Below are 43,079 nucleotides of genomic sequence, written 5' to 3' on the forward strand. Positions count from 1 at the left end.
CACGTGATCACCGACTACCAGCTGTACTTCAGCGAGGGTGAGAACTGGGTCGACGCCTTCAAGATCTGGGAGGGCGGCCTCGGCATCTGGGGCGCCATCGCGCTCGGCGCGGTGGGCGCCTGGATCGGCTGCCGTCGGCGCGGGATCTCCCTGCCCGTGTACGCGGACGCCATCGCCCCCGGCATCGCCTTCGCGCAGGCCATCGGCCGCTGGGGCAACTGGTTCAACCAGGAGCTGTACGGCAAGCCGACCGACCTGCCGTGGGCGCTGAAGATCACCGAGGGCACGAACCGCGAGGCCGGCCTCTACCACCCGACCTTCCTGTACGAGTCGCTCTGGTGCGTCGCCGTCGGCTTCCTGGTCATCTGGGCCGACCGCCGCTTCAAGCTCGGCCACGGGCGGGCCTTCGCCCTGTACGTCGCCGCGTACTGCTCGGGCCGCGTGTGGACGGAGTACCTGCGCGTCGACGAGGCCCACCACGTTCTCGGCCTGCGGCTCAACGTCTGGACCGCGATCGTCGTCGGCCTGCTGGCCGTCGTCTACATGGTGCTCTCGGCCCGCCTCCGGCCGGGCCGCGAGGAGATCGTGGAGCCGAGGGCCGCGGAGAAGACCGCCGAGAAGACGGACGCCGAGAAGACGGACGCCGTCGAGGGCACCGGGACCGCCGAGGTCACCGACGCGGCCGAGACCGCCGGGGACAAGGCCGGCGGAGCCGGGGACGAGGACGGGAAGACCGACGACGGCGCCGACCACGGCGCCGGGTCGGCCGCCAAGAGCTGACCGGGCCGCACGTCGAGGGCCGCCGGGACCGAGGGGTTCCGGCGGCCCTCTCGCATGCGGGGGTACGGGTCAGCCCGCGCGGGCCGCGAGGGCGAGGACCCGGTGGGCGCCCTCCACCACCGCCGCGTCGACGAAGCGGCCGTCCGGGAGGGCGAGGGCTCCCCCCTGCCCGGTCGTGGCCGCCTCGACGACCTCACGGGCCGCGTCCACCTCCTCCGGGGTGGGGAAGTAGGCCCGCTCGATGACCGGGAGCTGACGTGGATGGATGGCCGCCCGGCCGAAGAAGCCCATGGCCCGGCCCCGGGCGCAGCCGGCCGCCAGCGCGTCCAGGTCGCGGACGTCCGGATGGACGGACTGGGCCGGCGGGGGGAGGGCGGCCGCGCGGGCCGCGACCACCACGCGCCCGCGCGACCAGTCGAGTCCGCTGTCCTCCCGCACCCCCAGATCGGCGCGGAGGTCCGCCTCGCCGAGGGCGATGCCGCGGACGGAGGGATGGGCGGCGGCGATGGCGTGGGCGTGCTCCACGGCGAGGGCGCTCTCCAGGAGCGGATAGAGGGACAGGCCCGGGGCGAGACGGGCGATCCGGTGGATGTCAGTGGCGTGTGTCACCTTGGGTACACGGAGACCGCAGAGGCCGCGGAGGGGGGCCAGGGTGGGGATGTCGCGCGGGGTGTGGACACGGACGTGGACCGGGACGGGGTGGACGTCCGCGAGGAGATCGGCCGTGGCGTCGAGGGCGTACGCCTTGCGGTGCGGGGCGACCGCGTCCTCCAGGTCGACGATCACGACGTCGGCGCCGGAGGCGAGGGCCTTGCGGACGACCTCGGGGCGGTCGCCGGGGGCGTACAGCCAGGTGAGGGGGGCGACGGAGTGTGTCGTGGGGGGCGCGCCGGCGGGTTCGCCGCCGCGCGTCCGTTCGTCCTCCGCGGGGCCGCTGAGGGGGCTCATACCGCTCCTTGCTCGCGGAGGGCGTCGATCTCGGCGGGGGTGAGGCCGAGTTCGGAGAGGACGGCGCCGGTGTCGGCGCCGTGCGGCCGGCCGGCCCAGCGGATGGCGCCGGGGGTCTCGGAGAGGCGGAAGAGGACGTTCTGCATCTTGATCGGGCCGAGTTCGGGGTCCTGCACCTCGGTCACGGTGCGGAGCGCCCGGTACTGGGGGTCGTCCATGACGTCCCGGACGTCGTAGACGGGGGCGATGGCCGCCTCCGCCTTCTCGAAGGCCGCCATCGCCTCGTCGCGGGTGCGGCGGGCGATCCACGAGCCGACGGCCTCGTCGAGGACCTCCGCGTGCTCGGCCCGGCCCGTGCCGTCGGCGAACCACGGCTCGTCGATCAGCTCCGGGCGGCCGACGAGCCGCAGCACCCGCTCGGCGATCGACTGGGCGGAGGTGGAGACGGCGACCCAGGAGCCGTCGGCGGTCCGGTAGGTGTTGCGCGGGGCGTTGTTGCGGGAGCGGTTGCCGGTCCGGGGCTGGACGTAACCGAGCTGGTCGTACCAGAGGGGGTGGGGTCCGATGACGGAGAGCATCGGCTCGATGATCGCCATGTCGACGACCTGGCCGCGTCCGGTCGTCGTCCTGGCGGTGAGCGCGGTCATCACCGCGTACGCCGTGGCGAGGGCGGCGATCGAGTCGGCGAGGCCGAAGGGCGGCAGGGTCGGCGGGCCGTCCGGCTCGCCGGTGATGGAGGCGAAGCCGCTCATCGCCTCGGCGAGGGTGCCGAAGCCGGGACGGTGGGCGTACGGCCCGAACTGGCCGAAGCCGGTGACCCGGGCCAGGACCAGACGAGGGTTGACGGCGGACAGCTCCTCCCAGCCCAGGCCCCAGCGTTCCAGGGTGCCCGGGCGGAAGTTCTCCACGATCACGTCCGCGTCGGCGGCGAGCGCGAGGAGGGTGTCGCGGCCGCCCGGCGAGGCCAGATCGAGGGTGATCGCCCGCTTGTTGCGGCCGAGGACCTTCCACCACAGGCCGATGCCGTCCTTGGCGGGACCGTGGCCGCGGGACGGGTCCGGCTTGCGGGGATGCTCGACCTTGACGACGTCGGCGCCGAAGTCGCCCAGCATCATGGCCGCGAGGGGGCCGGCGAAGAGGGTCGCGAGATCCAGGACGCGCAGCCCGTGCAGGGGCGCCGCGGGGTTCCCGGCGGCCGCGGGGTCCGGCGGGGTGGCCGGTGCGTGGACGGTCATACGGCGTCGGCCTCCAGGATGCCGGGGGAGCGGAAGGCGTCTTCGATCTCGACGCGGTACGGCATCGAGGTCGACGCGCCCTCGCGCCGGACGGAGAGCGCGGCGGCCGTCTGCGCCCAGGCGAGGGCCTCCGGGGCGGGACGGCCCTCGCCGAGGGCCACCGCGAGGGCGCCGACGAAGGTGTCGCCCGCTCCCGTGGTGTCCACGGCCCGGACCCGGGGCGCGGGCACGGCGACCGGCTCGGCGTCGCGTGCCGCGTACAGGCTGCCGGCCGCGCCCAGTGTGACGACCACCTCGGGGACGTCCCGCAGCAGGGCCTGGGCGGCCGCGCGCGGGTCGGTGAGGCCGGTGAGCGCGGCGGCCTCGTGCTCGTTCGGCACCAACAGGTCGGTGGCGGCCAGCAGTTCCGGCGGGAGCGGCTGTGCGGGAGCGGGGGTGAGGACGGTGCGGACGCCGAGCCGACGGGCGGTGACGGCGCCCTCGACGACGACGGAGAGGGGGAGTTCGAGCTGGAGGAGCAGGGCGTCGGCGGTGCCGATCAGGGCCTCGTCGCCGTGGGTGAGGGAGGTGACGGTGCCGTTGGCGCCGGGGACGACGACGATCGCGTTGCCGCCCTCGTCGTCGACGACGACATGGGCGGTGCCGGAGGGGCCCTCGGCGGTGCGCAGGAGATCGGTGTCCACCGCGCAGTGCTCCAGGGTGGCGCGGAGCCGTGGCCCGTAGTCGTCCGCGCCGACCGCGCCGATCATCGCCACCTCGGCGCCCGCGCGGGCGGCGGCGACGGCCTGGTTGGCGCCCTTGCCGCCGGGGATCGTACGGAAGGAGCGGCCGGTGACCGTCTCACCGAGGGCGGGGGCCTTCGGCACGTAGACGACGAGGTCCATGTTCGTGCTGCCGAGCACGACGATGCTGGTCATGGGCGTACTGCCTCCAGGTGTGTCAGTTCGGCCAGGGTGTCGAAGCCGATGCCGTCGAAGGACGGCACCGAGGTCGCGAGCCGGTTCTTGAGGGGGGAGGTCCAGCGCTCCGGCAGCCGGTCCGGGTGCCCGGCGAGCAGCCCGGCCAGCGAGCCGGCGGTGGCGCCGTTGGAGTCGGTGTCCCAGCCGCCCGAGACCGCCGCACAGACGGAACGGGAGAAGTCGCCGTCGGCGTGGGTGAGGGCGGCGGCGAGCAGCGCGGCGTTGGGGACGGCATGCACCCAGTGGTACCCGCCGAGTTCGGCGTGCAGCCGGTCGACGACGGTGTCGAAGTCGGCCGTGGCGCGGGCCGCCGTGATGGCGAGGCGGACGGCCGCCGCCAGGCGCGAGCGCGGCGGGATCACGGCGAGGCCGGCGGCGAGCGCCTGGTGGACGTCGGCGGTGCCGGTCGCGGCGGTGGCGAGGGCGGCGGCGACGAACATGGCGCCGTAGACGCCGTTCGCGGTGTGCGTGAGCACCGCGTCCCGGTGCGCCTGCGCGGCGGCGGCGACCGGGTCGCCCGGGTGGGTCCAGCCGTGGACGTCGGCCCGGATCTGGGCGCCGATCCACTCGCGGAAGGGATTGCGGTGGACGGCGGTCAGCGGGGGTTCCACGCCGTCCAGGAGGTTGCGGTAGGCGACGCGCTCGGCCGTGAAGGTGCGGCCGGCGGGGAGTTCGTCGAGCCAGAGGCGGGCGACGTCGGCGGTGGTGAAGTCGCGGCCGTACCGCTGGAGCAGCAGCAGGTTGAGGAGGGGGTAGTTGAGGTCGTCGTCCTCGGGCATGCCGTCGATGTTCTCGGCGAGGGAGGTGGCGGCGGAGCGGCGGTTCCAGGGGTGCGCGGCGAGCAGCTCCGGCGGGACGCCGCGGGCGGTGAACCAGGTGGTGAGGGGCCAGTCGCCGGCGGCGCGGGCGAGGGCGCGGATGGCGGGGAGGGGGAGCTTCTCGACGGGCTTGCCGAGGAGACAGCCGGCGGCGCGGCCGAGCCAGGCGGCGTGCAGCCGGTCCCGGAGGGCGGTGTCCTGCACCGTTGTGGGCAGGCCCGTGTCCTGGCCGGTCCGGTTGTGGGCATGCGTTCCGCCGGGGCGGGACGGGTGGGCACAACCCACGACGGTGCCGCACGCCGGGTGCGGGTCCAGGCGCGGGAGCCCAGGCCCGGCAAGGGGCGCCGTCCCGTGTGCGCACCCTCCCCCGAGCTCTCGGCTTCGCTCGAGCAGGGGGGACCCCCTTGCCCCCGTGGGACGATTGCCCACACGGGGGCGGGAGGGGGCACCGTCCAGCCGGGCGCGGGCCCAGATGGCAGGGGCCGTCGACGCCTGGATCTCGGCGAGGGCGGTCGGCTCCCGGGCCGACAGGGGGCAGGGGAGGGACGCCAGGGCGTCCAGGAGTTCCTCCGCCAGGGGGCGGAGGTCCGGGCGGGGGACCGGGGAGGCGCCGGCCGTCTCCGGGGCGGGCGGGCCGCCCGCCGCCTTCCAGCGGGCCGCCAGGGCGCTCGCGTCGCGGCCGTCCTCCGTCGCCTGGCGGAGTTCGTGGCCCACCAGGTCCTCCGGCTGGACCCAGGTCAGGCGGAGGGTCACCGGTCGCCGCTCGTCAGCGTCGCGAAGGCCGACTCGTGGGCCCGGCGCGCTTCCGCGTCCCGGGCGAAGACCTCACGGGCCACCTGGGCCAGCGCCCTCGCCGGGGCGTGCAGGTCCAGGCGGCTCGCCTCCGCCACCTGCTTCGCCCACTCGGCGGGGACGGCCGGCTCCCCGTGCAGCGCGCCCACGATCGCGCCCGCCATCGTGGCGATCGAGTCGCAGTCGCGGCCGTAGTTGACCGCGCCCAGGACCGTGCGGCGGAAGTCGCCCCCGCCGACGAGCAGCATGCCGAGGGCGATCGGGAGTTCCTCGATCGAGTGCAGCCGGGAGGGGCGGCGGGCGCCGAGGGAGGGGGCGCGGTAGTCGGACCCGACCGTGTCGAAGGGGGCGACCGCCCTGCGGAGGGGCGTGAGGGCGGACTCGAAGTCCGTGTGACGGGAGGCGACTTCGGCGACCGCCTCGATCGCCGCGCGCGTTCCGTCCTTCGCCAGGGCCAGGGCCGTCCCGACCACGGACGCCGGCGTGGCGTCCGGCGCGCAGGCCGCCGCGACCGCCGCCGCGAAGACCCCCGCCGCCTCCCGGCCGTACGAGGACTGGTGCGCGCCCGTCAGGTCGATCGCCTCGGCGTAGGCGGCCGCCGGGTGGGCGGCGTTGACCAGGCCGACGGGCGCCATGTACATCGCCGCGCCGCAGTTGACGACGTTGCCGTTGCCGGCCTCGCGCGGGTCCACGTGGCCGTAGTGGAGCCGGGTCACGATCCACTTCTCGGCGAGGAAGACCCGCTGGAGGGGGAGCGCCTCGGCCTCCAGCTCCGGGATCCAGACGGGGGCGCCCATGAGTTCGGGGACGAGGTGGTCCGCGACCGCGTACGCGTCGAGGTGGCCGCGGACCTTCTCGTACACCCGGATCAGCGCGTGGGTCATCAAGGTGTCGTCGGTGACGTGCCCGTCGCCCTTGTGGTACGGCGCGATGGGGCGGGCGGTGCGCCAGTCGCCGCCGTTCCAGGGGCCGACGATGCCGGTGACGCGGCCGCCGTGGCGTTCCAGGATCTGCTCGGGAGTGTAGCCCTCGACGGGGCCGCCGAGCGCGTCGCCGACGGCGGCCCCGACGAGACTGCCGGTGATCCGGTCATCCAGTGTGGGTGTCATGTCGGAATTGTCCACCTGGGGCGGCCGGTTCCGTGGCTCCGAGCAGCCCGGCGAGTTCCACCAGGTCCGTGCCCGCGAGCCGGGGCAGTGCACAGCCCGCGAGCGTCCTGCACGCCTCGCGCCAGCTCCCCGGGACCGAACGGCCGCCGCCCAGCGCGCCGGTGAGCGCGCCCGCCAGTGCCGGGGCCGAGTCGGCCACCCGGGAGAGGCAGGCCGCGGCCGGCACCGCCGCGGTCATCTCGCCCCGGGCGGCGGTGACGAGGGCCAGGGCGACCGGGACGGTCTCGGCGGCGGCGATGCCGTAGCTGTAGACGTGGTCCACGATCTGGTGCTCCAGGAGCGGGACGAGCTCGAAGGCCGAAGCGGCGGCCTGGGACAGCTTCACGGCGTGCCGGGCGTTGCGGCCGATCTCGGTGCCGGGCGGGAGTTCGGCGAGCGCCGCGGCGACGGCCCCGTCGACCGTCGCCCCGCCGAGCGCCGCGGCGACGGCCGCCGCCGTCGCCCGGGCGCCGTGGACGCCGTCGCCGTCCTGCGTGTACCGGGCGTCGAACTCGGCGAGTTCGGCGGCGGCGCGGGGGTCGCCCGGGTGGACCAGGGCCAGGACGGCGGCCCGGACGCAGGCCGCGTCGTCGAAGTAGTGCGGGTTGTCGTGGCCCGTGGCGGGCGGGCGCAGACCGGTGGCGAGGTTGCCGAGACCCGCGCGCACCGAGATCCGGGCGCGGAGGGGGAGTACGGCCGACTCGACCTCGGGGGCGCGGTCGGCCGCGGCGGCGACCTGTCCCGCGAGGGCGTTCCAGGCGAGGTCGACGGCGGCGCGGAGTCGGCGGTCCGGGGGGAGCCCGGCGAAGACCGGGCCGGAGGCGGCGAGGACGGCCTCGGCGGTGAAGACCGCCCACTCGGCGTCGTCGGAGGGGCCGAGACGGAGGGGCTCGGGGGGCTGGTTGAGGGCGATGGGGACGGGGAGGGTGGTCGTCGCGTTCTGCTCGGCGAAGGTGTCGAGTTCGCGGGTGAGGCGGCGGGTCCATTCGGGCATGCGGGCGGCGCGGTGCCGTGCGGCGGGCCAGCCGGCGGCGTCGCCCGCGGCGATCCCGAGGAGCAGGCCCTCGACCGCGTCGCGGCCGGGGCGGGTCCCGCTCTGCGCGCCCGGCACCGGAGCCTCGTGGGCGCCGCCCCAGGAGCCGGTGCCGCGGACCGGGGCGGTGCCGTGTTCCGGGGCCGGGGCCGGGGCCGGGGCCGGGAGCGTGCCGACCGCCGACGCGGTGCCGTGTTCCGGGGGCGGGGCCTGGAGCGCGTCGGCCGCCGGGGTGCCGGCCGGCACCGGGGCCGGGTTCCGCGGGGCGTCGGTCGCCGGGAGGGTGCCCGGCCTCAGGGGCCGTGCCCACCCTCCCCCGGGCTCTCGGCTTCGTTCGAGCAGAGGGGACCCCCCTCGCCCCGCGGGACGATCGCCCGCAGCCGGGGCGGTGCCCGCAGCCGGGGCGGTGCCCGCGGTGCCCGCCGCAGGGGTGGCGAGGGCGTTCGTCGTCGGGGGTGCGCCTGCCGCGGCGGCGTCGGCGGCGAGGGGCTCGGCGGCCGGGCCGGCGCCGGCGCCGTGCGTCGTGGTCGTCAGGTCCGCGCTCATCAGGACTCTCCCTCCGGGGTCAGCAGGTCCGCCACGTCCAGGACGTGGTAGCCGCGCATCGAGGGGAGGCAGCTGCCGGTGACCGGGGCGATGGCCGAGGCCCAGTCGGCCGGGATCGCGCCCAGGCCGCCCGCCGCGCCGGCCAGGGCGCCCGCTGCTCCTCTCGGCGGGCGCCGATCCCGAGCTCCCCGACCCGTACGGCCGCACGGCACTCCACCACGCCGAACGCCACGGCCTCACCGGGATCGCGGCCCTCCTCAGGGCGGCCGCCTCACGCGGGGCCCTCCACGGGGCCGCCTGAGTGCCGCCCCCGATGGGCCGCGACGCGCTCGCGGGTGGCGCAACGACGGGAGCAGTAGCGGCGTTCCGGCCCGCTGCCCCGGGCCACGAAGACGTTCCGGCAGCCGCCGGACGCGCAGGTCCTGCCGGGCGGGCGCTGCCGGTCCCAGAGGAGGACGGCGAGCGCCATGCAGGAGGAGGCGAGGAGCCACTCGGCCCAGGGCGCGTCGTCGTCCCGGTCGACGTGGGCGTGCCAGGGGCCGGTGCCGCCGTGCGAAGTCAGCCGGAGCGGCCCGGTGTGCTCCCGCAGGAGCCGGTTGAGGACGGCGGCGGCCTCGTCGGCGGTCGCGGCGGCGAAGACCTCCCGCAGCAGGGCGGCGGCGGCGCGCATCCCGGCGACCTCGCGGGGGTCGAGGGCGAGGGGGCCGGTCTCCCCGTGGGCCAGGAGCACGGCGGCGACCTCGCCCGGGTCGGGCCGGTCGTCGGCTAGCACGTTGACGAGGGCGGCGGCGCGGCGGGCCGTCGTCAGCACGGAGTGGCGGGTGGACCAGTCGTCCTCGGTGGCGGGCACCTCGGGAATGTAACGCATCTTGCGGAGTTTTGAGTTACCTCCGTACCGTCCTGCCGGTGAGAAGACACGACGGGGCCGGCATCTGTCTGGCCGGAGCCCTGATGGCCCGGATCGGGGACGAGACGGCCGGACCTGCGCTGCTCCTCGCCGGGTTCGCGCTCGCCGGCTCCACCGCCGAGGCATCGGCACTGCTCGCGGGCGTCAGCCTCTCCGCCGCGCTCGGCGGCCCCGTGCTCGGCACGCTCCTGGACGGGGCCGCACGACCGGGCCGTCTGCTCGCCGGGGCGCTCGTCCTGTACGCGGCGGGCCTGGCGCTCGTCCTCGCGGGGCTCGGCCGGCTGCCGTTCGCCGTCACCGTGACGACGGCGGTCCTCACGGGCCTGCTCGGTCCGGCCCTCTCGGGAGGCTGGTCGGCCCAGTTGCCCCGGGTGGCGACGGGCGAACGGCTGCTCCGGGCGAACGCGCTCGACACGATGACCTTCGGCGCGGCGGCCCTGGCGGGACCGGCCCTCGCGGGCGGGACGGCGGAGGCGCTGGGGGCGCCGACGGCCGTGGTCCTCGCGACGGCCCTCATCGCCTCGGCAGCCCCTGCGGCATGGGTGCTCCCCGTCCGGGCCGGCCCGGCCCGACGCCCGCGTCCGGCGCCGGTGGTCCGCGCCCTGGTCTCCGGGACACGAGCCGTCCTGGGGAACCCGCGCCTCGCCCGGGCGACCCGCGTCTCGGTCGTCTCCTGTGTCGCCCAGGGCATGCTGACGGCCTGCGTCCCGCTCCTGGGCGAGCGGGTCCTCGGCGGAGCCGGCCGCGGAGCGGTGCTGTTCTCCTGCGCGGCGGTCTCCGCCCTCGCGGCCGATGCCCTGCTCGCCCGGTTCCCACTCGCCCTGTCCCCCGACACGGTCGTACGGGCCGGGGCACTGGTCCAGGCGGTCGCGCCCGCCCTCGCCCTGACGGGCGGGCCCGTGGGCCCGGTGGCCGCCTTCCTCGTCGCGGGCCTCGGCGAAGGCCCCCAGCTCACCGCCCTGTTCGCGGTCCGGCACCGGGAGTCCCCGGAGCGTCTGCGCGCCCAGGTCTTCACCACCGGCGCCAGCCTCAAGATCACCGGCTTCGCCCTGGGGGCCGCGGCCGCCGGCCCCCTGGCGGCACGGTCGCTCCCGGCAGCCCTGGCCGCGGCGACGGCCACGGCGCTGCTCGCGGCGGTCGGGGGCGGGCGGGAGCGGACCGGCTCCGGGGTCACGCCGTCCGGGCGAGTCCCCGGCTGATCGCCAGGCGCTGGATCCGGTCCGCCCCTTCGAAGGCCTGCGCGATCCAGGAGTCCTCGCGCGAAGGCGCAGCCCGCGGGCGCCCTGTCCCGCTCTTCTCCCACCCTTCTCCCCCGCACAGAGGCGCCCCGCTCCGAGGAGCGGGGGCGGGTGTGCCGAGGCGGCGTCCCCAACGGTGCTCGCCCCGCCACGAGCCCGGACCTCCGACGGGTCACTCACGTGCTGGGGTGACGGTGTGCGCGAGCTGGAAGCGTGAGTGCAGGCCGAGTTTCCGGTAGACGCGGGTGAGTGTCGCTTCGACCGTCTTGACGCTGACGGTGAGGGTGGTGGCGATGTCGCGATTGCTCGCTCCGGCGGCGGCGAGTTCGGCACAGCGTTGTTCGGCGGAGGTGAGGCGGGGATGGGTGTTGCCGCCTGCGGGGACGGCTTCCAGCCGGCTGAGGGTCAGTGCGGCGGTTTCGGCCCAGGGATGTGCTCGGTGGGCGGCGAAGAGGTCGGCGGCGCTCTGCGCGGCGGTGCGGGCGCTGGCGCGCCGGCGCCCGCGTCGTTCGGTGTGGCTGAGCGCCAGCAGGGTCCTGCCGCGTTCGAGGGGAAGGTGGCGGAGGCGGTCGGCTGCCTCGGTGAGGCGCCGGGCCGCGGTGTCGTAGTCGCCACGGGCGGCGTCCAGAAGCGCCTGGGCGCGTTCGAGCGGAGGGAGGACCGCGTCCCTGCCGAGGCAGGTCGCGGTGCGGCGGGTGTCGTCCAGCAGGCTCTGCGCCTGGTCGAGGTGACCGAGGGCGACGAGGGTCTCGGCGAGTTCGGGATGCCAGCGCAGGACGGACGGGTCGCGGACCTGCTGGAGCTCCTCCAGGACGCGGACCTCCTCCAGAGCCTCCAGGGCTTCCTTGAGGCGGCCGGTGGCCAGGAGAAGGTGGCCGAGGGCGAAGAGGTTGCGGGAGAGGAAGACCTTGTTGTCCTCCTGTCGGGCGGTGTCGACTCCGCGGCGCGCGTGGCCGAGGGCGAGGTCGGTGCGCCGGGCGGTGCCCTCGACGAGGGCGGAGGTGTAGCACGCCGGTGCGGGTGACAGCGCGGTCCCGTCGGTCAGCGCCTGGGCGCGGTGGGCGTGGTCGAGCGCCCTGGCGCACCGTCCGGCGCGGAGCTCGGCCTCGGCGAGGCCGCGCAGGATGTCCACGGTGCCCTCGGCGTCTCCCGTCCGCTCGGCTTCGACGAGCAGGGGGAGCAGCGCGGTGCGGGCCTCCTCGGGGCGGTCGTCGAAGAGGGCGTGCCGGGCGGCGAGGTGCTGAGGTGTGCCGTTGACGTGGAGGGGGGCGGTGGACGGCAGGGACAGGGCGCGGCCGAGCGTGGTCTCGGCGTCGGGGTGGCCGAGGATGCGTTGGACGCGGGCCTGCATCGTGAGGGCCATGACGGTGGCGGTGGTGTCGCCGACGGCCTCGGCGAGGTCGGCGGCCCGGCCGGCCAGGGCACACGCCCGGTGGGGGTCGCCTTCGCTGACGTTGGCCCAGATGGATTGGCGGATGAGGATCTGCGCGGTGAGGTCGGATCGTCCGGCCGCCGCGTGGAGTGCGTCGGCGAACAGTTCGTCCGCGCTGTGCAGGTGCTGGCCGCTCGCGTCGATCAGGGCGATGAGGGCGTCGACGCGTTGGGCGGGGGTGGTGTCCTGGCCCAGGACGAGCCGGGCGGCGGCCCGGCCGCGGGAGAGGTCGCCGTAGTGGGCGGCGGCGCGCACGGCGGTCAGGGCCCGTTCGGTGAGCAGGTCGCTGTCGTCGTGCGGGGTGCGCTGGGCGGCGAGGAGGGAGAGCTCGGCCGCGAGCGCGTGGTCGCCGCGCAGCCGGGCGCGCACGGCGGCGCGGGCGGCGTGGCGGGCCGACCGCGGGTCGGCGTCATCGGCCGCCAGCGCGGTGTGCCGGTCGCGGCGGACGCTGTCACGGCTGGCCTCGGCCAGGCGGGCGTGCAGGAGCCTGCGCGCGTGGCCCGGCAGCCGGGCCGCGAGTTCGGTGCCGATCGCGGAGGCGGTGAACCGCATCGTCCCGCCGGGCTGTACGAGGTCGATGAGCCCGGCCGCCTCGGCCTCGGCCAGGAGGCTCTCGGCTGCCGGACCGGCGAGACGGCTCAGCAGGTCGAGGTCGGGCCGGTCGTCGAGTGCGGCGAACGTCAACAGTTCCTGGACCTCCCCCGACACGGTGCCCAGCCATTCGCCCACCAACTGGCGGGCGGGGGGAGGGAGCGCCGGGTCGTCCTCGGCGTCCCCGGCGATCGGCACGGCGGCGGTGTGGCCGCGAACCTCGGCGAGTGCCAGGGCCAGCGCAGGGTTCCCCCCACTGCGGGCATGGATACGCGTGACCTCGCGGGGGGCAAGCCGGTACGGGGACAGCAGAGTCGCGACCTGAAGGGCCGTCAGGGGCGGGACGCGCACCGCGCGCGTGTCCTCCCCGCACCAGTGACCCGCGGCCCCCGGACGCCAGGTGCGTTCGGCCGCGATGACGGGAAGGTCCGGGGTCAGGCGCAGCGCCCAGCCCAGGACGGCCACGCTGGCCGCGTCCAGCCACTGGGCGTTGTCCACCACCAGCGTCATGGGCGGTGCGTCCCGCAGCAGGGCGGCGGTCTGCCGGCGCAGCCGCAGGGCCACGCCGGAACCGTCCGGGGAACCCGGTCGGCCGGCGGCCTCGTCGAGTCCCGCCGTCAGCTCCCGCGCGGCGGGCAGTGCTTGGAGGGCCAGCGCGAGTTCGAGCAGCCCGGCATGGGGAACCCGGGCGTCCTGCGGACGCGGGGCCAGCCGCAGGACGGGCAGGCCCAGCCGTCGCCCCAGGGTCTCCGCCGCGGTGGTCTTGCCGCTTCCGGGCGGCCCGAACAGGACCACCCGGCGGGTGCCGTGCACGTCTTCCGGCACCACCGGCAGCACGGGACCGGCCTCGTGGGACGCGTTCACCCACATCGCAGAGTCTGGCATCGGGCCATGGTGCGCCCACCGGGCCTCCCCGGTCCAGGTCAAGGGGTTGCCCTGATGTAGGCCGCCCCCCGCGTCCCTAGCCTCATGGCCACAGCCGAGCCGACTGCCGCCGAACGCCCCCCGCACCCCAGATGACGTCCTGCGGCATTTCCCCGACAAGGCCCGGCGGAAGGATCGCGATGAACCGCAAGAGAGCCCTGGCAGCCGCTGTCGCCGCAGCCCTCGCCCTGGGCACCGTGACCGTGGTGGCCACCCAGTCCACCGCTGCCCCCCGGCCCACCGCGGCCGCCGGCAACTCCGCCGCCCAACCCGGCGCCGGGTTCCGGGCGATGACGGCCGACGCGCGCGGCGAGGCGATACGCACGGCCGACCGGAACGCCGCCGCCACCGCCCGCGCGCTCGGCCTGGGCCCCGACGAGCGCCTGGTGGCCAAGGACGTGCTGATCGACGCCGACGGCTCCCGGCACGTGCGCTACGACCGCACCTACAAAGGCCTGCCCGTCATCGGCGGCGACCTGGTGGTGCACCTCGCCGAGGACGGCACGATCACCGGCTCGGACCTGGCGCACCAGGGCGCGATCCGGATCGCCGGCACCACGCCGAAGCTGACGGCCACCGACGCCTCGGCCAAGGCCGTGAAGCACGCCAAGCACGTGAAGAAGGCGAAGGCCGGCAGCAAGGACAGCACCCTGGTGGTGTACGCGGTCGGCAAGTTCCCCGTCCTCGCCTACCGTTCGACCGTCACCGGCGAGGGCGAGGCCGGCCCGGCCTCGCGTCAGGCGGTGATCGTCGACGCGTCCAGCGGCGCGCCGCTGGACCAGTACGAGCTGCACCAGAGCATCACGGGCACCGGCAACGGCGTCACCGTCGGACAGGTCTCCCTCGAGACCACCCAGACCGCCGGCGGCTACACCCTGACCGACGCCGCGCACGGCGGCACGATCGTCTACGACTCGTACAACAGCCCGCAGTCGAACCCCCGGCAGAACGCCCGGGCCTTCTCCAAGACCACCAACTCCTGGGGCAACGGCACCAGCTCCAGCCGCGAGAGCGCAGCGGTGGACGCCTCCTACGGCCTGGCGAAGACCTGGGACTACTACAAGAACTCCTTCAACCGCTCCGGCATCCGCAACGACGGCCGAGGCGCCCCCGCCTACGTGCACGTCGACACCGGGCTGCTCAACGCCTTCTACGACGACAACTGCTTCTGCATGTACTTCGGCGACGGCTCCTCGCAGAACGGCAACACCCCGGTCACCGCGCTCGACGTCGCCGGGCACGAGATGAGCCACGGCGTCACCGCCGCCACCGCCGACCTCACCTACTCCGGCGAGTCCGGCGGCCTGAACGAGGCCACCAGCGACATCTTCGGCACCATGGTCGAGTTCTCCGCCGACAACACCGGCGACCCGGGCGACTACTACATCGGCGAGAAGCTCAACATGTCGGGCGGCTACATGCGCCGGATGGACAACCCCGCCGCCGACGGCAGATCGCTGTCCTGCTGGAACTCCAGCGCCGGCTCGGTGGACGTGCACCTCTCCTCCGGCATCGGCAACCACTTCTTCTACCTGGCGGCCGAAGGCACCGGGGCGAAGACCATCGGCGGACGCTCGCACACCGGCACCACCTGCAACAACGACACCTTCACGGGCATCGGCAAGGACAAGGCCGCCGCCGTCTGGTACCGCGCGCTGTCCACCTACATGACCTCCACCACCAACTACGCCGGCGCCCGCACCGCCACCCTGCAGGCCGCCGCCGACCTGTACGGCACCAACTCCCAGGAGCGCTACCTCGTCTCCAAGGCCTGGGCCGCCGTCAGCGTCGGCACCGCCCTGCCCGACCCCGGCACCCCCACCCCCTCACCGTCCACCCCCACCCCCTCGCCGACCACGCCCCCCAGCGGGAACGCACTGGCCAACGGCGGCTTCGAGCAGGGCACCAGCGGCTGGACCCAGAGCGACAGCATCATCACCAACTCGTCCCTGCAGACCGCGCGCGACGGGTCCTGGTACGCCTGGATGATGGGCTACGGCGCCGACGCCGTCGAGTCCCTGTCCCAGTCGAACATCGCGGTGCCCTCCACCGGCACCCCCAAGCTCACCTTCTGGCTGAAGGTCTCCACCCAGGAGTCCGGCTCCACGGCCTACGACACCCTCAAGATCAACGTCAACGGCACCACACTGGCCACCCACTCCAACGCCGACGCCAGCTCCGGATACGTCCAGAAGACCGTCGACCTGTCCGCCTACAAGGGGCAGACGGTGAAGCTGGAGTTCGCCGGCACCGAAGACACCTACCTGTCCACCATCTTCCTCCTCGACGGCATCGCCATCGGCTGACCGGACCCGCCCACCGCCGGTACTCCTGCGGCCGGAGCCCCTGTTCGGATGCTCCGGCCGCGGGAGCCACCGCATGCGCAGGAGCGACCCGGTCTTCACTCCGCGGGTTTCGCGGCGTGTTCAACCGCCGTCCACCATTCTGTCGCGTACATGACAGACATGACCACGAATGTCTTCCCTGTCAGGGCAAACCCCCTCATACAAGGAAGAAACATGACGATACGTCTGGCGGTTCGTGCCTCCACGCTCGTTCTCTGCACGACACTGGCGGCCTCGCTCGCCCTCCCGGCGCAGGCCTCCGGGATCGACAGCGTCCAGCCGAAGGCCGAGACCGCGCCGCTGTTCGACGACGAGGCCGGCGGCAACGCCAACGCGGACGACCCGGCGATCTGGCGCAACGCCGCCGACCCGGGCCGCAGCCTGGTGATCGCCACCGCCAAGCAGGGTGGCCTGCGGGCCTACGACCTGGACGCGCGCCAGGTGCAGTCGATCCCCGCCCCGGCCGGGCCGAGCGCCGACGACAAGCCCGGCCGCTTCAACAACATCGACCTGGTGCAGGGCCTGCGCCTGGGCGGCGTCCGCACGGACGTCGCGGTGGTCAGCGACCGCGGCAACGACCGGCTGCGGATCTACCGCATCGACCGGGACAGGCCCGGCGGCCCGCTCACCGACGTCACCGACCCGGGCGTGCGGCCCGTGTTCTCCGCCGACCAGGCCGAGATCAACGAGCAGCAGACCGCGTACGGCCTGGCCACCTGGACCGACCGCAGCACCGGCCGCTCCTACGCCCTGGTCAGCCGGCGCAACCGCACCCGGATCGCCCTGCTGGAACTGGTCGCCACCGCGGCCGGCACCGTCGACTACCGTCAGGTCCGCACCCTGGACCTGCCCTCCTCCTTCCGCCTGCCCAACGGCGCCGCCTGGACGCCGTGTGCCGAGCCGGGCGAACTGCCGCAGGTCGAGGGCATGGTCGTCGACCCGGTGGACGGCACCCTGTACGCGGGGCAGGAGGACGTCGGCATCTGGCGCATCGGGGCGGGCCTGACCGGCACGCCGACCCTGATCGACAAGGTCCGCGAGTACGGCGTCCCGGGCACGTACGACGAGGAGACCGAGGAGTGCACGCCCGGCGTCGACCCCGGCTTCGGCGGCACGCACCTGACGGCCGACGTCGAGGGCCTGACCCTGGTCAACGAGCCGGACGGCGACGGCTACCTGCTCGCCTCCAGCCAGGGTGACGACACCTTCGTCGCCTACGACCGCGAGCGCGACGAGGACAACGAGTACGAGAACGCCTTCCGCGTCGCCGCGGCCTCCCCCACCCTCGACGGCTCCGAGGTCTGCGACGGCGCCGCCGCCCTCAACGCCCCGCTCGGCACGCGCTACCCCAACGGCCTGCTCGTCGTCCAGGACGGCCAGGAGACCCCCGGCGACGGCGACCGCGAGGCCACCGGCTTCAAGTTCGTCGACCTCGGCGAGGTCGTCGACGCCATCGACTGATCGGTGAACGCCGCGGGCGCACGGTGGCGACACCGTGCGCCCGTCCTGGCGCGTCCGGCCGGTGCCCGGCGCGGTGGGCACGAGGTTCCCGGCGTCGGGGGGACGCGCTCCCGCACGACGCTCGGCATGGGGCTCGAGATCGTCCTGCCGGTCCTACGAACGCGCCAGCCCCCGGCTGATGACCAGCCGCTGGATCTGGTTCGTGCCTTCGAAGATCTGCATGATCTTCGCCTCGCGCATGTAGCGCTCGACCGGGAAGTCGCGGGTGTAGCCGTAGCCGCCGAAGACCTGGACGGCGTCCGTGGTGACCTTCATCGCCGTGTCGGTGGCGATGAGCTTGGCCGCGCTGGCCTGGCGGCTGAAGGGGCGGCCGAGGTCGCGGCGGCGGGCCGCGTCCAGGTAGGTGGCGCGGGCCGCGTCGACGGCGGCGGCCATGTCGGCGAGGAGGAAGCCGAGGCCCTGGTGGTCGACGATCCGGCGGCCGAAGGTGGTGCGCTCGTTGGCGTACGCCACGGCGGCGTCCAGCGCGGCCTGGGCGAGACCGGTGGCGCAGGCGGCGATGCCGAGGCGGCCGCTGTCGAGGGCGCTGAAGGCGATCTGGAGGCCCTGGCCCTCGTCTCCTATGCGCCGGTCCTCCTCGATGAGGGCGCCGTCCCAGTACGCGGCCGTCGTCGGCACGGCCTGGAGGCCCATCTTGCGCTCGGGGGCGCCGAAGCTCAGGCCCTCGGTGGCGCCGGGGGCGAGGAAGCAGGAGACGCCGCGGCTGCCGGGGGCGGTGCGGGCGAAGAGGGCGTAGAAGCCGGCCTTGCCGCCGTGGGTGATCCAGGCCTTGGTGCCGGTGACGCGGTAGCCGCTGCCGTCGTCCTGACGCTCGGCCTTGCAGGTGAGGGCGGCGGCGTCGGAGCCGGCCTGCGGCTCGGAGAGGCTGTAGCCGCCGATGCTCCGGCCCTCCAGCATCGCGGGCAGCCAGCGCTCCTTCTGCTCCGGGGTGCCGAAGGCGTGGAGGGGGTGGCAGGCGAGGGTGTGGACGCTGGTGGCGACGCCGACGGCGGCCCAGCGCGCGGCGATCTCCTCCAGGACCTGGAGGTAGACCTCGTAGGGCTGGTCTCCGCCGCCGTACTCCTCGGGGTACGGGAGGCCGAGGAGCCCGGCTTCGCCGAGGGTGGCGAAGAGCCCCTCGGGGTAGCTCTCGGCGGCCTCGTGTTCGTCCACCCGAGGAGAGAGCTCCTTGTCGGCGATCTCCCGGGTGAGGGCGATGAGGTCCGCTGCCTCGGGGGTGGGAAGCAGGCGGTCGACATCCATGGCGACTCCAGCGGCGCGCAAAGTGGTACTGGGAAGGGTACTGCAGTACCGCTTAGCGTAGCGCAGAAGGGTGTCGCCGTAACCCCCCGGAAGGGCGGCCTGGAATACTGACGGGGTGATCGAGACCTCCGCCGACGCCCCCAAGCTGACGGGCCGCGGAGCGGCACGCCGCTCCGCCCTGTTCGAGGACCTCGTCGCCCTCCTCGTCGGCGAGGGCTTCGCCCGGCTGACGCTCGACGATCTCGCCGCGCGGCTGCGCTGCTCGAAGCGGACCCTGTACGGTCTGGCCGGCAGCAAGGAGCAGCTGGTCCGGGCCGCGGTCGTGCACTTCTTCCGGCGCGCCACGGCCCGGGTCGAGGCGGTGCTCGCCGCCGCGTCGGATCCGGCCGAGCGGCTCTCCGCCTATCTGCGGGCGGTCTCCGCCGAGCTGGCACCCGTGTCGCCGCAGTTCTTCGACGACGTGGCGGCCTTCGAGCCGGCGGCTGAGGTGTACGAGCGGAACACCCGGGCGGCGGCGGGCCGGGTGCAGCAGCTCATCGAGGAGGGCGTGCGGGCCGGTGTGTTCCGCGAGGTGCACGTGACCTTCGCGGCCGACGTCATCTCCTCGGTGATGGTCCGCATCCAGCGGCGCCAGGTGGCCGCGGCGACCGGCCTCGCCGACGCCGAGGCCTACGAGCAGCTGGCCGAGCTGCTGCTCAGCGGCCTCCGGAAGGCCTGAGGGGCCACCCCGCACACGGACCGCGCCCGGCTCCGTCCTTCGCGGGACGGGGCCGGGCGCGGACGACCGGGGCGGGCGGGGACGGCCGGGGGCCTCGGCTCGTACGGGCGGGCTCGTACGGACCGGTCCCCCGCGCCCGCCTCCGGGGCTGCGGGGCGCCGGACCCCTGTCGCCGGACTCCCGCGGGCGACGGCGGGAGTCCGGCGAGAGGACCTGGACGGAAGTCCGGCGGCAGGGCCTAGCGGGCGTGCAGCGCGCGGTGGGCGGCGATCAGTTCCGCGTACCGCCGCCCGCTCGTCTTCACCGTGCGGCGCTGGGTCGCGTAGTCGACGTGGACGAGCCCGAAGCGCTTGTCGTAGCCGTAGGCCCATTCGAAGTTGTCGAGCAGGGACCAGGCGTAGTACCCGGCGAGCGGGACGCCCTTGCGCAGGGCGCGGGCGCAGGCGGCGAGGTGCTCCTCCAGGTAGCGGGTGCGCTCCGGGTCGTGGACCTCGCCGTCGGGGCCGGTGGTGTCGGGGAAGGCCGAGCCGTTCTCGGTGACGTACAGCCTGCGCACGCCGTAGTCCTCGGTGAGTCGCAGCAGGAAGGCCTCCAGGCCGCCCGCGTCGATCTGCCAGTCCATGCCGGTGCGGGGCACGCCGGGGAGGCGGACCTCGCGGGCGTGCGGGACGGGGCCCCTCGGGTCGTCGGCGACGGTGACCGGGAAGTAGTAGTTCAGGCCGTGCCAGTCGAGCGGGGCGGCGATGACCTCCGTGTCGCCCTGCCGCTCCGGGAGTTCGACGCCGTACAGCTCGCGCATGTCGGCGGGGAAGCCGCGGCCGAGGACCGGGTCGAGCCACCAGCGGTTGGTGTGGCCGTCCATGCGGACGGCGGCGGCGACGTCCTCGGGGCGGGTGCTGGCGGGCGTGACGGTGGAGTGGTTGGTGACCAGGCCGACCCGGGCGCCGGGGGCGGCGGCGCGGACGGCGGCGGTGGCGAGGCCGTGACCGAGGAGCAGGTGGTACGAGGCGCGGACGGCGGTCGTGAGGTCGGTGAGGCCCGGCGCCATCCGGCCCTCCAGGTGGCCGATCCAGGCGGAGCAGAGGGGTTCGTTGAGGGTGGCCCACTGGGTGACGCGGTCGCCGAGGCGCCCCGCGACGACGCCGGCGTACGCGGCGAGGTGTTCGGCCGTCTCGCGGACGGTCCAGCCGCCGCGGTCCTGGAGGGCCTGCGGCAGGTCCCAGTGGTAGAGGGTGACCGAGGGGGTGATCCCGGCGTCGAGGAGTCCGTCGACGAGCCGGTCGTAGAAGTCGAGGCCGGCCTCGTTGACGGGTCCGTCGCCGCCGGGGACGACGCGGGGCCAGGCGACGGAGAGCCGGTAGGCGTCGGTGCCGAGGCCCTTCATGAGGGCGACGTCCTCGGGCCAGCGGTGGTAGTGGTCGCAGGCGGTGTCGCCGTGGTCGCCGTTGTCGATCGCGCCGGGGACGCGGGAGAAGGTGTCCCAGATGGAGGGGGCGCGGCCGTCCTCGGCGACGGCGCCCTCGATCTGGTAGGCGGAGGTGGCGGTGCCCCAGGCGAAGGAGGCCGGGAAGGCGGCGAGGTCGAGCGGTTCTGACACGGCGAGGTCGAGCGGTTCTGACACGGGGGTCCTTTCGAGCCGGGGGTCCGTCACTTGACCGCGCCCGCGGTGAGGCCGGTGACGAGGTAGCGCTGGAGGAGCAGGAACCCGGCGACGACGGGGACGCTCACCACGAGGGAGGCGGCCATCACCTGGTTCCAGTAGACGTCGTTCTGGGTGGCGTAGCCCTGGAGGCCGACGGCGAGGGTGCGGGTGGCGTCGGTCGTCATGACGGAGGCGAAGAGGACCTCGCCCCAGGCCGTCATGAAGGCGTAGACGCCGACGGCGACGATGCCGGGGATCGCGGCGGGCACGACGACCCGGAGGAGGGCGCCGAGCGGACCGCAGCCGTCGACCTTGGCGGCTTCGTCGAGGTCGCGCGGGACGGCGTCGAAGTAGCCGATGAGCATCCAGATGGAGAACGGCAGCGAGAACGTCAGATAGGTGAGGATCAGACCGCCGCGCGAGCCGAAGAGCGCGATGCCGGTGGCGTTGCCGATGTTGACGTAGAGGAGGAAGAGCGGCAGCAGGAAGAGGATGCCGGGGAACATCTGGGTGGAGAGCACCGTCACGGTGAAGACGCGCTTGCCGCGGAAGGCGTGGCGGCTGACGGCGTAGGCGGCGAAGACCGCGACGACGAGGGAGCAGACGGTGGCGGTGCCCGCGACGACCAGGGAGTTCACGAAGTAGTCGGCGAGCGGGACGGTCCGCCAGATGTCGAGGTACGGGCGGAGGGTGAGGCCGGAGGGGATCCACTGGAACTTCCCCGAGACGTCCGCGAGCGGTTTGAGGGAGCTGGAGACCATCACGTACACCGGCAGCAGGACGAAGCCGGTGAGCAGGGTCAGGAAGATCCGCCGGCTCCAGAGGAAGGAGCGGGGCGCGGCCATGGGCGAGCGCGGTGGCCTGCGTGCGGTCTCAGGCATCGCTCGCCTTCCTTCCCCGGGTCGTGAGCAGCAGGTAGGCCCCCGTGACGGCGAGCAGGAACAGCAGGAGCAGGACCGACATCGCCGAGCCCGTGCCGAAGTTCCAGGTCTGGAACGAGGACTGGTAGATGTGCAGGGAGATCAGGTCGGCGGATTCGGGGGCCGCCTTGCCGAAGAGGACGAAGGGGGTGTTGAAGTCGTTGAAGGTCCACAGGAACAGGACGAGGACGAGGACCTGGTTGACCGGCCGCAGGGACGGCAGGGTGATGTGGCGGATCTGCTTCCACATGCCCGCGCCGTCGAGGGCGGCGGCCTCGTAGGCCTCCCGGGGGATGTTCTGGAGTCCGGCCATCAGGACGAGGAAGGCGAAGGGCCAGCCCTTCCAGACGGAGACGACGAGCAGGGCGACGAAGGCGTTGTCGCCGATGAGCCAGAAGGCGGGGCCGTCGCCGATGCCGAGCTGGTCGTGGAGGACGTGGTTCACCAGACCGTTGTCCCGCTGGAACATGAACGCCCAGGTGATGACCGCCGCGTAGACCGGCAGGGCGTACGGGACGAGGAAGAGGGCGCGCAGGAAGCCCCGGCCGCGGAAGGTCTCCTGCATGAAGAGGGCGGCGGCGGTGCCGAGGAGCCAGCACAGGCCGACGGAGCAGAGGGTGAAGAGGCAGGTCGTGAGGAACGACTTCAGGAGCGCTTCGCCGACGGGGGCGTCGAAGTCGACCGAGACCGTGTAGTTGTCGGTTCCGGCCCAGGGGGCGGAGGTCCAGTCGCGGATGAAGAACTGGGTGAGCTCCTTGAAGCTCATCACGATGCCGATGAGCATCGGCACGAGGTGGACGAGGAGTTCGAGGAGGAGGGCCGGGAGGAGCAGCAGGTAGGGCAGGCCGCGGGCCCGGAGCCGTCCGGGGCGGCGCCGGCGCGGGGCCGCCCCGGGGGTGTGCCGCTGCCCGGTCCGCCCGTGGGGCCTCTCGATGGCGGTGGTGGTCATGGTGGCGTCCGGCTCACTTCTTGGGCATCTGCTGCTGGGCCTTGTCGAGCTTGGCGCGTACGGACTCGGTGGTGACCGGGCGGCCCGCGGCGGCGTCGGCGAAGAGCTCCTTGACGGCGGTGCCGACGACGGTCTCGAACTGGGACTCCTCGGGGACCTGCGGCAGGGCGGCGGCGCTGGTGGCGAGGGTCTGCTTGAGGACCGTGACGGTGGGGCCGGCGAAGGCGGGGTCCTGCTGGGCGGCCTTGACCGGGGGGATGGAGCCGTAGGCGCTGTTGAGCGTCTTCTGTTCGGCGTCGCTCGTCATGAACTTCACGAACTTCAGGGCGCCGTCCTGGTTCCGGGTGTTCTTGAAGACGGCGAGGTTGATGCCGGCGACCATGGAGTTGATCTGCTTGCCCTGTCCGGGGGTGCCGGAGGGGACGGGGGCGGGGGCGACGCCCCATTCGTCGGGGCTCATGCCCTGGGCCGCGAAGGTGGTGCCGGGGGTCTGCCAGAGGACCATGGCGGTGCGGTTTTTGGCGAAGTCGGCGAGGGACTGGTTCTGGGCGTACTCGGCGTTGCCGGGCGCGACGATCTTGTGGGCGGCCATGAGGTCGACGTACTGCTTGACGGCGGCGACGGCGCCGTCGGAGGTGAAGTCGGCCTTGCCGTCGGGGGTGAAGAAGTCGGCGCCGTGCTGCTTGCCCATGACGAAGACCTGGTGGATGTTGTTGGCGAGGCTGCCGCCCTCGACGCCGATGGCCGACTTGCCGCCCTTGCTGAGCTTCTTGCCGTCGGCGATCAGCTCGTCCCAGGTGGCCGGCGGCTTCGCTATGCCGGCGTCCTCGAACATCTTCTTGTTGTAGTAGAGCGCGTAGGCCATGGAGTAGAGCGGCACCGCGGCGGGGTCCTGGCCGGCGGCTCCGGTGGAGCCGAGCGCGGAGTCGACGAAGCGGTCCTTGCCGCCGATGGCCTCGAAGTTCTTCGCGTCCCAGGGCAGCAGGGCGCCGGTGGACTGGAGGGAGGCGCTCCAGGTGTTGCCGATGTTGAGGACGTCGGGGCCCTGTCCGGAGGTGGTGGCGGTGAGGATGCGGTTGAGCAGGTCGGACCAGGGGATGACCTCCAGTTTGACCTTGATGCCGGTCTCCTTCTCGAAGCGGTCGAGCTCGGGCTGGAGGACCTTCTTGTCGACCTCCAGGCTCGCGCCCTGGTTGGAGGCCCAGTAGGTGAGGGTCTTGCCGCCGCCGGAGCCGGAGCCGTCGGCCGGGGAGCCGCCTGTGCAGGCCGCGGCGGTGAGGACGAGGGAGAGGGTGACGGCACCGGCGGCCGCGGCTCTGATTCTGCGCATGGCTCCTCATGGCCCTTTCGGGGAGTGGCGGGGAGCTGGGGAGGGCGGGGCGGAGGTCGCGTCCCGCGTTCAGGAGGTGAAGGCTCCGACGGCCCCTCCCCGGCTTATTTCAGGACGTGAGTTAAACCTCAAGAGAAGGTCGCGTCAAGGGTCCCGGCAGCGGTATCTTGCGGTCAGGACTACTTCCCCAGGGGGCCCAAGTGACCATGCGGAACGGCCGCACCGTGCGTGACCTGCGACGCGAGAACCGCACCGCCGTCCTCCAGCGCCTGTACTTCGACGGCCCCATGAGCCGCTTCTCCCTGGGCCCGGCCACCGGGCTGAGCTCCGGCTCCGTCAGCAACGTGGTCGCGGAGCTCGTCGCGGAGGGCCTCGTCGAGGAGGCCGGCAGCGTCGACTCGGCCGGCGGGCGCCCCCGCACCCTGCTGCGGATCACTCCCGGCAGCGGCTGCATGATCGGCGTGGACGTCGGCGAGACCCGGGTCCGGATCGAGCTGTTCGACCTCACCCTCACCGAACTCGCCCGCACCGAGCGCCCCTTGGCGGTCGAGAGGCCCAACCCGCACGACCGTTACGAGGTCGGGGTCGTCGTCGACCACGTGCGGGCCGGCATCGCGGAGGTGCTGCGGACCGCGGGCGTCCCCGCCGAGCGGCTGCTCGGCGTCGGCGTCGGCGTGCCCGGCATCGTCGCCCGCACCGCCGAGGAGGGCGCGGTGGTGCACGGCCAGACCATCGGCTGGGACGCCGTCCCGCTGGAGCGGCTGCTGCGCGGGAGCGTGGACCTGCCGGCCTCGGTGCCGTACTGGATCGACAACGGCGCCAAGACCCTCGGCCAGGCCGAGATGTGGTTCGGTGCCGGCCGGGGCGCGCGCAGTGCCGTGGTCGTGCTCTTCGGGTCGGGCGTCGGCGCCTGTGTGGTCACCGACCCGATGGGGCCCGGCCGGGCGCTGGAGTGGGGCCATCTGACGGTACGGGTCCGGGGCCGCCGCTGCCGCTGCGGCGCCCGCGGCTGTCTGGAGGCGTACGCGGGCGCGGAGGCGCTCCTGGAGCGCTGGCGGGAGGCGGGCGGGCGGCCTCCGGCGGGCGCGGACGAGGAGACGGCCCTGACGGCGATGCTGGCGGCCGCGTACCCGGCCGAGGCGGGGACGGAGCCCGACGCGACCGCGGTCGCGGTCCTGGAGGAGACCGCCGAGTACCTCGGTGCCGGTTTCGGCGACCTGATCAACCTCTTCCAGCCCGAGCGCATCCTCGTCGGCGGCTGGGCGGGCCTCCAGCTCGGCGCCCGCTTCCTGGAGACGGTGAAGGGGTACGCGGCCGAGTACGCCCTGAGGTACCCGGCGGCCCGGGTCGGCATCGACATGGGCACCCTGGGCCCCGACGCGGTGACGGTCGGCGCGGCGATCCTGCCGCTCGCGGACTTCTTCGCCCGGGGCGGGCGGCGGGCCGAGGAGCAGCCGGCCGAGGAGCAGCCGGCGTGGGCGTCGACCGTACGGGAGAGGGCGGCGCACTGAACGCGCGCCGCCCTCCGTCCCACCCGGCGGGGATCAGGGGTACGAGACCACCGTGGACGGCACGGTGGCGGTGCCCGAGGTCGGGGCGCCCACGTCGTTGATGACGTGCTCGTACTGGCCGTTGCCGCCCAGCGAGACGACCAGCAGGTCGTGGAACCTCACCCCGGGCTTCACCGGGGCCCGGAAGCCGTGGTCCTGACGGATCGTCGGGTCCACGTTGTAGTAGCAGTAGCTGCCGAGCCCCCAGCCCTCGTGGGTGGTCACCGAGTCGTCGACGCGGTAGGCGGCGTAGCCCTTGTGGGGGCCGTCCTGGACGGCGGCCTGGTTCGGGGCGTCGTACGCCTTCTCGTTCTGGAAGAAGACCGTGCGGCCGCGCTCGCCGAACCACTCGACGTCGTACTTGTTGAAGTGCTCGACGAAGAGTCCGGTGGCGAGGACGTCGTCGCCGTACACGCGGACGCCGTAGTCGGCGCGGTTGGTCTCCCAGCCGACGCCCTCGCCGTGGTCGGCGCGCCAGACCCAGGTGTGGTCGACGATCGTGTCGTCGCTGTTGACCACCATGGCGACGGTCGCCTTTCCGGCACCGGCGCCGCCCACGCGGAAGTAGACGTCCTGGACGGTGGTGGGGTCGGCGGCGTGGTCGGCGGAGGCGTTCTGCGGCCCGACCTCCAGGAGCGTCGGCGAGTTGACCTGGCCGGCGTCGATCAGGAAGCCGGCGAGACGGACGCCGTCGACGTCGGCGACGCGCATCGCGGTGACGCCGTTGTCCGGGATGATCGTGGCCAGGCCGAGGCCGAGGACGATCGTGCCGGCCCGGTTCACCTCGATGGTCCGGTCGACGTGGTAGACGCCGGGCGTGAGGAGCAGGTGCAGGCCCTGGGCGAGCGCCTGGTTGACGGTTGCGGCGGTGGTGCCGGGCCTGACGACGTAGAACCGGCTCAGGGGGATCTTCTCGCCCTGCGGGGTGCCGTTCGCCCAGGTGGTGCCGCGGGCGTCGGTCCGCTTGGCCGGGGCGAAGACCTTGTACTGGCCGTCCTCCCAGATGAGGTACGGCTTCTCGCGGGAGACCGGGGTGGTGTGGAGGGTGGTGTACTTCGGCTCGGGGAAGGCCTGCGCGGGGGCGCCCTCGGTGCCGGAGAAGACCTGGTTCCAGACGCTGTTGGACCAGCCGCCGATCGAGCTGTCGCGGGTGTACCACTGCTGCTGCGAGTAGTTGCCGACCTGGCCGTCGATCTTCGAGTCGGCGATGTAGCCGCCGCTGGCCCAGCCGTAACCGCTGGGGGCGAGGTTGAGCCCGCCCCTGACGTGCATGCGGCGGAAGGAGGAGGCCTGGGCGACGGCCCACCGGTCGGTGCCGTTCGCCGGGTTGAGGGCGAGGCCCTCGGCGCCGCGCCAGAAGTTCTGGGTGGCGTTGCCGTCGAACCAGCCCGCGTCGACGGTCACGTCGCCGTTGACGGTGGTGTCGTCGGGACGCAGACCGAGGCCGGCGATCTGGGTGTAGAAGCCGAGCTGGGCGTTGAGGCCGTCGTAGGTGCCGGGCTTGAAGAGGAAGGCGTGCCGGCCGCTGCCGAACTGGGCCGACTCCTGCTGGGCGAACACCTCGTCCAGCTCGGCCTGGATGCCGGGCGTGGACGGGTCGAAGACGTGCACGTTCGGTCCGAGGTCGCCGCCGCCGGGCAGGGCCGGGCCGCCGTCGGCGGTGCCGTGGACCTGGAACTCCCAGAGGGAGTAGCCCCATCCGGTGGCCCGGGCTGTGCCGTACACGCGGACGTAGCGGGCGGTGCCGGTGACGGGCAGGGACTCGTTGCCGCCGGGGCCGCTCGCCGTGCTGTAGGCGGTGGTCCAGTCGGTGCCGTTGCCGGAGAGCTCGATGCGGTACGCCTTGGCGTAGGCGGTCTCCCAGCGCAGGTCGACCCTGCTGAGCGCGGCCGGGGCGCCCAGGTCCACCTGGATCCACTGCGGGTCGGCGAAGGCGCTGGACCAGCGGGTGCCGGGGTCGCCGTCGACGGCGGCGCTCGCGGGGGTGCCGGCGTTCTCCTGGCTGGAGGCGGTGACGGGCCTGCCCTGCGAGAGCAGGACGGGGGCGGCCGCGGCGGGCGGTGCGGCGACCAGCGCGAGGAGCCCGGCGAGGAGGGCGGTGACGAGGACGGCGGCGGTGGCGCGGGGGCCCGGGCGTGGGGGTGGCGCGGGACGGGTGCCGGCAGCGGGCATGGCTCGATCTCCTCGGGCATGCGGGGGAGTTGGGGAAAGGGAGCGCGCACTCCGCAGCAGATGCTGACGGTTGGCCCGTAGGAGGGTCAAGGCCTCCGACACGACTTTTCTTTTGGCTTGCATTAAGCGTCGAGATAGATACCGGCGAGGGCTTCACGAAGGTGCCGGGCACGCGGAAGCCCCGGACCTGCGTGCGGTCCGGGGCTCAGAGGGGGAAGTGGAGCTACGCGACGGAGCCTATGCGCCCGTCCGGCTCGCGGGGCCCGTCGTGGTGGATCGGGGTGTGGGCGCCCGTGAGGGAGACGCCGCTGCCGCCGCGGCGGTTGGCGACGATCTCGGCACCGATCGAGAGGGCGGTCTCCTCGGGCGTGCGCGCGCCGAGGTCGAGGCCGATCGGGGAGCGCAGGCGGGCGAGTTCGAGTTCGGTGACGCCGACCTCGCGGAGGCGCTCGTTGCGGTCCTCGTGGGTGCGACGGGAGCCCATCGCGCCGATGTAGGCGACGGGAAGCCTCAGGGCGGCCTGGAGGAGGGGCACGTCGAACTTGGCGTCGTGCGTGAGGACGCAGAGGACGGTCCGGCCGTCGACCTCGGTCGACTCCAGGTAGCGGTGGGGCCAGTCGACGACGATCTCGTCGGCCTCGGGGAAGCGGGCCGGCGTCGCGAAGACGGGCCGCGCGTCGCAGACGGTGACGTGGTAGCCGAGGAACTTGCCGACCCGGACGAGGGCGGAGGCGAAGTCGATGGCGCCGAAGACGATCATGCGGGGGGCGGGCACGGAGGACTCGACCAGGAGGGTCAGCGGCTGTCCGCAGCGGCTGCCGTCCTCGCCGATCTCCACGGTGCCGGTGCGGCCCGCGTCGAGCATCGCCCCGGCCTCGGCGGCCGCGGTGCGGTCCAGCTCGGGGTGGCCGCCGAGCTTCCCCTCGTACGAACCGTCGGGGCGGACGAGCAGGGCCCGGCCCATCAGCTCGTCGGGGCCCCCGACGATCCGGGCCAGGGCCGCCGCCTCCCCCGAGACGGCGGCCGCGAACGCGGCGGGGAGGACCCCGCCGCGGACCGGGGTGACGAGGATGTCGATGATGCCGCCGCAGGTCAGTCCGACCGCGAAGGCGTCCTCGTCGCTGTAGCCGAAGCGCTCGACGACGGTCTTCCCGTCTTCGAGGGCCTGGACGCACAGGTCGTAGACCGCCCCCTCCACACACCCGCCGGAGACCGATCCGATCGCCGTGCCGTCGCTGTCGACGGCGAGGGCGGCTCCCGGCTGCCGGGGCGCGCTGCCGCCGACGGCCACCACGGTGGCGACGGCGAACGTGCGTCCCTGCTCGACCCACCGGTGCAGCTCTTCGGCGATGTCCAGCATGTCGGTCTCCTTGGGTGTGTACGGAGGGGGGTCGGGCGTCAGCTGACGCCCAGCCAACCCTCGATCGGGTGAAGGGCGAAGAACACGATGAAGATCGCGGTCAGGGCCCACATGAACGCGCCGACCTCGCGCGCCTTGCCCTGCGCCACCTTGATGACGGTGTAGGCGATGACGCCGGCCGCGACGCCCGGGGTGATGCTGTAGGTGAACGGCATCAGGACGACGGTCAGGAAGACCGGGATCGCGACGGAGCTGTCGCCCCAGTTCACGTGCTTGGCGTTCATCATCATCATCGCGCCGATGACGACCAGGGCGGCGGAGCCGACCTCACGGGGCACGATCTGGGTGATCGGCGTGAAGAAGAGGCAGGCCGCGAAGAACAGGCCGGTGATGACCGAGGAGAAGCCGGTGCGGGCGCCTTCGCCGACGCCGGTGGCGGACTCCACGAAGACGGTCTGGCCGGAGGCGCCGGAGACGCCGCCGATCGCGCCGCCCGCGCCGTCGATGAACAGCGCCTTGGACAGGCCGGGCATCCGGCCCTTGTCGTCGGCGAGGTTGGCCTCGGTGCCGACGCCGATGATGGTGGCCATGGCGTCGAAGAAGCCGGCGAGGACGAGGGTGAAGACGATGACGCCGACGGTGATGTAGCCGACGTCGCCCCAGCCGCCGAAGGAGACGTCGCCGAAGAGCGAGAAGTCCGGGCTGGAGACCGCGCTGCCCTTGAGCTCCGGGGCGCCGTTGGCCCAGGCGCCCGGGCCCTTGGCCGGGATGTCGGCGACCGCGTTGACGATCAGGGAGATGACGGTGCCGGCGACGATGCCGATGAGGATGGCGCCCGGGACCTTGCGGGCCTGGAGGGCGAAGATCGCGAGCAGGGTGACCGCGAAGATCAGCACCGGCCAGCCGACGAGTTCGCCGCCGGCGCCCATGGTGACGGGCGGGCCGAACTGCGGGCCGGCGCCCACGAAGCCGGCCTTGTTGAAGCCGATCAGCGCGATGAAGAGGCCGATGCCGATGGTGATGCCGTGCTTGAGCGGCAGCGGGATCGCGTTCATGATCATCTCACGGAGACCGGTGACCACCAGGAGGCAGATCACCACACCGTAGACGACGCACATGCCCATGGCCTGCGGCCAGGTCATCTGCGGCACGACCTGGGTCGCGAGCACACCGGAGACGCTGAGCCCCGCCGCGAGGACGAGCGGGACCTTGCCGACGAAGCCCATCAGCAGGGTGGTCACCGCCGCCGCGAAGGCGGTCGCCGTGATGACGGCGGAGGTGGCGAGGACGTGCTTGTCGACGTCCGGGCCGCCGAGGAGGATCGGGTTGAGCAGGAGAATGTACGCCATCGCCATGAAGGTGGTGACGCCGCCGCGGATCTCCGTCGCGACGGTGGATCCTCTCTCCGAGATGTGAAAGTACCGGTCGAGCCAAGAACGCCCGGCGGGGTTGCGCGAGCCGGAGCCCGCGTCCTCCGCGGTGGTCTTGGGCTCCACAGACGACTGGGTCATGGGGCCTACTCCCAAGGTTCAAAGGGGCACCCGCATCAGACTTCGAAGCTCTGACGGTGAAGCTGCGGGATTTGGGATATTTCGTTGGCTGCACGACCCGGGGGACGGCCCGAGACGAACGGGGTACTGCCGTGAAGCGGGGTACTGCGGTGATGCGGGTTTCCCGAGAGGGAGTGCTCCGGGCGGTGCGGGCGGTGGAAGTGTGACGTTCCTGGGAGGCACACACCGCCCGGAGAGTCCTACAGGGTGCCGGTGAGCGCCTCGGGGCGGACCGGCGTCTTGTTGAGCTCCAGGCCCGTCGCCGCCCGGATCGCCGCGAGGACGGCCGGGGTGGACGACAGGGTCGGGGCCTCGCCGATGCCCCGGACGCCGTACGGCGCGTTGGGGTCGGCCAGCTCGAGGTAGTCGACCGGGATGGTCGGCGTGTCGAGGATGGTCGGGATCAGGTAGTCCGTGAAGGAGGGGTTGCGCACCTTCGCGGTCTTCGGGTCGACGATGATCTCCTCCATCACCGCGACGCCCAGGCCCTGGGTGGTGCCACCCTGGATCTGGCCGACCACGGAGAGCGGGTTGACCGCCTTGCCGACGTCCTGCGCGCAGGCCAGCTCGATCACCTTCACGAGACCGAGCTCGGTGTCCACCTCCACGACCGCGCGGTGCGCGGCGAAGGCGTACTGGACGTGGCCGTTGCCCTGGCCGGTGACGAGGTCGAAGGCCTGGGTGGGACGGTGCCGCCACTCCTCCTCGACCTCCACGACCTGGTCCTCCAGGACGTCCGCGATGCTCGCGAGGGCCTCGCCGCCGTCGGTGACGACCTTGCCGCCCTCCAGGAGGAGTTCGGCGTTGGCCCAGGCCGGGTGGTACGAGCCGAACTTGCGCCGGCCGATCTCCAGGACCTTCTCGCGGACGATCCCGCAGGAGTTCTTGATGGCGCCGCCGGTCATGTACGTCTGGCGGCCCGCGGAGGTCGAACCGGCCGAGCCCACCTGGGTGTCGGCGGGGTGGATGGTGACCTGCTGGACGCCGAGTTCGGTGCGGGCGATCTGGGCGTGGATGGTGACGCCGCCCTGGCCGACCTCCGCCGCGGCGGTGTGGACCGTGGCGACGGCCTCGCCGTTGATGACCTCGATGCGGATCTTGGCGGTCGAGTAGTCGTCGAAGCCCTCGGAGAAGCCGACGTTCTTGATGCCGACGGCGTAGCCGACGCCGCGGACGACGCCCTCGCCGTGCGAGGTGTTGGACAGGCCGCCCGGCAGCGCGCGGACGTCCGCGCCCTCGCCGGCGGTCTCCCACTGGCGCTCCGGGGGCATCGGGCGGGCCTTGACCCGGCGCAGCAGCTCGGCGACCGGGGCCGGCGAGTCCACGACCTGGCCGGTCGGCATGATCGTGCCCTGCTCCATGGCGTTGAGCTGGCGCAGCTCCACCGGGTCCATGCCCAGCTTGGCCGCGAGCTTGTCCATCTGCGCCTCGTAGGCGAAGCAGGCCTGGACCGCGCCGAAGCCGCGCATGGCGCCGCAGGGCGGGTTGTTGGTGTAGAGGCCGATCGCCTCGATCTCCACGTCGTCGACGACGTAGGGGCCGATCGAGAGGGAGGAGGCGTTGCCGACGACCGAGGCCGTGGACGACGCGTACGCGCCGCCGTCGAGCACGATCTTGCACTTGACGTGCGTGAGCTTGCCGTCCTTGGTGGCGCCGTGCTCGTAGTAGAGCTTCGCCGGGTGCCGGTGGACGTGGCCGAAGAAGGACTCGTACCGGTTGTAGACCATCTTCACCGGCTTGCCGGTGCGCAGCGCGAGGATCGAGGCGAGGATCTGCATCGAGATGTCCTCGCGGCCGCCGAACGCGCCGCCGACGCCCGCCATGGTCATGCGGACCTTCTCCTCGGGCAGGCCGAGGCAGGGGGCGATCTGCTTGAGGTCCGAGTGCAGCCACTGGGTGGCGACGTACAGGTCGACGCCGCCGTCCTCGGCCGGTACGGCGAGGCCGGACTCGGGGCCGAGGAAGGCCTGGTCCTGCATGCCGAAGGTGTACTCGCCCTTGACGATCACGTCGGCGCGCTTGGCGGCCTCGGCGGCGTTGCCGCGGATGATCGGCTGGCGGTGCACGATGTTGGGGTGCGGGACGTGACCGGAGTGGTGGTCGTCGCGGTTCTCGTGGACCAGGATCGCGTCCGGGGCGAGGGCGGAGGCCTCGTCCGTGATGAGCGGGAGCTCCCGGTACTCGACCTTGATCTTCGCGGCGGCGCGGCGGGCGGTCTCCGGGTGGTCGGCGGCCACGAGGGCGACCGGCTCACCGTGGTGACGGACCTTGCCGTAGGCGAGGACCGGGGTGTCCTGGAACTCCATGCCGTAGTTCTTCGCGGCCGGCAGGTCCTCGTGGGTCAGGACGGCGTAGACGCCGTCCATCGTCAGGGCCTCGGAGGTGTCGATGGACACGATCTCGGCGTGCGCGACGGTGGAGCGCAGGATCTGGCCCCACAGCATGTCCTCGTGCCACATGTCCGAGGAGTAGGCGAACTCGCCGGTGACCTTGAGGGTGCCGTCCGGGCGGAGCGTGGACTCGCCGACGCCGCCCTTGACGTGGTTCTGGGTGACGTTGGTGGGCGTACCCACCGGAAGTGTGTTCTGAGCCATCGTCAGACCGCCTCTCCCTGACGCTCCTGGCGAGCGGCCGCGAGGCGGACCGCGTCGAGGATCTTCTCGTAACCGGTGCAGCGGCAGAGGTTGCCGGAGAGCGCCTCGCGGATGTCCGCGTCCGTCGGGGACGGGTTGCGCTCCAGCATCTCGTCGGCCGCCACGAGCAGACCGGGGGTGCAGAAACCGCACTGGACGGCGCCCGCGTCGATGAACGCCTGCTGGATCGGCGAGAGTTCGACGCCCTCGCCGGTCTGCGAGTCCTGGGCGGGCTTCGCCTCCCACTTCTTGGCGGCGTCGACCGAGGTGCCGCAGGCGCCGGAGGCGCAACCGCCGTGCGCCTCGCGCTCCTTGGCGTACTCCGCCAGGCCCTCGACGGTGATGACCTCGCGGCCCTCGACCTGACCGGCGGCGACCAGACACGAACAGACCGGCACGCCGTCGAGGCGGACCGTGCAGGAGCCGCACTCGCCCTGCTCGCACGCGTTCTTGGAGCCGGGCAGACCCAGGCGCTCACGCAGAACGTAGAGGAGGGACTCGCCCTCCCAGACGTCGTCGGCTTCCTGCGGACGACCGTTGACCGTGAAATTGACGCGCATGGTTATGCAGCTCCCTCAAGCGTGCGGCCGGCGCCGCGGTACTGCTCCCAGGTCCAGCCGAGCTGGCGGCGAGCCATGATGCCGACGGCGTGGCGCCGGTACTTGGCGGTGCCGCGGACGTCGTCGATCGGGTTGGCGGCGGCCGAGCAGAGGTCGGCGAACTGCTTCGCGATCGAAGGGGTGATGATCTTGCCGTTGTCCCAGAAGCCGCCCTCCTCCAGAGCCGCGTTCAGGAAGGCCTCGGCCTCCTTGGCGCGGATCGGGGTGGGCGCGGCGGAGCCGATGCCGGTGCGCACGGTCCGGGTCTCCGGGTGCAGGGCCAGGCCGAAGGCGCAGACGGCGATGACCATCGCGTTGCGGGTGCCGACCTTGGAGTACTGCTGGGGGCCGTCCGCCTTCTTGATGTGGACGGTCTTGATGAGCTCGTCGGGCTGGAGCGCGTTGCGCTTCACGCCCGTGTAGAACTCGTCGATCGGGATGAAGCGGTTGCCGCGCACCGACTCGACCTCGACCTCGGCGCCCGCGGCGAGCAGGGCCGGGTGGGCGTCGCCGGCGGGCGACGCGGTGCCGAGGTTGCCGCCCACGCCGCCGCGGTTGCGGATCTGCGGGGAGGCGACCGTGTGCGAGGCCAGTGCCAGACCCGGGAGCTCCGCGCGCAGGTTCTCCATGATCTGCGTGTACGGGACGGAGGCGCCGAGGCGGACGTTCTCCTCGCCGACCTCCCACTCGCGCAGCAGCTCGATACGGTTCAGGTCCAGGAGGTACTCGGGGCGTCGGTGGTCGAAGTTGATCTCGACCATGACGTCGGTACCACCGGCGATGGGCACGGCCGTGGGGTGCTCGGCCTTGGCGGCGAGCGCCTCCTCCCAGCTGGCGGGGCGAAGGAAGTCCATGGTGGCTCTCTTCTAGTGATTCTGGTGATCGGGGGTCGAGCTAGTGGGTCCGGGGGGACGGCCGGCCCTCGACGTCGTGTTCATGTGCTGTTCACGCGGTGTGTGGCCTAGTACACAAGGCACGGTCGCCCGGGGTGCAGTCACCGAAAACATGAAGGAGTTGGCTGGTGCCCGTCGTCGTCTTGTAGATTCGAACGAACGACGGGAAACAGAAACCTCTCCGTTTCCCCCTGGAAACGGTGGCACCGCGCCACCGTCGACAACGCGACACCACCATCACCGAACGAAGGAACGGCGGCGACACGATGCGGCTGCGCGCACTGCTGGAGAACGACGCGCTCGGGCTGCGCCTGCTCGGCGGCGAGGACGAGCTGGACCGGACCGTCCGAGGCGTCATGACGACGGACCTCAAGGACCCCAGCCGGTACCTGTCCGGCGGCGAGCTGGTGCTGACCGGCCTCGCCTGGCGGACGGACCCGGCCGACGCCGAGCCCTTCGTCCGGATCCTGGCCTCGGCCGGAGTGGCGGCGCTCGCGGCGGGCGAGGCCGAGCTGGGGGACATCCCCGACGATCTCGTGGAGGCGTGTTTGCGCCACCGGCTGCCGCTGTTCGCCGTGAACGAGTCCGTTGCGTTCGCGACGATCACCGAGCACGTTGTTCGACAGGTCTCCGGCGAGCGGGCCGGTGACCTGGCGGCCGTCGTCGACCGGCACCGGCGGCTGATGACCTCCGGACCGGCGGGCGGCGGGCCCGAGGTCGTCCTCGACCTCCTCGGCTCCGACCTGGACCTGCGGGCCTGGGTCCTCTCCCCCACCGGCCGCCAGATCGCGGGCGCGGGCGAGCCCCTGGAGGCCGGCCTCGCCGCCACCCTGGCCGGTGAGCACCTGGCCGCCACCCGGACCGGCCGGCGCGGCCCGCACCGGCTGAGCGTCGCCGGAACCGCGTACTCGCTCTTCCCCATCCGGAACGCGGGCCGGGGCGCCGCCCCCGCCGCCCGGGACGTGCGCGAGACGGTCCTGTCGGACTGGCTGCTGGCCGTCGAGGCGGACGCCGGGGAGTGGCCCGCCGCCCGGCTCGACCTGCTCCAGGGCGTCACCCAGCTGATCGCCGTCGAGCGGGACCGGCGCGACGCGGCCCGTACGGTACGGCGCCGGCTCGCCCAGGAGGTCCTGGAGCTGGTGCAGACGGGGGCCGCGCCCGCCGAGATCGCGGCCCGGCTGCGGGTCGCCGCCCCGGTGCTGCTGCCCGGGCTCGGCACGGCCCCGCACTGGCAGGTGGTCGTCGCCCGCGTGGAGTGGGACCAGGAGGCCGGTCAGGCTCCCGTGGAGAGCGGACCGGTCGCGCAGTCGCTCCTGGAGGAGGTCCTCGTCGACCCGGCGGCCGTCGGCGCCGAGTCGGCCGACCGGATCGCGGTCGCGCACAGCGGCGACGAGGCGATCGCCCTGGTGCCGCTGGCCACGGGCCCGCTGCCGGAGAGCGAGGACGAGGGCCCGGCCCCCGCCCTCGGCCTCCACGCGGACGTGCTGCTCGCCTCCGTACGGGCGCCGCTCTCCGCGGGCCTCGACGGCGACGGACGCCTCACGCTGGGCGTCAGCGCCGCCGTGCACTCGGCGGAGGGCCTGCGCGGGGCCCTGGAGGAGGCCCGGCACGCCCGCCGGGTGGCCGCCGCCCGGCCGGGCCGGGTCTGTGCCGCCGGGCACCACGAGCTGGCCTCGCACGTGCTGCTGCTGCCGTTCGTCCCGGACGACGTCCGGCGCGCCTTCACGGCCCGGCTGCTCGACCCGCTGCGCGACTACGACCGGCGCCACCGGGCGGAGCTCATCCCGACCCTGGAGGCGTTCCTGGACTGCGACGGCTCCTGGACCCGCTGCGCGACCCGCCTCCACCTGCACGTGAACACGCTGCGCTACCGGGTGGGCCGGATCGAGCAGCTCACCGGCCGTGACCTCTCCCGCCTGGAGGACAAGCTCGACTTCTTCCTGGCGCTGCGGATGAGCTGAGCCGGACGGGGCGAGCCCGTCCGGTCGGGCCGATCCGTTCGGCCCGGTTGAGCCGTCCGGGGGAACCGGACCGGATCCACGAGGGCCCGGCGGGGCTCCGGTGATTCACTCCTTCGGGCGAGTCCGGAGGAGTGGCGACCGGGGCCGCGGCGGGCCCTCCGGCGTGGGGCCGGCCGACCGGGCCCGGGCCTGATCACCGGCGTGATCACGGGCCGATCGGCCGTCCGGCGCTCCGTCCGAACCGCCCGCGACGGGGGTCGGCGCCCCCTCCGGAGTCTTGTGAAATTTTTCACCCGACCCCTTGGCCGGGTGCTCCCATCCGTGCTGAGATGCCGTCCTACTCAACAGCTCAATGGCGCGCTCGGGGAGGGCAATGTGGCGGATACCGCCATGTCTGGTTCCGAATCAAGGGGTGGCGAAGATCCGTCCCTCGCCTACGGCAAGGAGACACCCGTGGAGACCGCCATATGGCGGCTCCGCTCCCGGGGTTGCTGGACGGACGCGGCCGCGCTGCTCGCGCCGCACGCGTCCGAACCGGCAGCCGCACTCGAACGGGCCGCGCTGCTCATCGAGCGCTGCCTCTACACCGAGAAGGGCTGGGCCGACGCCGAGGAGGCGCTGCGGGCGGCCGAGGCCGTCGCCGGCACCGACGAGGAACGCGGGGCCGCGGCCTGCGAACGCGGCTATCTCGCCTACGCCTCGACCCTGTTGGGGGTGCGCGACCGGGCCGACGAGGCCCGGATGGCGCTGGGCCGGGCGGCGGCGCTGATCGGCCCCGCGGCGGCCGGCCGGCCGCTGCTCGACTTCCGGCGCGGGCTCATCGCCCAGAACCTCGGCGACTCACCGCAGGCGGCCCGCGCCGCGTACCGCAGGGCGCACGAGGGGGCGACCGCCCAGGGCGACTCGCTCCTGCTCTCCTTCACCTGGCGGCACCTCGCCGGACTCGCCCTGCGCGAAGGGGAGTTGGCGGAGGCGCGGCACGGCTTCACGGAGTCCCTGCGGATCCGCGAGGAGCTGGGCTACCTGGTCGGCACGGCCCCGGCGCTCACCGCGCTGGCGACCACGGAGACCGAACCGGAGGCGGGTCGTCTGCGGGCCGAGGCCCGGCGTCTCTTCCAGCTGCTCGGCGGGGTGCCGACCTGGCTCTCGGCCCAGCTGACACCCCGCCCCGCCGCCTGAAGCCGCCCGTACGGGGCGGCTGCTGACGTCCCGTCACGGTTCAGTTCCGCGGCGCGAGGCACACCAGGCTCTCGTCGGTTCCGACGAGCAGGGAGCCCGCGCCGGTGACCGCGACCGCGCGGACCGGGGGGCCCGGGCGGAAGGAGAGCGTCGGACCGCCCTCCGGCCGGTGGAGTTCGACCAGGCCGTCGGCCCAGGCCGCGGCGACCAGCGGCCCGTGCGGGGTCTCGGTCGCGTGCAGGGAGACGACCGGCGAGGGGCGTTCGGCGAGGGGCTCGGGGCGCGCGGTGCGGCCCGGCGTCCAGAGCCGGACGCTCCCGTCCGCGCCGCCGGAGCAGACGAACGGGGTCTCGGACTCGACCGCGGCGACGGCCGTGACCCGGCCGCTGTGCGCGGCCGACTGGTGAAGTCCCGTCAGGCCGAAGGCGTGGACGGAGCCCAGCCGGTCCCCCACCACCACCGAGCCGGCGATCGCCGCGAGGGCCGTGCCCGGGTGGCGGGCCAGGGTCGCCGAGACCGCCTCGGTCAGCCGCTCCAGGTACGGGGGCCTGGGCACCGTTCCGCGTACGGCGTGCAGCCGGCCCCGGTCGTCCAGGAGCAGCACCGTGCCGTCGGGCGCGGGCGCCAGCGCGGTGATCCGGCCTGGGACGGTGTGCGCGAGACGGCCGGCCGGGCTCGCGTCGGCCTCGTGGAGCAGACGCACGGTGCCGGTGGGGTCGCCGACGAGGAGGGTGCCCTCCAGGGGGCCGCCCGCCGCGCCGAGCACGGCGACGGGGCCCGGCCAGGGCGGTGTCAGGTCGCCGCGGTGACGGGCCCACCGGAGCCGCCACGGCGCGGCCGCCGCGAGGTCGGCGAGCGCGGGGCGGAGCCGGGGGTCGGCACCGTCGCCCAGCGCGGCGAGCAGGACCAGCGCCCTGTCCGAGGGGTCCTGGTCGCGGCAGAGCGACTGCCCGGCGCGCATCCAGGCCGTGCGGAGCCCCCCGTGCTCGTCGACGGTGCCCTCGCCGGGCCGGGCGGACGGCTCGGGCCCGTCGAGGGTGCCGGGCACCCCGGCGAGGGCGGCGCCGGTGACGTACGCCGTGGTGACGAGCAGCGGGTCGGCCGCGCAGACGGCGGCCGGGTCGGAGAGGTCCGGCAGCGGCGGGGCCGGCTCCGCCCGGACGCCGTCGGCGGACTCGGGGCCGCCGTCCAGGTCGACGACGGTGACCCGGCGTCCGGCGCGCAGGGCGGCCGGGGCCGGGGTGTCGCTCCGGGCCTCGACCACGAGGCGGATCCTCCCGACTTCGGCGAGCTCCACGATGAGCCGGGTGAGCGCGGCGGGTTCGGCGGCCGCGTGGAGGTCCGTGAGGAGGAGGACGGCCCGGCCGGCGGGCCGCGGCTCGCTGGTGGCGAGGGCGTGGACGAGGTCGCCGGGCGACCGGGCCACGACACCGAGGCGGTCGGCGATCGTCCAGGCCGCGCCGAGGGCGCTCTGCCCGGCGAGCGGGACGAGCGCCCGGGGCGCCCGGCGGCGGGAGCGTCCGGAGCGCGGGCCGTGGGCGGCGAGCCAGCCGAGGAGCGCCGTCTTGCCGTTGCCCGGGGCGCCGGTGACGAGACAGAGCCGGGGCGCCTCGGGATCGGTGAGCCAGCCGAGCAGCGCGGCGGCCTCGGGTTCCGTACCGCCCCATGCCGGGGGCGGACTCGCGGACGGCATGGGACACCTCACGGGTGACGCGGTACGGCGAACGGCTGACGCCTCCGACCTTAGTCGTCCCGGGGCCGCGGGGAGCCCCGTCGATCAGGACCGGATCATGCCCTGTCCGGTCGGCGGGGAGGGTCTCAGCACTCCGAGCCGGTGAAGTGCTCTCGCACCAGGGCCTGGACGACGGTCAGGTCCTGGGCGATCAGGGCGTCCAGCAGGGCGGTGTGCTCGGCGGCGTCGGCGACGAGGTCGCCGTGGCGGAGGGCGGGGGCGCTGATCAGGGGCCACTGCGAGCGGCGGTGGAGGTCGTCCGCGACGGCGAGCAGCTGCTCGTTCCCGGCGAGGGAGAGGACGGCCCGGTGGAAGGCCCGGTCGGTCTCGGCGTAGTGGGCGCGGTCGCCCCGGGCGGCGGCGGTCGCGGTGGCCTCGGCGAGCGGCCGGAGCTCGGCCCAGCGGGCGGCCGGGACCGTGCGGGCGAGCCGCAGCATGACGGGGACCTCGATGAGCGCGCGGACCTCGGCGAGTTCGGCGAGCTCGCGGGGGGTGCGCTCGGTGACGCGGAAGCCGCGGTTGGGCACGACCTCGACGGCCCCCTCGACGGCGAGGCGCTGCATGGCCTCGCGGACGGGGGTGGCCGAGACGCCGAAGCGCTCGGCGAGGACGGGGGCCGAGTACACCTCGCCGGGGCGGAGCTCACCGCCGACGAGGGCGGTGCGGAGCGCTTCGAGGATCTGGCCGCGGACGGAGTGCCTGCGCACGGTGCGGGGGCCGGGGCCCGCCGGTTCGTCGTGGGTGTGCTCACCGCGGGCGTGCTCGGGGCCACGGCCCGGCTCCGTGCCGCGCGTCTGCTCCGGGACCCGTGCGGACTCCGCGCGCGGCGGCTCCGGACGTACGGACGCCGTGCGCGCGGACTCCGGACGTACGGTCCCCGCGGCGTCGCCGAAGGGCGGGGACGGTCTCTCCGTCGCCCGCTCGCGCGCTGCGCCCTGCTCCACCCGGGTCCTCCTGCGGCCTCGTGCCGGGCCCGGCTCGCGTCGCCAGGGCCCTCTGTGCACCATAGGCGAACGGACCGACATCCGGGGCATACGGGCTGCCCCGCAGGTGGGAGGGGTTCTCCGGTGGTGAGAGACCACCCCGAATCGGGTAAGGTAAGGCTAACCTGCCAACGCTCGCGATTCGGTGGTCCGCATGACCGTCCCCGCCCTGTTGCCCGCTCCCCTCGCCTCGCCCGTCGCGGCTTCCTACGCCCGGCTCTCCGAGGTCTTCTCCGGCCTGCGGATGGAGGAACACGCCCGGGGCGAACTGCTGCCGAGCGGCGTGGGCTGGGTCGGCGCGGACGAGCTCGCGGCCGGCGGCCCCCGCCTCGACGCCTTCCTCGCCTGGGACGACGCGCAGGTGCTGCGCGACCACGGCACCCGCGCCCGCCCCGACGTCGTCGCGAGCTTCGGGCTGCACCGGTACGCCTGGCCCGCCTGTCTCCTCGTCACCCTCCCCTGGTTCCTGGACCGCAGGGTGCCCCGCCTGCCCGTCCGGAACGTGGCCTTCCAGCGTGCGATCGGCCGCATGGCGGTCCGGGTGGAGGAGTTCGCCTGCCTGCCGGGCGACCCCGCGGCCGCCCTCCCCGGCGCCCGGGTCGTCGCCGACGAGGAGGCGCTGCGGGCCGAGGTGCGCGCCTCGCTCGCCGAGCACTTCGAGGCCGTCCTCGACGGCTTCGGTCCCCGGATGCGGCGCGGCCGCCGGGCCCTGTGGGGGATGGCCACGGACGAGATCGTCGAGGGCCTCTGGTACGTCGCGGCCCTGCTCGGCGAGGAGCGGCGGGCGATGGCCGAGCTCGAACTCCTCCTGCCGGGCACCCCCAAGCCGTACAAGCCGTACGCGGGCGGGGCGGGTTTCCGCGAGCTGGCCGGCACCGAGGGGGCGGACGGCGCCCCGCGCGTCACCCGCGACCGGGCCACGTGCTGCTTCTTCTACACGCTGCGCCCCGAGGACACCTGTCTCACCTGTCCGCGCACCTGCGACGCCGAGCGCGTCCGCCGACTGGCCGCGCCCGCCTGAGGCTCCTGGGCCACGACCTCGATTACGCCACCCGTTCGAGTGGCTCGAATCGAACTCAATCACCCCTCCCTGTACGGGTGTTCGACCAGATCGCACCTATTCGTGCGCCCCGCGACCCCGATGGCGTGCTCTTGCCCCGAAACCCCTTGAGCACCCCACGGGGTCGGCCAGTATGGGCCGCCAAACGCCCTACTGCGATGCAAGGGACACCGCATGAGACTGACCGACATATCGCTGGACTGGCTGCTTCCGGGTGGCGTGATGGTGGCCGGAGTCCTGACGGCGGTGGCGGTGCTCGCGCGCGGGAAGCGCGCCGGTGACCAGGCCGCGGCCGACGACTCCTGGGAACGCAGCGAGGAGCGCCGCAGACGCAAGGAGGCCGTCTACGGATTCGCCTCGTACGGTCTGCTCTTCCTCTGCGCGGCCGTCGCGGCGGCGCTCTCCTTCCACGGTCTCGTCGGCTTCGGCCGGCAGAACCTGAACCTCGCCGGGGGCTGGGAGTACCTCGTCCCCTTCGGCCTCGACGGCGCCGCCATGTTCTGCTCGGTGCTCGCGGTCCGCGAGGCCAGCCACGGCGACGCGGCCCTCGGCTCGCGCCTGCTCGTCTGGCTGTTCGCGGGCGCGGCGGCCTGGTTCAACTGGGTGCACGCACCGCGCGGTCTGGGCCACGACGGCGCTCCGCACTTCTTCGCCGGCATGTCCCTCTCGGCGGCGGTCCTCTTCGACCGGGCGCTGAAGCAGACCCGCAGGGCCGCGCTGCGCGAGCAGGGCCTGGTGCCCCGCCCGCTGCCGCAGATCCGCATCGTGCGGTGGCTGAGGGCGCCCCGGGAGACCTTCGCGGCCTGGTCGCTGATGCTCCTGGAGGGCGTGCGGACCCTGGACGAGGCGGTCGACGAGGTGCGCGAGGACCGGCGGGAGAAGGAGCAGAACCGGCTCCGCCGGCGCGACCAGGTCAAGCTGGACCGGGCCAGGCTCAAGGCGATCAACCGTCAGCACCGTGCCTTCGGGCTCGGCCGCGGCGGCGGTCGCCAGGTCGAGATGGCGGCCCTCGGCACCTCGTCCGGTACGGGTCCCGGCCCGGGTGCGGGCAGCGGTTCGGGCTCCGCGACGGCGGCCGTGCAGGCAGCCGTCGCGGAGCCCGCCATAGCGGACCCCGGACAGTTGCCGCTTCGACCCCGGCCCTCCCTCCAAGCCGTGAGGGGCGATGAGCCCCGCCCCGGCGAGTCCCGGACGGTGGACCTCACCGCCGAGGACGACACCCAGGCGCTGCCCCGTCTCGACTCCCTGGAGCGCAAGCTCAAGGATCTGGAGCAGCAGTTCGGCTGAACGGGGGAACAGAAGGAGACCGGCGGGGGGGCCCCCCCCCCGGCCCCCCCCCCCCCCCCCCCCCCCCACCCCCCCCCCCCCCCCGCCCCCCCCCGCCCCCCC

General features: G+C 73.9%; 31 protein-coding genes and 1 pseudogene. 10 read left to right on the forward strand and 22 right to left on the reverse strand.

What is annotated here, in order from left to right:
• The coding region (locus tag K7G60_RS28190) for a prolipoprotein diacylglyceryl transferase family protein (RefSeq protein WP_225803772.1) at positions 1 to 780 on the forward strand (780 nt) is incomplete at its 5' end.
• Between the two features lie 69 nt (positions 781 to 849).
• Here the strand turns inward: K7G60_RS28190 and K7G60_RS28195 are convergent.
• The 8 genes and pseudogenes from K7G60_RS28195 to K7G60_RS28235 form a co-directional block, all read right to left on the reverse strand.
• Positions 850 to 1,728, reverse strand: coding sequence for a CoA ester lyase (locus K7G60_RS28195; protein ID WP_225803773.1), 879 nt, complete (start codon positions 1,726 to 1,728; stop codon positions 850 to 852).
• Positions 1,725 to 2,963: a CaiB/BaiF CoA-transferase family protein gene (locus K7G60_RS28200; RefSeq protein WP_225803774.1), complete on the reverse strand. Its 1,239-nt coding sequence runs from the start codon at positions 2,961 to 2,963 to the stop codon at positions 1,725 to 1,727. The genes K7G60_RS28195 and K7G60_RS28200 overlap by 4 nt, the downstream gene beginning before the upstream one ends.
• Entirely contained in the window at positions 2,960 to 3,880 is a 921-nt protein-coding gene (rbsK, locus tag K7G60_RS28205; protein WP_225803775.1) for a ribokinase, read from the reverse strand. Before rbsK ends, K7G60_RS28200 begins: the two co-directional genes overlap by 4 nt.
• On the reverse strand, positions 3,877 to 5,493 hold the full coding sequence (locus K7G60_RS28210; RefSeq protein WP_225803776.1) for an ADP-ribosylglycohydrolase family protein: 1,617 nt from the start codon (positions 5,491 to 5,493) through the stop codon (positions 3,877 to 3,879). Before K7G60_RS28210 ends, rbsK begins: the two co-directional genes overlap by 4 nt.
• Positions 5,490 to 6,641, reverse strand: coding sequence for an ADP-ribosylglycohydrolase family protein (locus tag K7G60_RS28215; protein ID WP_225803777.1), 1,152 nt, complete (start codon positions 6,639 to 6,641; stop codon positions 5,490 to 5,492). The genes K7G60_RS28210 and K7G60_RS28215 overlap by 4 nt, the downstream gene beginning before the upstream one ends.
• Positions 6,622 to 8,010 (reverse strand): ADP-ribosylglycohydrolase family protein, encoded by a 1,389-nt coding sequence (locus K7G60_RS28220; protein WP_374115703.1) that lies wholly within the window; start codon positions 8,008 to 8,010, stop codon positions 6,622 to 6,624. Before K7G60_RS28220 ends, K7G60_RS28215 begins: the two co-directional genes overlap by 20 nt.
• Before the next feature lie 248 nt (positions 8,011 to 8,258).
• Positions 8,259 to 8,417: pseudogene (locus K7G60_RS28225) on the reverse strand (ADP-ribosylglycohydrolase family protein); the annotation flags it as partial.
• 113 nt (positions 8,418 to 8,530) lie between these two features.
• Positions 8,531 to 9,127, reverse strand: coding sequence for a CGNR zinc finger domain-containing protein (locus K7G60_RS28235; RefSeq protein WP_225803778.1), 597 nt, complete (start codon positions 9,125 to 9,127; stop codon positions 8,531 to 8,533).
• Between the two features lie 83 nt (positions 9,128 to 9,210).
• Between K7G60_RS28235 and K7G60_RS28240 the strand changes: the two genes are divergently transcribed.
• Positions 9,211 to 10,365: an MFS transporter gene (locus K7G60_RS28240; protein ID WP_263986418.1), complete on the forward strand. Its 1,155-nt coding sequence runs from the start codon at positions 9,211 to 9,213 to the stop codon at positions 10,363 to 10,365.
• A 211-nt stretch (positions 10,366 to 10,576) separates the two neighbouring features.
• Here the strand turns inward: K7G60_RS28240 and K7G60_RS28245 are convergent, their stop codons facing one another.
• Positions 10,577 to 13,312 (reverse strand): LuxR C-terminal-related transcriptional regulator, encoded by a 2,736-nt coding sequence (locus K7G60_RS28245; protein ID WP_225803780.1) that lies wholly within the window; start codon positions 13,310 to 13,312, stop codon positions 10,577 to 10,579.
• 179 nt (positions 13,313 to 13,491) lie between these two features.
• Here K7G60_RS28245 and K7G60_RS28250 point away from each other — a divergent pair, with 179 nt between their 5' ends.
• A complete protein-coding gene (locus K7G60_RS28250; RefSeq protein WP_225803781.1) occupies positions 13,492 to 15,657 on the forward strand; it encodes a M4 family metallopeptidase in 2,166 nt (721 codons plus the stop codon).
• A gap of 213 nt (positions 15,658 to 15,870) precedes the next feature.
• Positions 15,871 to 17,157, forward strand: a complete 1,287-nt coding sequence (locus K7G60_RS28255; RefSeq protein WP_225803782.1) for a phytase — start codon at positions 15,871 to 15,873, stop codon at positions 17,155 to 17,157.
• A gap of 153 nt (positions 17,158 to 17,310) precedes the next feature.
• Here the strand turns inward: K7G60_RS28255 and K7G60_RS28260 are convergent, their stop codons facing one another.
• The gene (locus K7G60_RS28260; RefSeq protein WP_225803783.1) at positions 17,311 to 18,459 is read right to left on the reverse strand and encodes an acyl-CoA dehydrogenase family protein; all 1,149 of its coding nucleotides are present in this window, start codon (positions 18,457 to 18,459) and stop codon (positions 17,311 to 17,313) included.
• Between the two features lie 115 nt (positions 18,460 to 18,574).
• Between K7G60_RS28260 and K7G60_RS28265 the strand changes: the two genes are divergently transcribed.
• Positions 18,575 to 19,177 (forward strand): TetR/AcrR family transcriptional regulator, encoded by a 603-nt coding sequence (locus K7G60_RS28265; RefSeq protein WP_225803784.1) that lies wholly within the window; start codon positions 18,575 to 18,577, stop codon positions 19,175 to 19,177.
• A gap of 238 nt (positions 19,178 to 19,415) precedes the next feature.
• On the opposite strand, the gene K7G60_RS28270 is transcribed toward K7G60_RS28265, so the two are convergent.
• From K7G60_RS28270 to K7G60_RS28285, 4 genes are read right to left on the reverse strand one after another with little or no spacing between them, the layout of a single operon-like run.
• Positions 19,416 to 20,774 carry a GH1 family beta-glucosidase gene (locus K7G60_RS28270; RefSeq protein ID WP_225803800.1) on the reverse strand — a complete coding sequence of 453 codons (1,359 nt, stop codon included), beginning with the start codon at positions 20,772 to 20,774 and terminating at the stop codon, positions 19,416 to 19,418.
• A gap of 50 nt (positions 20,775 to 20,824) precedes the next feature.
• A complete protein-coding gene (locus K7G60_RS28275; protein ID WP_225803801.1) occupies positions 20,825 to 21,664 on the reverse strand; it encodes a carbohydrate ABC transporter permease in 840 nt (279 codons plus the stop codon).
• 28 nt (positions 21,665 to 21,692) lie between these two features.
• Positions 21,693 to 22,688, reverse strand: coding sequence for a carbohydrate ABC transporter permease (locus K7G60_RS28280; RefSeq protein WP_225803785.1), 996 nt, complete (start codon positions 22,686 to 22,688; stop codon positions 21,693 to 21,695).
• A 13-nt stretch (positions 22,689 to 22,701) separates the two neighbouring features.
• The gene (locus K7G60_RS28285) at positions 22,702 to 24,018 is read right to left on the reverse strand and encodes an ABC transporter substrate-binding protein (protein ID WP_225803786.1); all 1,317 of its coding nucleotides are present in this window, start codon (positions 24,016 to 24,018) and stop codon (positions 22,702 to 22,704) included.
• 200 nt (positions 24,019 to 24,218) lie between these two features.
• On the opposite strand from K7G60_RS28285, the gene K7G60_RS28290 reads away from it, so the two are divergent.
• Positions 24,219 to 25,529, forward strand: coding sequence for an ROK family transcriptional regulator (locus tag K7G60_RS28290; protein ID WP_225803787.1), 1,311 nt, complete (start codon positions 24,219 to 24,221; stop codon positions 25,527 to 25,529).
• A gap of 33 nt (positions 25,530 to 25,562) precedes the next feature.
• Here the strand turns inward: K7G60_RS28290 and K7G60_RS28295 are convergent, their stop codons facing one another.
• From K7G60_RS28295 to K7G60_RS28320, 6 genes are all read right to left on the reverse strand, one after another.
• The gene (locus K7G60_RS28295; protein ID WP_225803788.1) at positions 25,563 to 27,740 is read right to left on the reverse strand and encodes a discoidin domain-containing protein; all 2,178 of its coding nucleotides are present in this window, start codon (positions 27,738 to 27,740) and stop codon (positions 25,563 to 25,565) included.
• Positions 27,741 to 27,963: 223 nt separating this feature from the next.
• Complete coding sequence (locus K7G60_RS28300) at positions 27,964 to 29,100, reverse strand: XdhC family protein (RefSeq protein ID WP_225803789.1); 1,137 nt, start codon at positions 29,098 to 29,100, stop codon at positions 27,964 to 27,966.
• Positions 29,101 to 29,138: 38 nt separating this feature from the next.
• Entirely contained in the window at positions 29,139 to 30,611 is a 1,473-nt protein-coding gene (locus K7G60_RS28305; protein WP_225803790.1) for an NCS2 family permease, read from the reverse strand.
• A 239-nt stretch (positions 30,612 to 30,850) separates the two neighbouring features.
• On the reverse strand, positions 30,851 to 33,244 hold the full coding sequence (locus tag K7G60_RS28310) for a xanthine dehydrogenase family protein molybdopterin-binding subunit (protein ID WP_225803791.1): 2,394 nt from the start codon (positions 33,242 to 33,244) through the stop codon (positions 30,851 to 30,853).
• A 2-nt stretch (positions 33,245 to 33,246) separates the two neighbouring features.
• Positions 33,247 to 33,843, reverse strand: a complete 597-nt coding sequence (locus tag K7G60_RS28315; RefSeq protein WP_225803792.1) for a (2Fe-2S)-binding protein — start codon at positions 33,841 to 33,843, stop codon at positions 33,247 to 33,249.
• 2 nt (positions 33,844 to 33,845) lie between these two features.
• Complete coding sequence (locus K7G60_RS28320) at positions 33,846 to 34,736, reverse strand: xanthine dehydrogenase family protein subunit M (RefSeq protein WP_041131867.1); 891 nt, start codon at positions 34,734 to 34,736, stop codon at positions 33,846 to 33,848.
• A 305-nt stretch (positions 34,737 to 35,041) separates the two neighbouring features.
• Between K7G60_RS28320 and K7G60_RS28325 the strand changes: the two genes are divergently transcribed.
• Positions 35,042 to 36,736 (forward strand): PucR family transcriptional regulator ligand-binding domain-containing protein, encoded by a 1,695-nt coding sequence (locus tag K7G60_RS28325; RefSeq protein ID WP_225803793.1) that lies wholly within the window; start codon positions 35,042 to 35,044, stop codon positions 36,734 to 36,736.
• A 390-nt stretch (positions 36,737 to 37,126) separates the two neighbouring features.
• A complete protein-coding gene (locus tag K7G60_RS28330) occupies positions 37,127 to 37,915 on the forward strand; it encodes a hypothetical protein (protein WP_225803794.1) in 789 nt (262 codons plus the stop codon).
• 40 nt (positions 37,916 to 37,955) lie between these two features.
• Here the strand turns inward: K7G60_RS28330 and K7G60_RS28335 are convergent, their stop codons facing one another.
• Together K7G60_RS28335 and K7G60_RS28340 are read right to left on the reverse strand one after the other, a co-directional pair.
• The gene (locus tag K7G60_RS28335) at positions 37,956 to 39,608 is read right to left on the reverse strand and encodes a WD40 repeat domain-containing protein (RefSeq protein WP_225803795.1); all 1,653 of its coding nucleotides are present in this window, start codon (positions 39,606 to 39,608) and stop codon (positions 37,956 to 37,958) included.
• Positions 39,609 to 39,733: 125 nt separating this feature from the next.
• The gene (locus K7G60_RS28340) at positions 39,734 to 40,591 is read right to left on the reverse strand and encodes a GntR family transcriptional regulator (protein WP_225803796.1); all 858 of its coding nucleotides are present in this window, start codon (positions 40,589 to 40,591) and stop codon (positions 39,734 to 39,736) included.
• A 193-nt stretch (positions 40,592 to 40,784) separates the two neighbouring features.
• Between K7G60_RS28340 and K7G60_RS28345 the strand changes: the two genes are divergently transcribed.
• The gene (locus K7G60_RS28345) at positions 40,785 to 41,651 is read left to right on the forward strand and encodes a (2Fe-2S)-binding protein (protein WP_225803797.1); all 867 of its coding nucleotides are present in this window, start codon (positions 40,785 to 40,787) and stop codon (positions 41,649 to 41,651) included.
• Between the two features lie 213 nt (positions 41,652 to 41,864).
• On the forward strand, positions 41,865 to 42,977 hold the full coding sequence (locus K7G60_RS28350; RefSeq protein ID WP_225803798.1) for a DUF2637 domain-containing protein: 1,113 nt from the start codon (positions 41,865 to 41,867) through the stop codon (positions 42,975 to 42,977).
• Positions 42,978 to 43,079: the final 102 nt, after the last annotated feature.

Origin of the sequence: Streptomyces sp. NK15101 (assembly GCF_020400725.1) — a bacterium.
Classification (GTDB): Bacteria; Actinomycetota; Actinomycetes; order Streptomycetales; family Streptomycetaceae; genus Streptomyces.

What these genes read in the sequence shown, in the direction of transcription:
- K7G60_RS28195 (WP_225803773.1), bottom strand. Translation starts at nt 1,728, where the DNA reads ATGAGCCCCCTCAGCGGCCCCGCGGAGGACGAACGGACGCGCGGCGGC.
- K7G60_RS28200 (WP_225803774.1), bottom strand. Translation starts at nt 2,963, where the DNA reads ATGACCGTCCACGCACCGGCCACCCCGCCGGACCCCGCGGCCGCCGGG.
- rbsK (WP_225803775.1), bottom strand. Translation starts at nt 3,880, where the DNA reads ATGACCAGCATCGTCGTGCTCGGCAGCACGAACATGGACCTCGTCGTC.
- K7G60_RS28215 (WP_225803777.1), bottom strand. Translation starts at nt 6,641, where the DNA reads ATGACACCCACACTGGATGACCGGATCACCGGCAGTCTCGTCGGGGCC.
- K7G60_RS28235 (WP_225803778.1), bottom strand. Translation starts at nt 9,127, where the DNA reads ATGCGTTACATTCCCGAGGTGCCCGCCACCGAGGACGACTGGTCCACC.
- K7G60_RS28240 (WP_263986418.1), top strand. Translation starts at nt 9,211, where the DNA reads ATGGCCCGGATCGGGGACGAGACGGCCGGACCTGCGCTGCTCCTCGCC.
- K7G60_RS28245 (WP_225803780.1), bottom strand. Translation starts at nt 13,312, where the DNA reads ATGCCAGACTCTGCGATGTGGGTGAACGCGTCCCACGAGGCCGGTCCC.
- K7G60_RS28250 (WP_225803781.1), top strand. Translation starts at nt 13,492, where the DNA reads ATGAACCGCAAGAGAGCCCTGGCAGCCGCTGTCGCCGCAGCCCTCGCC.
- K7G60_RS28255 (WP_225803782.1), top strand. Translation starts at nt 15,871, where the DNA reads ATGACGATACGTCTGGCGGTTCGTGCCTCCACGCTCGTTCTCTGCACG.
- K7G60_RS28260 (WP_225803783.1), bottom strand. Translation starts at nt 18,459, where the DNA reads ATGGATGTCGACCGCCTGCTTCCCACCCCCGAGGCAGCGGACCTCATC.
- K7G60_RS28275 (WP_225803801.1), bottom strand. Translation starts at nt 21,664, where the DNA reads ATGGCCGCGCCCCGCTCCTTCCTCTGGAGCCGGCGGATCTTCCTGACC.
- K7G60_RS28280 (WP_225803785.1), bottom strand. Translation starts at nt 22,688, where the DNA reads ATGACCACCACCGCCATCGAGAGGCCCCACGGGCGGACCGGGCAGCGG.
- K7G60_RS28285 (WP_225803786.1), bottom strand. Translation starts at nt 24,018, where the DNA reads ATGCGCAGAATCAGAGCCGCGGCCGCCGGTGCCGTCACCCTCTCCCTC.
- K7G60_RS28295 (WP_225803788.1), bottom strand. Translation starts at nt 27,740, where the DNA reads ATGCCCGCTGCCGGCACCCGTCCCGCGCCACCCCCACGCCCGGGCCCC.
- K7G60_RS28300 (WP_225803789.1), bottom strand. Translation starts at nt 29,100, where the DNA reads ATGCTGGACATCGCCGAAGAGCTGCACCGGTGGGTCGAGCAGGGACGC.
- K7G60_RS28305 (WP_225803790.1), bottom strand. Translation starts at nt 30,611, where the DNA reads ATGACCCAGTCGTCTGTGGAGCCCAAGACCACCGCGGAGGACGCGGGC.
- K7G60_RS28310 (WP_225803791.1), bottom strand. Translation starts at nt 33,244, where the DNA reads ATGGCTCAGAACACACTTCCGGTGGGTACGCCCACCAACGTCACCCAG.
- K7G60_RS28315 (WP_225803792.1), bottom strand. Translation starts at nt 33,843, where the DNA reads ATGCGCGTCAATTTCACGGTCAACGGTCGTCCGCAGGAAGCCGACGAC.
- K7G60_RS28320 (WP_041131867.1), bottom strand. Translation starts at nt 34,736, where the DNA reads ATGGACTTCCTTCGCCCCGCCAGCTGGGAGGAGGCGCTCGCCGCCAAG.
- K7G60_RS28325 (WP_225803793.1), top strand. Translation starts at nt 35,042, where the DNA reads ATGCGGCTGCGCGCACTGCTGGAGAACGACGCGCTCGGGCTGCGCCTG.
- K7G60_RS28330 (WP_225803794.1), top strand. Translation starts at nt 37,127, where the DNA reads ATGTCTGGTTCCGAATCAAGGGGTGGCGAAGATCCGTCCCTCGCCTAC.
- K7G60_RS28335 (WP_225803795.1), bottom strand. Translation starts at nt 39,608, where the DNA reads ATGCCGTCCGCGAGTCCGCCCCCGGCATGGGGCGGTACGGAACCCGAG.
- K7G60_RS28345 (WP_225803797.1), top strand. Translation starts at nt 40,785, where the DNA reads ATGACCGTCCCCGCCCTGTTGCCCGCTCCCCTCGCCTCGCCCGTCGCG.
- K7G60_RS28350 (WP_225803798.1), top strand. Translation starts at nt 41,865, where the DNA reads ATGAGACTGACCGACATATCGCTGGACTGGCTGCTTCCGGGTGGCGTG.